This window comes from uncultured Kocuria sp., assembly GCF_947500125.1.
Lineage (GTDB): Bacteria > Actinomycetota > Actinomycetes > Actinomycetales > Micrococcaceae > Kocuria.
Map to the genome: position 1 here is coordinate 114,469 of NZ_CANMRA010000001.1, position 57,671 is coordinate 172,139.

Annotated in this window: 39 protein-coding genes and 2 pseudogenes (2 of these 41 only partly in view); 18 read left to right on the forward strand and 23 right to left on the reverse strand. The window is 69.2% G+C overall.

All coding sequences use genetic code 11. The features are described 5' to 3' along the window. The 3 genes from Q0817_RS00495 to Q0817_RS00505 all read left to right on the forward strand — a co-directional run. Positions 1 to 495 carry the 3' portion of an alpha/beta fold hydrolase gene (locus tag Q0817_RS00495; RefSeq protein WP_298582620.1) on the forward strand. 393 nt of this gene lie to the left of the window's left edge, so only the last 495 of its 888 coding nucleotides appear in the window; its start codon lies off the left edge, out of view; the stop codon is at positions 493 to 495. 256 nt (positions 496 to 751) lie between these two features. Next, complete coding sequence (locus Q0817_RS00500) at positions 752 to 1,285, forward strand: hypothetical protein (protein WP_298582623.1); 534 nt, start codon at positions 752 to 754, stop codon at positions 1,283 to 1,285. Positions 1,286 to 1,773: 488 nt separating this feature from the next. Beyond that, a complete protein-coding gene (locus tag Q0817_RS00505) occupies positions 1,774 to 2,916 on the forward strand; it encodes a uroporphyrinogen-III synthase (protein ID WP_298582626.1) in 1,143 nt (380 codons plus the stop codon). Here the strand turns inward: Q0817_RS00505 and Q0817_RS00510 are convergent. The 7 genes from Q0817_RS00510 to Q0817_RS00540 all read right to left on the reverse strand — a co-directional run bounded on the left by Q0817_RS00510 (position 2,898) and on the right by Q0817_RS00540 (position 16,426). Continuing rightward, entirely contained in the window at positions 2,898 to 4,121 is a 1,224-nt protein-coding gene (locus tag Q0817_RS00510; protein WP_298582629.1) for a heparan-alpha-glucosaminide N-acetyltransferase domain-containing protein, read from the reverse strand. The two genes, Q0817_RS00505 and Q0817_RS00510, sit on opposite strands and share 19 nt — an antisense overlap. A 190-nt stretch (positions 4,122 to 4,311) precedes the next feature. Continuing rightward, a complete protein-coding gene (locus Q0817_RS00515) occupies positions 4,312 to 5,910 on the reverse strand; it encodes an FAD-dependent oxidoreductase (RefSeq protein ID WP_298582631.1) in 1,599 nt (532 codons plus the stop codon). After that, the gene (locus Q0817_RS00520) at positions 5,907 to 8,060 is read right to left on the reverse strand and encodes a molybdopterin oxidoreductase family protein (RefSeq protein WP_298582634.1); all 2,154 of its coding nucleotides are present in this window, start codon (positions 8,058 to 8,060) and stop codon (positions 5,907 to 5,909) included. Before Q0817_RS00520 ends, Q0817_RS00515 begins: the two co-directional genes overlap by 4 nt. A 41-nt stretch (positions 8,061 to 8,101) precedes the next feature. Next, the gene (locus Q0817_RS00525; RefSeq protein WP_298582637.1) at positions 8,102 to 9,508 is read right to left on the reverse strand and encodes an MFS transporter; all 1,407 of its coding nucleotides are present in this window, start codon (positions 9,506 to 9,508) and stop codon (positions 8,102 to 8,104) included. A 301-nt stretch (positions 9,509 to 9,809) separates the two neighbouring features. Continuing rightward, positions 9,810 to 11,030: a heparan-alpha-glucosaminide N-acetyltransferase domain-containing protein gene (locus Q0817_RS00530; protein WP_298582640.1), complete on the reverse strand. Its 1,221-nt coding sequence runs from the start codon at positions 11,028 to 11,030 to the stop codon at positions 9,810 to 9,812. Next, entirely contained in the window at positions 11,020 to 15,093 is a 4,074-nt protein-coding gene (locus Q0817_RS00535) for a Pls/PosA family non-ribosomal peptide synthetase (RefSeq protein WP_298582642.1), read from the reverse strand. Before Q0817_RS00535 ends, Q0817_RS00530 begins: the two co-directional genes overlap by 11 nt. A 343-nt stretch (positions 15,094 to 15,436) precedes the next feature. Continuing rightward, complete coding sequence (locus tag Q0817_RS00540; protein ID WP_298582645.1) at positions 15,437 to 16,426, reverse strand: hypothetical protein; 990 nt, start codon at positions 16,424 to 16,426, stop codon at positions 15,437 to 15,439. Positions 16,427 to 16,626: 200 nt separating this feature from the next. On the opposite strand from Q0817_RS00540, the gene Q0817_RS00545 reads away from it, so the two are divergent. Beyond that, on the forward strand, positions 16,627 to 18,075 hold the full coding sequence (locus Q0817_RS00545) for an amino acid permease (protein WP_298583042.1): 1,449 nt from the start codon (positions 16,627 to 16,629) through the stop codon (positions 18,073 to 18,075). Positions 18,076 to 18,185: 110 nt separating this feature from the next. On the opposite strand, the gene Q0817_RS00550 is transcribed toward Q0817_RS00545, so the two are convergent. From Q0817_RS00550 to Q0817_RS00580, 7 genes are all read right to left on the reverse strand, one after another. After that, positions 18,186 to 18,671, reverse strand: coding sequence for a carbohydrate binding domain-containing protein (locus tag Q0817_RS00550; protein ID WP_298582648.1), 486 nt, complete (start codon positions 18,669 to 18,671; stop codon positions 18,186 to 18,188). Next, positions 18,672 to 20,192: a glycoside hydrolase family 26 protein gene (locus Q0817_RS00555; protein ID WP_298582651.1), complete on the reverse strand. Its 1,521-nt coding sequence runs from the start codon at positions 20,190 to 20,192 to the stop codon at positions 18,672 to 18,674. Positions 20,193 to 20,359: 167 nt separating this feature from the next. Beyond that, a complete protein-coding gene (locus Q0817_RS00560; RefSeq protein ID WP_298582654.1) occupies positions 20,360 to 20,896 on the reverse strand; it encodes a GtrA family protein in 537 nt (178 codons plus the stop codon). Positions 20,897 to 21,112: 216 nt separating this feature from the next. Further along, complete coding sequence (locus tag Q0817_RS00565; protein WP_298582657.1) at positions 21,113 to 22,792, reverse strand: hypothetical protein; 1,680 nt, start codon at positions 22,790 to 22,792, stop codon at positions 21,113 to 21,115. A gap of 11 nt (positions 22,793 to 22,803) precedes the next feature. Then, on the reverse strand, positions 22,804 to 24,294 hold the full coding sequence (locus Q0817_RS00570; protein ID WP_298582659.1) for a glycosyltransferase: 1,491 nt from the start codon (positions 24,292 to 24,294) through the stop codon (positions 22,804 to 22,806). Next, positions 24,291 to 25,007, reverse strand: coding sequence for a hypothetical protein (locus Q0817_RS00575; protein WP_298582662.1), 717 nt, complete (start codon positions 25,005 to 25,007; stop codon positions 24,291 to 24,293). The genes Q0817_RS00570 and Q0817_RS00575 overlap by 4 nt, the downstream gene beginning before the upstream one ends. A 780-nt stretch (positions 25,008 to 25,787) precedes the next feature. Then, complete coding sequence (locus Q0817_RS00580; RefSeq protein ID WP_298582665.1) at positions 25,788 to 26,507, reverse strand: sirohydrochlorin chelatase; 720 nt, start codon at positions 26,505 to 26,507, stop codon at positions 25,788 to 25,790. A 134-nt stretch (positions 26,508 to 26,641) separates the two neighbouring features. Between Q0817_RS00580 and cobA the strand changes: the two genes are divergently transcribed. The 3 genes from cobA to deoC all read left to right on the forward strand — a co-directional run bounded on the left by cobA (position 26,642) and on the right by deoC (position 29,477). After that, on the forward strand, positions 26,642 to 27,664 hold the full coding sequence (gene cobA, locus Q0817_RS00585) for a uroporphyrinogen-III C-methyltransferase (RefSeq protein ID WP_298582668.1): 1,023 nt from the start codon (positions 26,642 to 26,644) through the stop codon (positions 27,662 to 27,664). After that, positions 27,654 to 28,505, forward strand: a complete 852-nt coding sequence (locus Q0817_RS00590) for a uroporphyrinogen-III synthase (RefSeq protein WP_298582670.1) — start codon at positions 27,654 to 27,656, stop codon at positions 28,503 to 28,505. Before cobA ends, Q0817_RS00590 begins: the two co-directional genes overlap by 11 nt. A gap of 318 nt (positions 28,506 to 28,823) precedes the next feature. Continuing rightward, entirely contained in the window at positions 28,824 to 29,477 is a 654-nt protein-coding gene (deoC, locus tag Q0817_RS00595; protein ID WP_298582673.1) for a deoxyribose-phosphate aldolase, read from the forward strand. 307 nt (positions 29,478 to 29,784) lie between these two features. Here the strand turns inward: deoC and Q0817_RS00600 are convergent, their stop codons facing one another. Then, positions 29,785 to 30,891, reverse strand: a complete 1,107-nt coding sequence (locus tag Q0817_RS00600; RefSeq protein WP_298582676.1) for an IS110 family transposase — start codon at positions 30,889 to 30,891, stop codon at positions 29,785 to 29,787. 233 nt (positions 30,892 to 31,124) lie between these two features. On the opposite strand from Q0817_RS00600, the gene Q0817_RS00605 reads away from it, so the two are divergent. Both Q0817_RS00605 and Q0817_RS00610 read left to right on the forward strand, forming a co-directional pair. Further along, on the forward strand, positions 31,125 to 31,565 hold the full coding sequence (locus Q0817_RS00605; protein WP_298582679.1) for a hypothetical protein: 441 nt from the start codon (positions 31,125 to 31,127) through the stop codon (positions 31,563 to 31,565). Between the two features lie 243 nt (positions 31,566 to 31,808). Beyond that, entirely contained in the window at positions 31,809 to 32,249 is a 441-nt protein-coding gene (locus Q0817_RS00610) for a hypothetical protein (protein ID WP_298582682.1), read from the forward strand. A 235-nt stretch (positions 32,250 to 32,484) separates the two neighbouring features. Here Q0817_RS00610 and mfd read toward each other — a convergent pair whose 3' ends face one another. After that, positions 32,485 to 36,204: a transcription-repair coupling factor gene (mfd, locus tag Q0817_RS00615; protein ID WP_298582684.1), complete on the reverse strand. Its 3,720-nt coding sequence runs from the start codon at positions 36,202 to 36,204 to the stop codon at positions 32,485 to 32,487. A 240-nt stretch (positions 36,205 to 36,444) separates the two neighbouring features. Between mfd and Q0817_RS00620 the strand changes: the two genes are divergently transcribed. The 5 genes and pseudogenes from Q0817_RS00620 (at position 36,445) to Q0817_RS00640 (ending at position 43,938) form a co-directional block, all read left to right on the forward strand. Beyond that, a complete protein-coding gene (locus Q0817_RS00620; RefSeq protein WP_298582686.1) occupies positions 36,445 to 36,942 on the forward strand; it encodes a DUF2505 domain-containing protein in 498 nt (165 codons plus the stop codon). A gap of 113 nt (positions 36,943 to 37,055) precedes the next feature. Further along, entirely contained in the window at positions 37,056 to 38,348 is a 1,293-nt protein-coding gene (gene nhaA, locus Q0817_RS00625) for a Na+/H+ antiporter NhaA (protein WP_298582689.1), read from the forward strand. Positions 38,349 to 39,131: 783 nt separating this feature from the next. Then, a complete protein-coding gene (locus tag Q0817_RS00630; RefSeq protein ID WP_298582692.1) occupies positions 39,132 to 41,630 on the forward strand; it encodes a kelch motif-containing protein in 2,499 nt (832 codons plus the stop codon). Then, complete coding sequence (locus tag Q0817_RS00635) at positions 41,627 to 42,268, forward strand: hypothetical protein (protein ID WP_298582695.1); 642 nt, start codon at positions 41,627 to 41,629, stop codon at positions 42,266 to 42,268. The genes Q0817_RS00630 and Q0817_RS00635 overlap by 4 nt, the downstream gene beginning before the upstream one ends. A gap of 588 nt (positions 42,269 to 42,856) precedes the next feature. Then, positions 42,857 to 43,938 (forward strand): annotated as a pseudogene (locus tag Q0817_RS00640) (transposase). A 249-nt stretch (positions 43,939 to 44,187) separates the two neighbouring features. Here the strand turns inward: Q0817_RS00640 and Q0817_RS00645 are convergent. The 4 genes from Q0817_RS00645 to Q0817_RS00660 all read right to left on the reverse strand — a co-directional run bounded on the left by Q0817_RS00645 (position 44,188) and on the right by Q0817_RS00660 (position 47,764). Then, positions 44,188 to 45,303, reverse strand: a complete 1,116-nt coding sequence (locus tag Q0817_RS00645) for a mannose-1-phosphate guanylyltransferase (RefSeq protein ID WP_298582698.1) — start codon at positions 45,301 to 45,303, stop codon at positions 44,188 to 44,190. Positions 45,304 to 45,421: 118 nt separating this feature from the next. Continuing rightward, positions 45,422 to 46,000 (reverse strand): aminoacyl-tRNA hydrolase, encoded by a 579-nt coding sequence (gene pth / locus Q0817_RS00650; RefSeq protein WP_298582701.1) that lies wholly within the window; start codon positions 45,998 to 46,000, stop codon positions 45,422 to 45,424. Between the two features lie 98 nt (positions 46,001 to 46,098). Continuing rightward, entirely contained in the window at positions 46,099 to 46,710 is a 612-nt protein-coding gene (locus Q0817_RS00655) for a 50S ribosomal protein L25/general stress protein Ctc (protein ID WP_298582704.1), read from the reverse strand. Between the two features lie 253 nt (positions 46,711 to 46,963). Beyond that, complete coding sequence (locus Q0817_RS00660) at positions 46,964 to 47,764, reverse strand: WecB/TagA/CpsF family glycosyltransferase (RefSeq protein ID WP_298582707.1); 801 nt, start codon at positions 47,762 to 47,764, stop codon at positions 46,964 to 46,966. A gap of 354 nt (positions 47,765 to 48,118) precedes the next feature. On the opposite strand from Q0817_RS00660, the gene Q0817_RS00665 reads away from it, so the two are divergent. The 4 genes from Q0817_RS00665 to Q0817_RS00680 all read left to right on the forward strand — a co-directional run bounded on the left by Q0817_RS00665 (position 48,119) and on the right by Q0817_RS00680 (position 53,186). Continuing rightward, positions 48,119 to 49,603, forward strand: coding sequence for a sugar transferase (locus tag Q0817_RS00665; protein WP_298582710.1), 1,485 nt, complete (start codon positions 48,119 to 48,121; stop codon positions 49,601 to 49,603). A 202-nt stretch (positions 49,604 to 49,805) separates the two neighbouring features. Then, complete coding sequence (locus Q0817_RS00670; protein ID WP_298582713.1) at positions 49,806 to 50,234, forward strand: hypothetical protein; 429 nt, start codon at positions 49,806 to 49,808, stop codon at positions 50,232 to 50,234. A gap of 651 nt (positions 50,235 to 50,885) precedes the next feature. After that, positions 50,886 to 51,347, forward strand: a complete 462-nt coding sequence (locus Q0817_RS00675) for a hypothetical protein (RefSeq protein ID WP_298582716.1) — start codon at positions 50,886 to 50,888, stop codon at positions 51,345 to 51,347. A 303-nt stretch (positions 51,348 to 51,650) separates the two neighbouring features. Further along, a complete protein-coding gene (locus Q0817_RS00680; RefSeq protein ID WP_298582719.1) occupies positions 51,651 to 53,186 on the forward strand; it encodes a sugar transferase in 1,536 nt (511 codons plus the stop codon). A gap of 741 nt (positions 53,187 to 53,927) precedes the next feature. On the opposite strand, the gene Q0817_RS00685 is transcribed toward Q0817_RS00680, so the two are convergent. From Q0817_RS00685 to Q0817_RS00695, 3 genes and pseudogenes are all read right to left on the reverse strand, one after another. Continuing rightward, entirely contained in the window at positions 53,928 to 55,370 is a 1,443-nt protein-coding gene (locus Q0817_RS00685) for a hypothetical protein (protein ID WP_298582721.1), read from the reverse strand. A 9-nt stretch (positions 55,371 to 55,379) separates the two neighbouring features. After that, entirely contained in the window at positions 55,380 to 56,489 is a 1,110-nt protein-coding gene (locus tag Q0817_RS00690; protein ID WP_298582723.1) for an acyltransferase family protein, read from the reverse strand. A 177-nt stretch (positions 56,490 to 56,666) separates the two neighbouring features. Next, positions 56,667 to 57,671: pseudogene (locus Q0817_RS00695) on the reverse strand (IS630 family transposase) (it continues 70 nt past the right edge of the window).

Genomic DNA, 57,671 nt, shown 5'->3' on the forward strand with positions numbered 1-57,671 from the left:
TTCCCCGGCTTCCCGGCACGCGACCTGCCGGCACCGGTGCAGGCGGCCCTGCGCCTGGGCTGGATGAAGGTGCTGCGCACCGTCGTGCTGGTCGGCAAGCGGATCCGGTCTCTGGAGGTCCTGTCCGACCGGCTCGTCCGCCGGTTCGCCTTCACCTCCGAGGCTCCGCGCGAACTCGTCGCCAGGGTGCGGGAGGACTTCCTCAACAGCCGGCCTCGCGCCCTGGCCCGCACCACGCTGGCCAGCATCAGCCATGACGGCAGCCGGATGGCCCCGGACCTGACGGTGCCCACCCTGGTCATCCACGGCAGCGCGGACCCCGAGGTGTCCGAGGAAGAACTGCGCAGACTGATGGGGGCGCTGCCCGACGGCGAACTCCTCAGCCTCCCCGACGAGGGCCACATGCTGCCCCTGACCCGCCCCCAGCTCGTCGCCGAGCAGGTGGCACGCTGGGTCGCCCACGTCCTCCCCGCGGCAGACCCGGCCGGCGGGTAAAGCGTCAGGCAGTCGGGCAGGCCGTCAGTGGGGGCGGCCGCCGCCGCGCCTGAGTGTCTCCTCGGCACATCCGGCGAAGTCACACCGGAGACCGTCACGGGCCGGTCACGTTTCCGGCCGGGTCCGGTCCACTGGCGCCTCGGCTGTTGAAAAGGACCACTCAGGGTGCTTACGGTCGGCCGGTCCACCGCAGGTTCGCCGCGCACCGGTCCCACCGCACCGGGCCCACCGCAGCAACTCATCCAGGAGGCACCGAATGACCACTCGTGATCGCCGCCCCACCGCCCGCACCGCCGCCGCAGCCCTGGCCGCCGTCGCCGGACTGGGCCTGGCCGGGTGCAGCACCGAAGGCCCCGAGACCGGCACCGACGTCGAGGACGTCACCGAGGGCGAGGTTCTGGAGTCCTCCCCCGCCCCGGAGAACAATCCCACGGCCGGGGACACCTTCATCGGCAACTACGACCAGGACTTCTACGACGACCGCGAGACCTACGTCGGTCAGGAGGTCACTCTCACGGCCGAGGTCGGCCAAGTCATCGACGACGACGCCTTCGTGATCGCCGGCACCGCGGGAACCACTGTGGACCGGCTGCTGGTGCTCTACGACATGGACCAGGTCGACATCGAGGAGGGCCAGGTCGTGGAGGTCACCGGCACCGTCCAGCAGGCCTTCGACCTGCCCACCATCGAGGACGAGAAGCAGAAGGACCTCGAGGACGAGCTCTACGCCGACCACGACCAGCAGCCCTACGTCGAGGCCGCCGAGGTGCAGTTGATGCCGGAGGAGTAGAGACCCCACCGAGCCGAGAATCGGACGTCCCGGAGAGCAGGGCCGCCCCTGTCCGCACATGGACAGAGGCGGCCCCTGCACGAGGACACGCTCGTGCAGGGGCCGCCCCCCGGGGCCGGGCGACCCGGCCCCGGTCCTCACTCCTGCTCGAGGACCTCCCCGCTGGTGGCCATGATGTAGGGCTCACCCTCGAAGTCCGTGAAGGTACGGCGGCGTCCCCGCGGTCCTCGGCGGCGGCCCGGCGCTCGGCCGGTGTTGCGGTGATCCGTCCCCGCTGGACGACCGGCTCCTTCTGCGGCGGGACGGCCATGACAGTGAAGACCCTCGAACCCATCGGGGTGGCGGGGCCCACGTCTTCCACATCCGGAATCAGTCCCCAGAGCCACGCTCCCCGCTCCGCACAGTCGCCGCGACGGTGCAAAGCGGCCGGTGCGGAATCGGAAACCTGGGGAAACACCACGGTCACAGGACCGACCTACGCTCGGAGCATGACCACTGCCCCCTCCGCCCCCGCCCCCGGTGACCACGGCGCTCGCGGCGCGCTCGGTGAGCTGACCGGGTTCCGCGTCGGCGTGACGGCCCACCGCCGCGCCACGGACTTCATCGCCGCCCTGGAGCGCCGCGGCGCGCAGGTGGTGCACGCGCCCGCCCTGATGATCTCCCCCGTGGCCGAGGACACCCGGGTGGTCGAGGACACCCGCGCGCTGCTCGCCCACCGGCCGGAGATCGTCGTGGTGACCACGGCCTACGGGCTGCGCCGGTGGTTCGAGGCCGCCGACGCCGCGGGCCTCGGCGAGGACCTGCGGGACGCGTTCCGGGCCGCGCGGGTCCTCACCCGCGGGGCGAAGGCCCGGGGCCAGGTGCTCTCCCTCGAGCTCGAGGACGCGGAGGCCTCCGAGGACGAGCGGACCTCCTCGGTGGTCGACCGGCTCCTCGCCAACGGCGTGGCCGGCGCCCGCGTGGCCGTCCAGCTGCACGGGATGGCCGACGAGCTCCAGCTGGAGCGGCTCGTGGCCGCGGGGGCGCGCGTGGACACCGTGGCCCCCTACCGGTGGCTCTCCGCCGACGACGGCGAGCGCCTGCCCGCCCTGATCCGCGACGTCTGCGAGCGCCGCCTGGACGTGCTGACCTTCACCGCCGCCCCCGCCGTGGACTCCCTGTTCAGCACCGCCCAGGAGCTGGGCCGCTACGAGGACCTCGTGGACGCCCTGCGCGCGGACGTCACGGCCGCCGCAGTGGGACCCGTGTGCGCCGGGCCGCTGCGCGAGGCCGGGGTGGAGCCGCTCGTGCCGGAGCGCTTCCGGCTGGGGGCCCTGGTCCGGGCCGTGTGCACCCACGCGATCGAGCAGCGCACCCTCGTGGTGCCCACCCGGCACGGGACGCTGCGGCTGATGAGCACCGGCGCTGCGCTCGAGGACGTGTTCGTCCCGCTCTCCGACGCCCAGGTCGCGGTGCTGCGGGCGCTCGCGGCGCACCCCGGGTCGGTGGTCTCCCGGGGGCTGCTGCTGTCCGCGGTGCCGGGTCTGGAGACAGAGCACGCCCTGGAGATGGTGATCTCGCGGCTGCGCCGGATCCTGCCCGCTCCCCTGGTGGTGACCGTGATCAAACGCGGCTACCGGCTGGACGTCTGAGCCACGGCCCGGCGGACCGGGCGGACCACCGCGTTCATCGCCTGCTCCACCGGGCCCGCGCCGAAGGCCCGCTGCCAGGCTAGGGCGAACAGCACGGAGAGCACCAGGCTCGCGATCAGCCACAGCGCGGGGGCGGTGTAGAACAGCTCGAAGGACAGGAAGACGAGGTGCGCCGTGTACAGGGTCAGCGTCATCGCGCCGAGGGCCGCCAGGGGCTGCAGCCACGCGCCGTGCCGGCGGGCGAGGAGCAGGCACGTCCCGACGACGGCGAGGCTCACCCCGAGGCTCCACGCCACGGAGAACGGCGTGTTGACGTCCGGTGTGGTGAGCACGAGCCACCACGGCGAGGTGGTCGGCAGCGTCCCCGTGGGGCCGTACACCAGCAGGCTCTCGAGCTGCGCCGCGGTGAGGTCCGGGTCGCTGAATAGCAGCCGCGTGTAGACGTCCCCCGCGTAGAGCAGCTGCCGCGAGACGAGCTTCGCGGTCACCGCGAGCGCCGCGCCCACCACGAGCAGCCGGACCTGGACGTCGCGGCGGCGGAGGTTGAGCCGGCCGATGGCCATGCCCGTCAGCACGTAGGCCAGGTACGGCAGGGCCGGGTAGGTCCCCGTCAGCAGCAGCTGCCCCAGCACCGCGAGCGGTTCGGCGGCCAGGGTGGCGAAGGTCGGGTTGTACAGGGAGAACCCGGGCAGCGAGTCGCCCAGGAGGTGCAGCAGCAGCGGACCGGCCACGAGGAAGACCGCCGCGCCGGCGAACAGGGCCCGGGACCCGAGCCCCAGGAACGGCAGGGCGAGCAGGAAGTACGCGGCGAAGTAGATCAGGATGTTGTACGCCGGGGGCTCCGGCGGCATGAGCAGGCCGATCAGCAGCCCGAGGAGCAGGAGCAGCAGCGCGCGCACCACGATGCCCACCCGGGCGGCGGTCATCTCGCGGCCCCGGAAGGGCCGGCGGCCGCCGGAGGTGAACGCCAGCCCCGTGCCGGCCAGCAGGGCGAACAGGGCCGGGGAGTCGCCGGGGAACAGGATCCACGTCACGGTGGGCTTCCCCGTGGCGGCGTAGGACATGGGCAGGATGTGCACGCACATGATCGCGACGAGCGCCAGCCCGCGGGCGGCGTCGACGCCCACCGAGCGCCGGGTTCCACGCCGGGCGGCGCGGCCGGTGCCGCCCGCCGCGGGCGGGTTCTCGGTGGTGCGCTCCCTCATGGGTGGTCGTCCTGTTCGTCGGGTCCGGTCCTCGGGGTCGGGGCCCGGAGACGGGCCACGGGCGCGACCATCTTCGCACCCCGGGGCACCCGGGCCAACCGGGACGGGCCCGCCACGGTGTCCACCCTTGTGCGAAAGCACACCGACGGCGGATCGACGGCGCACCGGTCCCCGGCACCGCCGGGCCCCGTCACACCGCGGCCGCGTGCTCCTCGACGAGCCGGCGCACGGCGTCCTTGCAGCCCCCGCACCCGGTCGAGGCGCGGGTGGCGCAGCTGACCTCCTCGACCGTGGCGGCGCCCCGGCCCACGGCGTCGGTGATCCCGCCCATGGTGACGCCCGCGCAGTGGCAGACCGTCGACTCCGGGGTCATCGGGCTCTCCTCGCCCCCGGCGTCCGGGCCGTCGAGGCGCAGCAGGACGCTCGGGTCCTCGGGCACCGTCTCGCCCCGGTCGTGGAGCAGCCCGATGCCGGCCGCGGCGCGGGGCAGACCGAGCACGATGTAGCCCTCCAGCGTGCGGTCCGGGCCGAGCACGAGCTTCGCGTAGGTCCCCGCCCCGCCGTCCGCCCACTGCACCACGGACCCGCCGTCCGCACGGATCTCCCACGGCAGCCCGCCGACCGCCCCGGCGCAGGCGAGCTCCACCTGGTGCGCCTTGAGCCGCACCGCGCCGGCGGGCCCGCCGGTCAGCGGCGCGAGCACCGCCGTGCCGCCCTCGGCCACGGCCTCGAGCTCGGCGCGGAACCGGGCGGCCAGCCACTCCGCCTGCCGCCACCCGGGGCCCACGAGTCCGGACGGGCCCATGCCCTCCCGGCCCGGGCAGACCTGGCAGGACGGGTCCTGGCACAGCACCTCGGCGCAGTCGCCGATCGCGAACACCCGCTGCTCCACGTCGGCCTCGAGCTCGTGGTCGACCACCACACCGCGGGCGGTGCGCAGGCCGGCGCCCTCGGCGAGCTCCGTGCGGGCCGTGACCCCGATCGAGAGCAGCAGCAGCTCGCCGGGGACCTCGCGGCCGTCCTCCAGGAGCAGGCCGCGGAAGCGCCGGTCCTCGTCCAGGAGCACCTCGCGCGCGGGGGTCCCGGAGACCACCCCCACGCCGGCGTCCGCGAGCGCCCGGCCCAGCAGCGCGCCACCGGCCGCGTCGAGGGAGCGGGTCATCACCCACGGGGCGTGGTGGACCACGGTCACCGGGCAACCGACCTCACCGGCGGCGAGCGCGGCCTCGAGCCCGAGCACGCCGCCGCCCAGGACCACCACCCGGCCCCGGCGTTCGACGACCTCGCGCACGGCCCGGGCGTCGCGCAGGTCCCGCAGGGCCGTGACCCCGGCCGGCAGGTGCTCGTAGGCGTTGGGGTCGGGGTTGATGCCGCGCAGCACGGGCAGGTTGGGGCGGGCGCCGGTGGCCAGGACCAGGCGGTCGTAGCCGAGCTCACGGGTCTCCCCCGTCGGTCCGTCCGTGAGGCGCAGGATCCGGCGGGAGCGGTCGATCCGGGTCACCTGGGTGCCGAGCAGGACGTCGATCCCGGACCGCGCGAGCGACTCGGGGTCGGCCAGCCCCATCGTGGCGCGCTCGGCCCGGCCCATCGCGTGCTCGCCCACGAGGACCCGGTTGTAGGCGGGGTCGGGCTCCCCGCCGACCACGGTCAGCCGGATCGTGCCCGCGGCGGCGAGGTCGGCGACGTCGTCGACGAAGCGCGCGGCCACGGGGCCGAAGCCGATCACGACCACGTGCTCGCCGGGCCGCATGGGGGCTCCCGCCGGGCGGGAGGGGCGGTGCGTGCTCATCGGACCCTCTCCTCGGGGGCGATCGCGCGGACGGTGACCGAACCGGCCTTGAACTCGGGCATGGACGAGATCGGGTCCACGGCGTCCGAGGACACGAGCTTGTTGGCGGTCTGGTTCCCGGCGTAGTGGAAGGGCAGGAACACGGTGTCGGGACGGATGTCCGTGGTGAGCTGGGCGAGGGCCACGGCCTGGCTGCGGGCGCTCGTGAGCTCGACCACGGCACCGTTGCGGATGCCGAGAGAGGCGGCCGTCGCGGGGTGAATCTGCATCATCGACTCGGGGCGGGCCTCGTGGAGCGAGGGCACGCGCCGGGTCTGGTTCCCGGACTGGTAGTGCTCCAGGTACCGGCCCGTCACGAGGGTCAGGGTCCCCGCCCGGTGCAGGGGCTCCCGGCGGTTCCGGCGCGGGCTCGGGTCCACGGCGCGGCCGGCGGCGCGCGGGCGCACGGGGACCAGCACGGCGCGGCCGTCCTCGTGGCCGAAGCGTTCGAGGAAGGCTCGGGGCGTGCCCGCGGAACTGCCGGCGGGGTAGGGCCAGTAGCAGGCCTCGTCGGCGTCCAGGGCGGCCCAGGCCATGCCCGAGTAGTCGGCCTTGCCCCCGGCCGAGGCCAGGCGCAGCTCCTCGAAGACCTCCTCGGGTGCGGTGCCGAACGTGCCCGGGGCCTCGAGCCGGCGGGCCAGTTCGGCCATGATCCACAGCTCGTCCCGGGCCCCGGGCGGCGGGTCCACCGCCCGGCGGCGGCGCAGCACCCGGCCCTCGAGGTTCGTCATGGTGCCCTCCTCCTCGGCCCACTGCAGGACGGGCAGGACGAGGTCGGCGAACTCGGCGGTCTCGGAGAAGAAGAAGTCGCAGACCACCAGGAAATCCAGCGCCTGCAGGCCGCGGACCACGGCGTCCGCGTCCGGGGCGCCGATCACCACGTTGGAGCCGTTGACCCACAGGCAGCGGACACCGTGCTCGGTGCCCAGGGTGGTCAGCAGCTCCACGGCCGGAATCCCGGCGCCGGGCAGGTCGGACGGGTCCACGCCCCACACGCCGGCCACGTGGGCACGGGCGGCGGGGTCCGTGATGCTGCGGTAGCCGGGCAGCTGGTCCGCCTTCTGGCCGTGCTCGCGCCCGCCCTGGCCGTTGCCCTGCCCGGTGAGGGTGCCCCAGCCGGACCCGGGGACGCCGGGCAGGCCGAGGAGCAGGGCCAGGTTGATCGCGGCCGTCGCGGTGTCCGTGCCGTCGACGTGCTGCTCCACGCCGCGCCCGGTCAGGACGTAGGTCCCCCTCCGCTCGCGGGCCAGCAGGCGGGCGGCCCGGCGGATCCGCTCCGCCGGGACGCCGGTGACCTGCTCGACGCGCTCGGGCCACCACGCGGTGACGCTCGTGGTGAAGGACTCGAGACCCCGGGTGCGCCGTTCGAGGTAGTCGCGGTCGGCCAGGCCCTCGTGCAGGACCACGTGGGCCAGCCCCAGCAGCAGGACCAGGTCCGATCCGGGGGTGGGCTGCAGGTGCAGCCCACCCCCGTCCTCGGTCATCCGCACCGTGGCGGTGCGGCGGGGATCGACGACGACGAGGCCCCCGTGCTGCTGGGCGTGCTGCAGGTGCTGGACGAACGGCGGCATGGTCTCGGCGGGATTGGTGCCCAGCAGCAGCACGGTGTGGGCGTCGTCGAGGTCGGTCACCGGGAAGGGCAGGCCGCGGTCCATCCCCAGCGAGCGGTTGGCGGCGGCCGCCGCGGAGGACATGCAGAACCGGCCGTTGTAGTCGATCCGCGAGGTCCGCAGGGCCACCCGCGCGAACTTCCCCAGCTGGTAGGCCTTCTCGTTGGTCAGGGACCCGCCGCCGAAGATCCCCACCCCGTCCCGGCCCCAGCGCTCCTGGGCGGCCCGGAACTCCCCGGCCATCCGGTCCAAGGCCGTCTCCCAGGAGACCTCCTGGAAGACCCCGTCCGCCCCGCGCAGCAGCGGCGCCGTGAGCCGCGACGGGTCGGCCAACAGCTCCGACGACGTCCAGCCCTTGCGGCACATCCCGCCCCGGTTCACCGGGAAATCCCGTCCCAGCACCTCCGGGAACCCCTGTTCGGCGGCGGTGTCCGACCCCGTGTCCAGGGTCATCGCGCACTGCAGCGCGCAGTAGGGGCAGTGGGTCGCCGTCGTGCTCATGCGGGCGGTTCCTTCCGGGGGTGGGACGCGGGGGCGGTGGCTCAGATGTGGCTGTCGCCCATCTCGGTGCCCCGGCGCAGGTAGCAGAACCAGGTCACGGCCAGGGCTACGAGGTAGAAGCCCACGAAGCCGTAGAACGCCGCGCTGTAGGCGCCCGTGGTGGTGTTCGAGAGGTTCAGCGCCTGCGGGATCATGAACCCGCCGTACGCACCGACCGCCCCGATGAGGCCCAGGGCCGCCGAGGCCTTCCGCTCGGTGGAGACCGCCACGTGCTGCTGCTGCCGCAGCCCCAGCACCCGGTAGATCGAGGGGATCATCCGGTACGTGGAGCCGTTGCCCATGCCCGCCGCGGTGAACAGCAGCAGGAAGAGACCCAGGAACAGCCAGAAGCTGGCCAGGGGCAGGGTGAGCACCACGGCCAGGGCGAGCAGCGCCATGACCGCGAACACGGCCACCGTCACCGGCGCGCCGCCGAAGCGGTCCGCGAGCCTGCCGCCGTAGGGCCGGGAGACCGAGCCGACCAGCGGGCCGAGGAACGCCAGGGACAGGGCCGCGGCGCCCACGCTGAAGGACGAGAACTCGGGGAAGGTGTCCGCGATGAGCTTCGGGAACACACTGGAGAAGCCGATGAAGGAGCCGAAGGTGCCCACGTAGAGGAAGGACATGATCCAGAAGTGCGGCTCCTTGACCGTGGCCAGGGAACCGGCCACGTCCCCCTTGGCGTGGGAGAGGTTGTGCATGTACTTCCGGGCGCCCCACGCGGCGAAGAGGATGAACGGCACCCAGATCCACCCGGCGACGGAGAGCCCGGTGGCGCCGAGGGCCACGAGCGAGACGGCGATCGGGACGACCAGCTGGGCCACGGCGGTGCCGAGGTTGCCGCCGGCGGCGTTCAGCCCGAGCGCCCAGCCCTTCTCCCGCACGGGGTAGAAGAAGGTGATGTTGGCCATCGAGGAGGCGAAGTTGCCGCCGCCGAAGCCGGCGGCGGCCGCCAGCAGGAGCATGACCCCGAACGGGGTACCCGGGTTGCCGACCGCCAGGGCCAGGCCCACGGTGGGGACCAGCAGCAGCAGGGCCGAGACGATGGTCCAGTTGCGGCCGCCGAACCGTCCCACCATGAAGGTGTAGGGGATGCGCAGCGTGGCGCCCACCAGCGACGGGATGGAGATCAGCCAGAACATCTGGGAGTCGCTGAAGGCGAAGCCCGCGCCGGGCAGGAAGACCACGGTGATGGCCCACAGCTGCCAGACGGCGAAGCCGAGGAACTCCGCGACGATGGACCAGTGGAGGTTCGTGCGGGCGATGGGCCGGCCGGTGGACTCCCAGAAGGCGGGGTCCTCGGGGCGGTAGCCGTCCAGCCAGCGGCCGGGCCGCTCGCGCAGGGCGAGCGGCGGCGCGGGCGTGGCCGCCGCCGTGGTGGCCGGGTCGGGGTGCAGTTCTGAGCTCACGGGTGACCTCCTGGGCGAGCGGGGCGGAGCACGGCGACGGCGGCGTGCGGTGCTCCCACGCTACGAACCCCGTGTTTCCGGCCCCGACGGGAGGGGTAACGCCCCGGTGCACGTTCACTCACAGCGCCGGGCCGCCCGTGTGAGGCCCCCGTGCGCCCCGGCCACGCCGAACCCCCAGCCACCAGCGCCCCCATGCAGCGAGTCCCCAGCCCGGTCGCATTTCCCCACGTGGATGCGTGGGGAAATGCGACCGGGCTGGGGACTCAGCGGTCGGGCCGGAGCGGCGGGGCCGCGCGGTGGGTCAGCGGGCGGCGACGCTCCTCGAGATGCGCTTCGAGGTGCGGGCCACCAGCTTCTCGAGCGGGCCCTGCCCCACCGCGCGCTGCCAGGCCACGGCCAGCAGCCCGAAGACGGCCACCTGCATCCAGAACCAGAACCCCGGGTGCAGCTCGTAGACCATCGTGGCCAGGAACAGCAGGTGCAGGGTGTAGAGCGTGAACGTCATGGACCCGGCGGCCGCCAGCGGCGTGAGCGCCTTGCCGATCAGCCGGGCCAGGAGCAGGAACGCCCCCAGCGCGAACGCTGCCATGCCCAGGCTCAGCAGCAGCGCCACGGGCGTGTTGCTGTGCGGGGCGGGCACCATGAGCCACCACAGCGTGGTGGTCGGCAGGGACGGGTCCGGGCCGAAGACGAGGATCTCGTCGATCTGCTCCTCGGACAGCCACGGGGTGGCCTCCCAGATCCGGTCGTAGACCCCGAGGACCAGCAGCGCCACCATGGACACCGTCCAGGAGAGCAGGGCCAGCGCCGCGCCGGCGCCCACGAGCCACAGCTGCACCCGCCGGCTCGTGAGGTTCATCCGGCCCAGGGCGATCCCCGCGCACAGGTAGGCCATGTACGGCAGGGCCGGGTAGGTGCCGGTCAGCAGCAGCTGGGACAGGACGGTGACCGGCTCCGTGACCAGGTTCCACAGCGTGGGGTTGCCGTACACGTGGGCGGGCAGGACGTCCACGGCCCACTGCATCAGGAACGGAGCGACGAGGGTGAACGCCGCCGCGCTGATCAGCAGGTGCCGGATGCGCAGACCCAGGAACGGGATGGCGAGCAGGAAGAACATCCCGTAGTAGATGAGGATGTTGTCCACCGGCGGGGCCACGAAGCCCACGAGGAACCCGACGAGGGCGATCACCGCGGCGCGGCCCACCAGCCCCGCCCGGTCCCCGGCGAGGCGCCGGCCCGTGTGCGGAGTGCGGCCGCCGGAGAGGAACGCGAGGCTCACCCCGGCGAGGGTCGCGAAGAGCGCGGCCGAGTGCCCGGCGAAGAGGGACCAGCTCAGGGAGGCCCGCTCGTTCTCCGCGTCCCAGTAGGGCAGGGTGTGCACGGCGACCATCCCGAGCAGGGCGAAGCCCCGGGCGGCGTCCACACCGACCAGCCGCCGCCGGGTGCGCTTCCCGGAGGCGCCGGGAACGTTGAGCACCGCGGTGCCCCCGCCACGCGTGGCGGCCGCGTGCTCAGCGCTCACGGGTCGCACCTCCGGCGGGCACGGCCCCGACGACGTCGGCGTGCAGCGGGCGGATCGGGTTGCCGCCCCAGGTGCTGCCGGCGGGAACCGTCTCCTGGGCCATGACCAGAGAGCCGGGGCCCACGGTGGCGCCGGCCTCCACGGTGCTGCCGGGCAGCACGAAGCTGTTGGGCCCCAGGGTGGAGCCCGCCTCCATCGACACGGGCTGCAGCCGCATGATGCGGTCGTGGAACAGGTGGGTCTGGAGCACGGTCCCGCGGTTGACGGACACGCCCCGGCCCAGGTGGACGAGGTCGAACTCGGGCAGCCACCAGGTCTCGCACCACACGCCGCGCTCGATCTTCGCGCCCATGAGCCGGGCCCAGGCGTTGAACACCGGGGAGCCGACGGCCAGCCGGATCAGGCCGGGCACGGCCAGGGACTCCGCGAAGGTGTCGGCGAGCTCGTTGCGCCACACGAAGGAGCTGAACAGCGGGCGCTCGCCCTCGCGGAAGCGGCCCATCAGGGCCCACTTGACCAGCACGGGGACCAGGGCGGCCAGCACGCCGGCGGCGAGCACCACGGGCGTGGCCCACAGCAGCGCCGAGACGATGCCGTCGAGGCCTCCCCCGGCCCGCATGTACACGGTGGTGAGCACGAACACGATCGCGAGGTCCAGCCACGCGGTGACCATGAACGGCAGGACGCGCAGGGACTCCACGAGCGTGCGGGCCACGACCAGCCTCCGGCGCGGCCGGTAGGTGACGGCCTCGTCGGCCGCGTCGCTGACGCGGGTGATGGGCTCGGGCATCCGGCCCAGCCAGGAGGTGCCGCGCTCGGCGTCCGCCGGGGCGGAGGAGAGCACGGCGACCAGGGAGTCCTCGGGGACGTCCCGGTCCGGTCCCACGATCGCGGAGTTGCCCACGAAGGAGCGCTCCCCCACGGTCGAGGGGCCCACGTGGATCCAGCCGAAGCCGACGCGGGCGGAGCTGACCATCGAGTGGTCGGCCATGAAGGAGCCGGACTCGAAGGTGGTGAGGTGCGGCAGGGTCTCCACGGTGGAGATCTCCACCTGGTCGCCCACCCGGGCGCCCAGGAGCCGCAGGAAGAACGGCGTGGCGATGGAGGCGTAGACCGGGTAGGTGGAGACGAGGCTCTTCTGCAGCAGCACGCCCGTGAGCCACACGGCCCAGCCCACGGTCCCGTCGGCGGCGTGGTGGCCGGGACGGATCAGCAGGGCGAGCGCCCGCACGACGAGCACGAGCACGGCCAGGTAGACGAGGACGGTGAGCACGGCGAAGACGGGCACCCACAGGGCCAGGACGGGGAAGACGAGCTCGTAGAACTCGATCCCGCTGACCTGGGTGTAGACGATCAGCGCGCCGGGGACCACGGCCAGCACGGGCAGGATCCCGACCGTGCCGAGGCCCAGCGCGTACAGCAGGCCGATGAGGAACCGGTTGCTGCGACGGGGGGCCCACTCGAGCCAGGACTCCCCGGCGGCGCCGAGGTCCACGAGCGGGGAGCCGCCCTGCAGGCGGCCGGCGGGGACGGTGCCGGTGACGTGGGAGCCGGGGTGGACCTCCGCGCCGGCCTCGACCACGGCGCCCGGGCTCAGGAGCGTGCGGGTGCCGATCCGGGCGTTCTCGCCCACGGTCACGCCGTCGAGGTGGAAGACGTCGCCCTCGAGCCAGTAGCCGGAGAGGTCCACCTCGTGCTCGACGGCCGCGCCGTCGCCGATGCGGGCCATGCCGCTGACGGGGGGCATCGTGTCGAGGTGGGCGTGCCGGCCCACCCGGTTGCCGAGCAGCCGGAAGAACAGCACCATCACGGGGGTGCCCATGAGGGGCTCGAACTTGTTGAAGATCAGGATCCGCTCGGCCATCCAGACCCGCAGGTGGGTCCAGGAGCCGCGGGCGTGGGCGCCGGGGCGCAGCCGGAAGGTCAGCAGCCGGATGAACAGAGCGGTGAGCACGAGCCGGCCGGGCAGGGCGAAGAGCACGAGCCAGCCGACCACCAGCGGCAGCAGCGGCGGGTTCGGGACCCAGCCCGCGCCGAGCAGGTTGAAGAGCAGCCAGACGACGATCGCGGCGCCGACCACGTAGCGCAGCCCCGAGACGGCGTAGAGGGCCGTGAGGAAGGGGACCTGCACCAGGCCGTTCCAGCGCGGGACGTCGGCCACCCGGCGGGCGCGCGCGGCGTCCTGGGCGACGACGTCGACGCGGGCCAGCGTGGTCAGGTACTCGTGCATCCCGGCGAGCGTGGGGTTGCGGTAGATCTCGGCGATCTCGGCGTCCGGGTAGGTGCGCCGGAGCTCGGAGACCAGCTTGGCCACCGCCACGGAGGTGCCGCCGAGGACGAAGAAGTCGCTGTCCTCGTCGATGGGCAGGGGGCCGAGCTGGTCCGCCCACAGGGCGGCGAGCCACTCGAGCTCGGCGTCGATCCGGGAGTCCTCCGCGGCGGCGCCGGCGGAGGGCAGCGGCCAGGGCAGGGCCTTGCGGTCCACCTTGCCGGAGGTCTTCAGGGGTAGCTCGTCCATCAGGGTCAGCGCGGGCACCATCTGGCCCGGCAGGCGGTCGGCAAGCAGGCGGCGGGCGACCTGGAGGTCCACGGATCCGGGGGCGTCGGCCACGAGGTAGCCCACGAGGACCTGGTTGCCGGCCGGGGTGGTGTGCACGGCGGCGGCGCCGGCCTGCACACCGGGCAGTCGGGTCATCTGCTCGTCGATCTCGCCCATCTCCACGCGCCGGCCCGAGATCTTGACCTGGTCATCGGCCCGGCCCACGAAGACGATGCCCTCGGGGTCGGCGCGCACGAGGTCGCCGGAGCGGTAGGCCCGCTCCCAGCCGAGGGAGTCCATGGGCGCGAACTTCTCGGCGTCCTTGGCGGGGTCCAGGTAGCGGCCCAGCCCCACGCCGCCGATGATCAGCTCGCCCTCCTCGCCCCAGCGCACGGGGTTGCCGGCGGTGTCCACGATGGCCAGCTCCCACCCGGGCAGCGGCAGGCCGATGCGCACGGGCGGCTCGCCGGTGAGCACGGCTCCGGTCGCGATGACCGTGGCCTCGGTGGGGCCGTAGGTGTTCCAGACCTCGCGGCCGGGGTGCGCGAGACGGGCGGCGAGCTCGTTGGGGCACGCCTCCCCGCCGAAGATGAGCAGGCGGATGCGGCTCAGCGCCTCGGCCGGCCACATCGACGCGAGCGTCGGCACCGTGGAGACGGCGGTGATGTCCCGCTCGACGAGCCACGGGCCCAGGTCGGTGCCCGAGCGCACGACCGCGCGCGGGGCCGGGACCAGGGCGGCGCCGGAGCGCCAGGCCAGCCACATCTCCTCGCAGGAGGCGTCGAAGGCCACGGAGAGGCCCGCCATCACGCGGTCGCCCGGGCCCAGCGGGCGCCGGGGCAGGTAGAGCTCGGCCTCGGCGTCCACGAGGGCGGCGGCCGAGCGGTGGCTGATCGCCACGCCCTTGGGCTTGCCGGTGGACCCGGAGGTGAAGATGATCCAGGCGTCGTCGCCCGTACCGGGCTGGCGGCAGTCCGCGGCCGGCCGGACGCCGCTGCGCGGTCGCAGGGCCAGGCCCGCGCCGTAGACGGCGCACACCCCGGCCTCCTCCCAGACCGTGTTCGCACGCTCGTCCGGGTCGTCGAAGTCGACCGGGACGTAGGCGGCGCCGGCGAAGATCGTGCCGAGGACGGCCACGTAGAGGTCCACGGTCCCGGAGGGCACGCGGATGCCCACGCGGTCCCCGCGGCCGATGTCGAGGTCCCACAGACGCTGGGCCTGGGCCTCGACGCGCTCGAGGAACTCGGCGTAGCTGAGCTCGGTGGTCCCGTCGTCGACGGCCACCGCGTCCGGGTGGCGCGAGACCGTGTCCATGACGATGTCCACGAGCGTGCGCGGCGCCGGCGCGGACGAGACGGGGAAGACGGCGCGGCCCGGGACCTGCGGCAGGGGCTGCGTGTGCAGCGCGCGGTCGAGGACCTCCCCGTCCTCCAGCCGGTCCTGCTCCGGGTACCGGTCCTCGAGCAGGTGCCGTCCGCTCCCCTGGCGGGTCGAGCCGCTGCGCGTGCTTGGGCGCACTGTCATTGATTCCCCCATCGATGTTTCCGCCGCCGCGGATCTGCGCAGCGGCCGGTGCCGACAGAAAGAACGAGCCCAGGGACCGGTCGGACCGGCTGGAAGGCTCCCGGGAGCACGCGCGCCGATCAGCGCGGTGCCGAGAGCGGTTGTGCGGCCTCGATGCCCCCACATCGGCCTTCCCCCTGAACCGGCTCCCCTGCCAGTTCTACTTACTGCACCGTACGGTCGGTGCTGTTGCATCTGCAAGCCGGCGGGGGCCCGGAGGCCTGCCGCGGCGGCGCCGTCTCCCCCGTCGTCCCGCGCGAATCCGCGGATGCCGCCCTGACCAGGGACGACGACGAGAGATCGGTCACGTGTCCCCTGCCGCGCGCTCCGGCGAGCGCTCCCCGGCGGTCATCGCCGCGTCCAGCACCCGGGCCTCGGGCAGCTCGAAGTGGTCCACGCCCTCGCGGTAGCGCACGCTGGTCCGCTCGTAGCCGGCGTCCTCGTACCAGGCGTGCCCGGCGGCCGCCGCGGAGAGGGCGTCGAACGGGGCCCACGGGTCGGTGCCGTCGTCCTCGAGGCCCACGTCCCAGTGCAGGACCAGCTGCTCGAGCTGCTCGTCGGTCGGCTCCGAGGAGCCGGAGGACGGCGCGCCGCCCCCGCCGGAGAGCACCGCGCCGCCGCCCGCCAGGAAGTCCGCGCGGTCGGCCAGCAGCTCGTAGCTGATGAACTCGGCGCCCCCGGAGTAGCCGTGCAGCCAGGTGCGGGAGCGGTCGAGGTCGTACTCGGCGAAGATCTCCTGCTCGGCGAGGGCCAGGAACCACTCGGCGTTGCCGTCGAGGTCCTCCCACCAGGTGGGCTCGCCCTGCCGGTCCGGGGTGCGGGGAGCCACGAGCACCGCGTTGTGCGAGCGCGCGACCTCCGCGAGGCAGGAGACCTTGTGCTGCGGGTGGTGGTACTCGTAGGCGCCATCCCCGTGGAGCCGGAAGACCACGCCCACCGGCTCGCTCCAGTCGATGCCCTCGGCGAAGACGTGGTAGCTGCTGGTCGTGCCGTCGTGCTCGAAGGCGACGTCGAGCCGGTCGGAGGGGCCCTCCGCCCAGCGCATTCCGCCGGAGCGCACCGGGCCGTCGGAGAGCGGACCGCTCCCGCCGCGCGGGGCGATGCTCACGTCCTCGAGTCCGTAGGGGGCGCAGGAGACCTGCTCCTCGGGGGCGGGGGCCGGCTGCCACGCCCAGCGGACGGCGAGCGACGCGGCGACCAGCGCCAGGAGGGTCCCGGTGAGAATGGCCACATCCACGGCCCAGCGGGAACCGCGGCGCGGCGCGGCCTCGCCCGGTCCCGTCCGTGTTTTCACCCGTTCATCCTAGGGGGAGGCGCCGCGCGCCGCCCCTCGCCGATTTTTGGGTTCGCAACGTCTCCCCCATAATCGGCCAGGACCGTTCGGGGGGACGGCGCCCCCCACTTCCTCCTTCCGTGGTCCGTCCACCGCACCAGAGGAGAAGATTCCGCGTGACCATCACCGCACGCCCTCGGGCCGAGCAGAGCGCTCCTGAGATCCAGGAGCAGCTGCCGTCCCAGGACCGGCTGCGCCGCAGCCTCAAGCCCCGTCACCTGACCATGATCGCGATGGGCGGTGCCATCGGCACCGGCCTGTTCGTGGCCTCGGGCAACACCATCGCCACCGCCGGGCCGGGAGGGGCGCTGCTGGCCTACGTGGTCATCGGCTTCATGGTCTTCCTGCTGATGCAGAGCCTGGGCGAGATGGCCACCTACCTGCCGGTCTCGGGCGCGTTCGAGGAGTACTCGACCCGCTTCGTGAGCCCGTCCTTCGGCTTCGCCATCGGCTGGAACTACTGGTACAACTGGGCGATCACCGTGGCCGCGGAGCTCGTGGCCGCCGCGCTGATCATGCGCTACTGGTTCCCGGACGTGCCCTCGTGGATCTGGTCCGGGTCCTTCCTGGCGATCCTCTTCGCGCTCAACGCGCTGAGCGCCCGGGCCTACGGCGAGAGCGAGTTCTGGTTCTCCCTCGTGAAGGTCGTCACGGTCGTGCTCTTCCTGGGGCTCGGCATCCTGATGATCGTCGGCATCCTGGGCGGGGAGTCGCCCGGCTTCGAGAACTGGACCACCGGGGAGGCGCCCTTCGTGGGCGGCGGCCTCGGCATCCTGGCCATCTTCATGGTGGCCGGCTTCTCCTTCCAGGGCACCGAGCTCGTGGGCGTGGCCGCCGGTGAGGCGGAGGACCCGGAGAAGAACGTCCCGCGCGCCATCCGCACCGTGTTCGTGCGCATCCTGCTCTTCTACGTGGGCGCCATCACCGTGATCGGCTTCCTCATCCCCTACACCAGCCCCAACCTGCTCACGAGCGGGGTCGAGGACATCTCCATCTCCCCGTTCACCCTGGTCTTCCAGAACGCGGGGGTCCTCGCGGCGGCCTCCGTGATGAACGCGGTGATCCTCACGGCCATCCTCTCCGCCGGCAACTCCGGGCTCTACGCCTCCACCCGCATGCTCTGGGCCCTGGCCGAGGGCGGCAAGGCCCCGCGCTTCCTGGCGAAGGTCAACCGCCGCGGCGTGCCCATGAACGCGCTGATCGCCACCACCCTGGTGGGCGGGGCGTCCTTCCTCACCACCTTCATCGGGGACGGGGACGCCTACGTGTGGCTGGTCAGCGCCTCGGGCCTGGCCGGGTTCATCGTGTGGATGGGCATCGCGTGGAGTCACTACCGGTTCCGCAAGGCGTACACGGTCCAGGGCCACGACCTCGCCGACCTCCCCTACCGGGCGCGGTTCTTCCCGCTGGGCCCGGTGGTGGCGCTCGTGCTGTGCGCCGTGGTGATCCTCGGGCAGAACTACCAGGCGTTCATCGGCGACATGGACCTGATGGCCGCCCTGACCGCCTACATCGGCCTGCCGCTGTTCCTGGTCCTGTGGTTCGGCCACAAGCTGCTCACCGGCTCGAGGATGGTCCGCTACGAGGACGCCGACCTCACCCGGGCGTGATTCCGGCGCAGCACCCGTGGAATACGTCCGCGGCAACCTGAGCTGTGCCTCGTCGTCCACATGCATCGGTGGCCCCGTTGCTTCGCCGGCCAGCTCATCCTCGAAGGACTTCACACCGCCCGGATGTCATCGCAGTACACGGTTCCGGTCGTGCGCTCTCCGCCCTTCCCGATGTACAGATTGCACCGCGTGACGTGCGTCAGACGCGTCGGGTCCAGGGACTGTCCTTTGTGGTCGGTGTCCCATGGAGCGGCAACGAAATTTGCGAAAGGCGCAACGACCATTGTGCCGGACGTCTTGTCCAAATCGAGACGGTGCTCGAAGTATGCCCCGTCCGCGACGATCTGCAGAGTGACGGCGTTCGAGGACCCGTCGCCCTGCATCCACAGTTCCACAGCGGTGCAGGATGACCAGTCCTGCCCGACCGCTTTGCCGATTCCGGAGTACTCGAAGGCGCCGACATCGTACGAGAAGGCCAACCCGTAGTCACCGGAACCTGTGTGCGTGGTCGTGAGGGCGATAGTACTCGAGTCGAAGTGCATGTACTTTGCCGAAAGTGTCGCGTCGTCACCGGCATAGCCTTCGAAGTCGTCCACTCAGCCATGGGGCAATGGGGATTGCTCGCCGAGCAGGACGATGGCGGAGTCGGTGTGGCTGCGACGGTTGATCAAGGCCATGACGCTGAGGGTGACCGACCGGTTCTGGGGCCGGGCAGGATCGATCTCCCAGATGGCGGACCAGAAACCGTCCGTGTCCGGCGTCATGTGCACAGCAGGACCGTGGTCCGCGCTGCAAAACACCTCCGCGCTGGCGGCTCCGGTGATGCTCGCCCTGACCACGATGTCAGTGGTGACCATCAGTTCTCCGTCGGTAGGGGTGACCAGGTGCATGAACGGACGGCTTCTGACCGCTCTGGTCTTCGCTGAGAAGACTCCCGCCAGATCGTCCGCGAAAAGCGTGAAAGGATCCGCCGCGTACCGACGGAAATCGGGCAACAAGGGATGCGCCCCGAGACCATCGTGAGGAGGAAACGGCACGTAGGCGCGGTCCGCACCGCCCCAGTTCGCCCAAGTCAGCATGTAGGCAATGCGCTTGGCAACAGGGTCTGCTGTGATCGCTGCCAATAGATCGGTGAACCACGTGGGATTCCGGCTCTCCTCACCGTGCTCGCCGAACTCGGTGTACGCAGGCACCTTGCCACGACTGTCGGCCTGCTCCACGACCATGCGCAGGTCAGCGATCAGTGCCGACAAGAACTTGGTCCCACCGGCGGACGGGTCGTAGCTGTCGTATCCGAGCACGTCGACGAAACGATCGCCTGGGTAGGTGGACAGATAACCTCTCGGGTCACCGCCCCATGCCCCTCCTGGCGAATAGGCGTACAAAAGGTTGTGGACCGAACATGCGTCGCGGAGGTATTCCACTGTAAACCGGAAGAGTTCGATGTACGCGCCAGGAGTGGTGTATTTCGTACCCCACCAGAACCAGTCACCGTTGTTCTCGTGCCATGGACGGAAGATGATCGGTATGGGGGTTCCGTCCTCGGTCACGGCACCGTGACAAACACGCGCAAGGCCATCGAGAAATGACCGGAACGAGGAATGCCGGTCCCCTCCCGGGAGGATGTGGCTGACCACATCTCCACTGGTGTCGTTGGAGTCGGTGTGGTTGACAAAATTGGGAAGATGGGCGCTGATCGTGGAGATGCCGCCCAACCGGTGGGCGTCCTGCAGCGCGCGGATGAACCCGGCCTCGTTCTGATGCGGTGCGGCACCTTGGACACCGGGAGCTTCTTTGCCCTGGAGAATAAGAGTGTCCCAGCCGAAAAGTCCGGGATGGTCCCCCACGGCCCTCAGCGTGTCGGAACGTCTCCCGTCGGGAGTCTCGAAAGTAGAACCATGGGAGATGTCGTTCTGGTGACCGAACACCAGTCCCTGTCCCTCCAGCCCCTTCAAGAAGGCGAACAGCGACCGTGTTTCGGCGGTGGCTTCATCGTCGACCAGGTCCACCGACGGCCTTCGGCATGCTGCTAGACCGGTATGCACCGTCCCAGAGATCACCGAGATGGCGGCCGCGGTGACGAGAAATTTGCGTCGGGTGGGATGACGGCTGTCCACGATCTGTCTCCTTCGATGCGGCCCATCAGCGTTCCATGGGCAGACCCCGCCAAGGACGCCCGGTGTACTGCACGAAACAACACGCACTCCCGTGCGGTTCGCTGGTCGTTCCCAGACCGCGAACGACCAACAATGGGCCAATGTCCGAGACTGGGTGTGATCCAGTACTACCAACGGGGCTGGACGGTGCCGGGAGCACCCGGGGAGCCGAAGGAGCCGACGTCGATAATGTCCAGATCGTGTTCGACGCCAGGTTGCTGGTCCAGCACCTGGTTGAACACGAAGTATCGATAGGCCAAGAACCGGAAGATCATGCCCAGAATCAGCCCGATGACTCCGCCTGCAATGAAATCAGCCGTGAAGGATGTGAATCCCAGCACGTACCGGGAGACGAACTGGCACAGCACCACGATGCCCAGACCTCCACCGTTCATCACCAAGAACAGCACGAACTCCCGCCATGGTCGGTCGGAGCGGCGGTGTCGAAACGTCCAATATCGGTTGGCGAACCAGGAAAATAGAGTGGCTACGGTGGTGGAGACGATGCGAGCCTTGATCGTGCTCTCAGACATCGGCCCATGCCACAACAAAGCGTAGAGGCCGTTGTCGATCACCCATCCGACTCCGCCCACGGCCCCGAATTTGGCGATCTCCCGCCATAGCAAGTCGATCAGCTGCAAAGTCCGGTGCACGACAGCTCGCATGGCACTCCTTCGGGACTTAGACGAAGCACATCCCTGTTGCAGCCACCCGTATGCGCCTCTCTTGCGGCCGCACCGGTCGGTCTCACAGTCAAGACGCCGGACAACAGGGGATGAGCCCATGGACAACTGATGAGTGCTGCGGGGAATCGGCTGACGCGCCCGCTGCCATCAAGTTCCAGCAGGACCAGACGGAGTCCGTCACGTGGAGACGCCGGATCAGTCCACCGCATACAGGCGCCATTCGCCCTGGGGAGTGTCCCAGCTGGTCACCAGATTGCCGAGTCCTGCGCCATCGGCGAAGATCGTGGGCCAACGGATCTGGACGGCATCTGCCGATCTGTCCGCTTGGACCAGGATGTACTCGATGCCCTGCTCATGGGGGTCTTCGAGGCGGGACTGGAAATCGTAGTCCGATGTGATCACGAACTGCTGAGGCTCGGCGCTGTTCATGATGATCGGATATGCGTAGGCGGAGTCGGCGAGCACGGTTCCCTCACCGGGGTCCTCTCGATCTATCCAGGCGGCGATTTTCTGCTCGGCGCCGAACGTCTGCAGCAGACGCGGATCACTGGTGGGCCGGTCGGGGTAGAACAAGCTACCCAACGTTGGCGCCTCTTCACGGGCAATGTTCAGTGTCGGGTCCACCATCACACGGGCCTGTACCGGGATGGCCAGCGCGACCGCCAGCAACACAGCCCCGGTGGCCACGATCGGGGCTCCGCGACCGTCTCGGGGATCGATGGATCCGACCTTGCGGTCGGCGGTCTGCGGGAACAGCATGCCGATGAGCGCACCGGCCAGAAGGACGGTCAGCGGGATGACCGCGATCTGGAAACGGAACCATCCGAAGGAGGCACCCATCAGCAACACCAGCCCTGAGAAAGCGCTTACGGAGCCGCACACCACGATGGGCACCAGCGGCAATGGGTTCCGTCGGCGGATCATCAGCACCACGGTCACGAGGAGGAGCACAGCGAGCAGCGGCGCTAGTGCGAGGCTCTGCCGTGCCAGATAACCGGAGACCTCCAGGAGTCCCGTGCCCGTGGCCCCTTGAATGCCCTCTGCACCTTTCGAGACCTGCTCACTGTTGCCGTATTGGGAGCTGAACTGTGGGAACCACATGCCGATCAGAACCTTGGCAACGCCGGCCCACAGGAAGAAGGTGAACAGGAAGGGCGCTGCGACTAACACCGCGTCGTTGAAAGCCAAGGACAGCCGGTCGGCCGGCCGACCGGAGGCGCTCAGTACAGTGACTGCGGCCACCAGTGCGGTGACGGCGACCGCCAGCGCGCCGGCTTCGTACCGGGCCAGGTAGGCCAGCCCGAGGACGATGCCGGCAGCGACCAGCTGGCCGGGTTCACGGTGCTGCATCCACGAGATCAGTGCCGAGGTCGTGAGCATCAGGAACAGCAGCAACATCGCCTCGCTCATGCCGATCCCGGCGTAGAAAACGATCATCGGCTGCAGGCCGAAGAGCGCGACGAGAATCCACCGGGGCTTGCGCCGGACACCCAGCTTGCGCAGGCAACTGGACAGGACTGCCACAGCACCGGCCATGGACAGCGCCGACTGAATGACACCGGCCGCTCCGTGTGTGACGAGAGCGGGGAACAACGACTTGAGCGGCAGGAGTGGTAACACCGACAGCGAGGGCAGGGGGTTCCAGACGAACCCGATCGCGCCCAGGTGGGGGTCCCGGCTGAACAACACGTAGTAGGCGTTTCCGACTCGGCTGAGTCCATCATTGAAGACGATGTTGAAATGGATCATCACCGCGCCGGCCAGTAGGTACACCGCTGCGGCAGCGCCGAACAACAACAGCGGCTCACGGGTGCGAGGGCGTCGCCCGCCGCCCGAGCTCGTGCCGGGCTCGGGGACATGGCGAGGCAGCGTCATGCTCGCGTTTCTCATGCCTTGACCACGACCAGACCTGAACTCGGCGCGAGGTCGAGACCATGCGAAGTCTTCTCCCAGTACGACGGGTTGAACACCAGCTGGTAGGCGGCCTTGACCGCGGCGACACTCATCATCACCCAGTAGCCGGGCACCAGTAGCGCCGCGCCGAGCAGGGTTGGTTTGTTGATCACGCGGGTCGTCAACAGATTCACGTAGATGACCGCCGCATTGCCGATCATGAAACAGGCGAGAGCGAAATAGTAGACCGCGGGCGGGAACAACAGGGCAACGCCCTCCGGTTCCTTCAGATACCAGGCAATCGCCAAGGCCCAGAAGACCGGGTTCATCAGAGCCGTTAGAGGCGTTCCCAGCACGAACAGGTGCAATCCGAGGGCGCCACGCCAACCCAGCTCGCGGTGGACGGCGACGGGTCGGCGCATGTGCACCAACCAGGTCTGGAAATACCCCTTGTACCAACGGCTGCGCTGTTTGATCCAGTTGACGAAATCGGAGTTGGCCTCCTCCTCCGTGATCGAATCGAGGACACCCACCGAGTATCCGAGGCGTGCCAAGCGGATGCCGAGGTCGGCATCCTCGGTGACGTTGTACGGGTCCCAGGCTTCCAGCGCGCGCAGCAGTCCGGTCCGGAAGTGATTGCTCGTGCCACCGAGTGGGATGGGTGCGCCCAGCGACACCAGCCCGGGCAGCATGAAGCGGAACCAGGTCCCGTACTCGATCGTGAACCACCGGGTGATGAGGTTCTGTGTTGCGTTGAAATAGCCGAGGCGAGCTTGCACGCACGCGTATCCGTCACCGAGTCGATCCAGGGCAACGACTGCCCGGCGAAGCTGAAGGGGTTCCGGTCGATCCTCCGCGTCGAAAATGGTGACCAGATCACCGGTAGCCGATTGAAGCCCGAAGTTGCACGCCTTGGGTTTGGTACGAGGGTCGGCCGGGGGTACCAGCACAATGCTGATACTTGGACTGATCGTCGCTGCAACCCCGGCCCTAGCGGCCGCGATGGTCTCCGCATCGTCGGCTTCGAGCAACAAACGTACATCCAGCTTGTCTGCGGGGTAGTCCAATGCGGAGACCGAGTCGATAATCTTGGCAATCACGTCTGGTTCCCGATATGCGGGAATGAGGACGCTGTAGATCGGTAGCTCCGAAGCCCGAACGGCGAGCGCGTCGGCGTCGGAGATTCGGATCAGTTCCTTGCCACGGAGCCCGCGGCGGACCAGAACGAGCCGGTACACCAGTGTGGCCGCGTACCACAGGGTTGCCACGGCGACCAGGATCTGCAGTGCGAGGATGAGGTCGAGGATCGCGGCGCCGACGACCAGGAGAACGAGAGCGACGACTACGATCTGCTGGCCTTGAGAGAGAACACGATGAGCTGACATCTCCGGAGCCGCTTGCCGGAGGCCGGCGATGCTGCGGTCCAGCCATTCGAGATCCAGAGCGTGGCGTGTGACGGCAGGGTCCACCGGGTCATTGCTCATCGCCAGCCTCCTGACTCGGTGGCCACCGTGCGGCCGGCGTGGATCTTAGCGGTGCTGTCGCCGGACCGTCGGTTGGTGATGTGCGCGGCTCCGCGTCCTTCGAGGCGGAGAGCAGCGTTGACGGTCGACATTTGGTGTTCGCCGGCGGCGGGCGGCAGCAGTGCGCTTTGGATGGAGTCCAGTCCGTCGTCGGCGCTGACCGCTGGGGCGGTCCGGTTGCTCCGGCGGAACCGCACGATCGCCAGCAGCAGCGTTCTCACGATGGCTCCCGCCACCAGCAACCCGAGGACCGCTGGGCGCTCCGTGATCTGCGGCATGGCGATGAACGGCAAGAGCAGGACGAACCGCAGTCGCGCAGTCAGCCGGGTTCCGGCCACTAGCAGGTAGCCGCCGGTGAGGAGCGCGGTGGCCGCGATGATCTGATGTCCGGTCAGCGTCTGGTCGATCCCGAATCGCTCCGGCCACGCCGCCGTCAGCCACACGCCCCCGCCGATGAAGAACACGGCCAGGATGACGTCGAGCTGCCGATCGTGAACGTTCGGCTCCCCAGAGGCTGGTGCGGCCCGCAGAGCAATTCCGGCGATGGCGCATGCCGTCACCGCCAGCAGCATCGCGGCGGGCATGCCGCCAGCCAGCAGCACCTGCCATACGTGGTGGGTCAGTGCTGGAAAAACCGCTAGGACGACGGCAACGGGGATACTCAGCTGCAGCACTCGCCGGACGGGGTGGGGCGCGGGCCGTGAGGCCGACAAGCGTAGCGCCGACAGCAGACGCATTGGCGCGAAATGCATTCTTGGCCCGGTTTGTACCGCAGCGAAGCTAGCAAACATGATTTTCCCCCGGAGATAAGTGCAGAACCAAGTTGCCCGCAGCCCCCCGGCCACAGGTTGATGACCACCTTGGGTCACTGCAGGCATCGTGGCAGGAAGTTGATCGCGATGTGCGCGGATTCACCAAAGCAATCAGGGAATGGCGTTCATTTTTGGAACGCGAATAGAGTCCTATTCATTCATTGCGTGTGCAAGAGTTGTTACTGTTTCCTTGTCACCGCAGGCAAGATCGCCCTGGACGCTCGTGGGGAGCAGCTTGACTGTGGGCAGATCAGTGGGCATCGGCCGGTGCTTGTGTCCCCCGATTCGTCGACAGTCCGATGGTCGCGATTCCTTTCCGCGTGACACTGTGTTGCACACCGTGACCAAGTGAACTCGATGACTCGAGAGCCGAATCCGGGACTGCTGACGCATGGCGACGCGTCGGCCTTCCACTGCGGGCGCCGAGGGAGGGGGACGCGCACAACTTGTCAGCGACCTCGAACGCCAACATCGGGTTCCTTCACCCGCCGGCGGTGCTATGCCGGGCAGCAGGGCCTGATGGAGGGCTGGACGGTACGAGTGTCCATGTGGCGGAGTTTCATCGCCTGCTGACGTCCGTGCGCTGCGCTAGCCGGGGAATGCCGGAGGAATCGCTTTCCCGCGTCAGTTCCGGACGCGGCATCAGACCGAGCGGTAGCGGGAGACCACCACGTCCACGAGCTCGGGCGGGACCTCTCCGTCCGGCACGGCCAGCGGCTCGGTGTCCACGTCCGCGCCAGCAGCCCGCGAGAGGTCCAGGAAGTAGCCGGGCGCCAGCAGGTAGTTGGCGACGACGACGCGGCCCCCGTCCGCCAGGCCGGCCCGGGCGTCCGAGACCGCCTCGGCCACGCGGGGGCGCGCGGCGGCCAGGTAGGACACGGTCACGGGCCGGTCCAGCTCCTCGGCCAGCAGCTCCGCCACCGCGGCGCAGTCGGCCACCGCCCGGCGGTCCGAGGAGCCGGCGGTGGCGAGCACCACGGCGTCGCGCTCCCCCAGCGGCGCCCCGGCGGCCGCGCACGCCTCGTGCACCCGCCGGGCGAGCAGCCGGGCCAGCGCCCGGTCCGGGCCCAGGGCCGCGGAGACGCGGTGGAGGTCGTCGGCGGCGACCGCCTCGGCCACGTCCACGTAGACGTGGTAGCCGGCGGAGAGCAGCAGCGGGACCACCACCGCCGGGCGCCCGGCGCACTGCTGGGTGCGCTCGGCCAGGTCCGGGGTCTGCACGTCCACCCACGTGGGCACCACTTCGACGTCCGGCAGCTCGGCGGCGACGGCGTCCACGAGGCGCTGCACGGCGGTGCGCCCGGCCGGGAACCGGGTGCCGTGGGCGCAGGCGAGCAGGACGGGGGGCTCGGAAGTCGTCATGGTTCCCAGCCTACGATCGGCGCCCGGAGCAGGGCGCCCGCGTCACACGGCGTCACGGGGGCAACCGTACCGAAACACGAGTGCCGCATCCTGGTAGGGACGCACGACCCCCCGCTCGCCCCCTGGAGGACCGCATGCTGCTGACCGCCGACCTCACCGACGTCCCGGTGCTCGTCCTCGGTGACCCGCACGACGCCCGGCGCGCCCGGCACCGGTACGAGGCGGCCGGTGCGGCCGTCCGCTCCGTGGCCGAGCCCGCGCTGCTCGCTCCGGCGGACCTGGCGGGCGTCGCCCTCGCGGTGGTCGTCGGCCCGGCGGCGCAGCGCTGGCGTGAGACGCTGCACGCCGCCGGTGCCCGGGTGCCCGTGGTGCAGGAGCCCGCGGCCCGCACCGGGGGCCGCGTGACCCTGGTGGGCGGCGGCCCCGGCGCGGACGACCTGCTGACCGTGCGCGCCGTGGCGGCCCTGCAGGACGCCGACGTGGTCTTCGTCGACCGGCTCGCCCCCGCGGGCGCGGTGGCGGCCGCGGCCCCCGGCGCCGAGATCATCCCGGTGGGCAAGACCCCCGGCCACCACCCCGTTCCGCAGTCGCAGATCCAGGACCTGATGGTGGAGCACGCCCTAGCCGGCCGCTCGGTGGTGCGGCTCAAGGGCGGGGACCCCTACGTCTTCGGCCGCGGCGCCGAGGAGCTCGCCGCGTGCGCCGCCCACCGCATCCCCGTGGACGTGGTCCCGGGCATCACCAGCGCGGTCTCGGTGCCGGGCGCGGCCGGGATCCCGGTGACCTTCCGCGAGGTGTCCCGGATGTTCACGGTCGCCTCCGGGCACGTGCCGTTCTCCGAGGCGGAGCTCGCCCACTTCGCGGGTCTCGGCGCGGGCGGGGGCACGCTCGTGGTGCTCATGGGGGTGGCCACCCTCCCCCACCTCGTGGCCGGGCTGGTGCGCAACGGCGCCGACCCCGGGACCCCGCTGGCCGTGGTCGAGCGCGGTTTCACCGACCGGCAGCGCTCCACGATCACCACGCTCACGAACGCGGTCGCGGACACCGCGGCGGCGGGCTGCGGCTCGCCCGCCGTCGTCGTGGTGGGGCCCGTGGTCCGCCTGGCGACCGCCGAGCGGGACGCGTTCCTCGCGGAGGTGAGCGCCCATGGCTGCTGAGGACCTGCCCCTGGCCGGACGGGTGGTGGGCGTGACCGCGCACCGACGCTCCGAGGACCAGATCGCGGCCCTCGAGCGTCGCGGCGCCCGCGTGCTGCACGCCCCCGCGCTGCGGGTGGAGCCGGTCGGCGAGGACGCCGGGCTGGCGGCCGCCTCCCGGGCGATGTTCGAGGCCCGCCCGGACCTGGTGCTGCTGACCACGGGCTATGGACTGCGCCGCTGGCACGACGCCGCGGTGGCCCAGGGCTTCGACGCCGACCTGCTGCTGTGCCTGCGCGAGGCCGCCGTCTACGTGCGCGGGCCCAAGGGCCGGGGCGCGGTGCGCGGCCTGGGCCTCGAGGACGCCGGGATGTCCGCGGACGAGACCACCGCCGGACTCGTGGACCTGGTCCTGGCCGAGCACGGCGGGGACCTCACCGGGCGCACGATCGGCCTGCAGCTGCACGGGATCGCCGACGTGGTCCAGCGCCGCCGGCTCACCGACGCCGGGGCCCGGGTGCTGACCGTGACCCCCTACCGGTGGGCCTCCGCCGACGACGCCGGTCAGGTGCCGGTGCTCGTGCGCGAGGCCGCCGCCGGGCGGGTGGACGCCGTGACGTTCACCGCCGCCCCGGCCGTGGACGCCCTCTTCAGCACGGCGGAGGAGCTGGGGCTGCACGAGGAGCTGCTGGCCGCGTTCCGCGCGGGGATGCTCGCCGCGACCGTGGGGCCCGTGACGGCCGCGCCGCTGCTGGAGCTCGGGATCGAGCCGCTCGTGCCCGAGCGGTTCCGGATGGGCGCGATGCTCAAGCAGCTCACGGAGGCCCTCTCTGGGACGGGAACCGACGACGACGCACAGTAGGCGCCCCGACCGCGGCCGCACGCGGGCGCAGGACGATTGCGGGGGCGCGCCGGAGCGGGGGTCAGGGGAACCGGGGGTACCCCGACGCACCCCTGCGACCGCTCAGCAACCGCCGACGTCGCAGGTCAGGCGGACCTTCGGTCCGCGTGCACTGAATGTAGCAGAATGTTCCGGATTAGCGAACACTTTCCTGATGTAATGGTGACGGAATGGTCACGGCCGCCGGGCTCGGCGGTGCTCTCCACCGGGCCTCGGGCGGACGTTCCGGCGGCGGCCGGTAGGCTGGGCGCGACCCGCCCGACCGTCGAAAGGCCGCCCGTGACCACCCCCCAGCTCGCCCCGTACGTCGACCACACGCTGCTCAAGCCGGAGGCCTCCCGCAAGCAGATCGCCGCCCTGTGCGCGGAGGCCCATGAGTACGGCTTCGCCTCGGTGTGCACCAACCCGGTGTGGACCGGCTTCGTGCGGGAGCAGCTGGCGGGCAGCGACGTGCTGACCTGCGCGGTGGTCGGCTTCCCGCTGGGCGCCTCCGCCACGGAGGTCAAGGCCTTCGAGACGGCCACGGCCGTGGCCGCCGGGGCCGAGGAGATCGACATGGTCATCGACATCGCCGCCGCTCGCGCCGGCGAGCGCGAGCGGGTCGAGGCGGACGTGCGCGCCGTCGCCGAGGCCGCCCACCGGGGCGGGGCCCGGCTCAAGGTGATCATCGAGACGTGCCTGCTGACCGACGAGCAGAAGGTCCTCGCCTGCGAGGCCGCCGTGGCGGCAGGCGCGGACTACGTGAAGACCTCCACGGGCTTCTCGACCGCCGGAGCCACCGTGGCGGACGTCCGCCTGATGCGGGCGACCGTGGGCCCGGACATCGGGGTGAAGGCCTCCGGCGGGATCCGCACCCGCGAAGACGCCCTGGCGATGATCGAGGCCGGCGCCTCCCGGATCGGCGCCAGCAGCGGTCCCGCGCTGCTGGGCTGATATGGGGTTCCTGCTTGTCAAGAGGGCAGGGTGAAGCGGGGCACTCATTGATCGGTGAGTGCCCCGCTTCGTCGTTCACGGTGGGGTGGGGGTGGTCTCTGCGGGCGTGTTGTCTCGACGCGTGGTCAGTCTGATATCCGCGGGTTGGTGACCGCATGACGCTGGTTTCGGCGCGAGGAGCGATGCTGGTCTGAGGTCGAGCGTGGCCACGAGGATCTCGTGACTGCTCACAGCCCACTCGCTGGTCTCCTCGGCGCGCGGCACGCAGGAGATTCCCCGTGACCGGGTCCGTGAACGGGTCTGTGGGTCAGGCCTCCATGGTCGCCAGCGACCAGCACCAGCCGGCCAGCTCTCGAGCGATCGCGGTGTTCGCGACCGTGTGACGCTTCTTGTGCTCGCTGAGCACCTGCCAGCGGTGATGCAGCCGCCGGTTGCCCGCGTCCGCGCGTTCGGCCACGGCTGCCGGTGCCAGGGCCCACCGGTCCCGCATCGTCTTGCCCGGCCGGTACTGGGGCTTGTGGTGCCAGGCGGCCTCGATCAGCAGCCGGCGGGCGTGAGCGTTGCCGGTCTTGGTGATCCGGCCCTGGGAACGGGTCTGCCCGGAGGAGTGCTCCGAGGGCACCAGCCCGAGGTAGGAGGCGATGTTGCGACCCGTGAAGCGGTCCCAGTCGCCGATCTCCACCGCCAGGGAGAACGCGGTCAGGGTCGAGATCCCGCGCAGGCAGGCCAGGCGCCGGGTGGTCGTGGTCCACGCGGAGTCGGCGGCCAGGGCCAGGATCTTCGCGTCCAACCGGTCCCGGCGGGCCAGGGCGTGGGCGACCGCGTCGGAGTAGTCGTCGAACACGCTGCGGGAGAGCTCACCGAACACGGCGCTGTCCTGGCGGGCCATCTGCTGCATCCAGGCCTCGTGCTTCCCGGTCCATGCCTCACCACCGGTGTAGATGTGGCCGTGGCGCAACAGGAACTTCCCCAGCCGGTGACGGGCGCTCATCAGGTCCCGGCGCACGTCGTCCCGGGCCCGCACCAGGTCCCGTGCCACCTCGCGGGACCGGTCGGGGACCGTGACCTCGGTGATGTCGTCATTGCGGGCCAGCCGGGCCAGCAGCCAGGCGTCGTTCTTGTCGGTCTTGACCCTCTCCCCGGAAGGCCGCAACAGCTTCGAGGGCGCTGCGACCTGGACCCGATGGCCGGCCTCGATCAGGGTCCGGGCGAGCTCGTAACCGGTCGGTCCGGCCTCATAGGTCACCTGGACCGGGCCGTGCTCGCGGGCCAGAGCCTCGACGAACTCGCCCACCACGACCGTGTCAGCGGCCAGGGTGTGATGCATGATCTCCCCGGTCAGGGAGTCGATCGCGCAGGCCTTCACGCTGCGGGCATGGACATCCAGTCCCAGACTTGTACGCTCGGTGAACACCGGGGCCTCCTATGCATGTCGGCACCCCGACCCACACCGGTCAGGGCGATCCACGTACTCTGCATAAGCGGGGCCCCGGCCACAAGACCCAGGCACCGCCTACCCCCATAGCGTCTGAGCCCGCTGCGCCCTCCGCGACGCACCTCCGCGTGCTGCGCCCGAGCGACTAGACTGACCGCGACCGCCTCCGCGGCCGGCGACGGCCGCCACCACCGTGAAGAAGGATGAGATCCATGGCCAACCGAGCCCAGTCGTCCACCAGCGTCTCGGAGGACGCCGCGCCCCGCGGTCGCAGCGGCGGCGCCGACGTCCGCTCCCACTCGGGCCAGGGGCGCACGGTCAACAACCTCGTCTTCCTCGCGGTCTGCATGGCCATCATGATCGGCAGCTTCATCGCCTTTGCCAGCTACCCCAACAGCCCGCTGATCTGGATCGTCGGCCTGGGCCTCTACGCCCTGGCGCTGCTCGTGCCGGTCAGCATCCTGCAGACGAGCACCGCCAAGAAGGCCGAGGGCGGGCGCACCATCGCCATGGACGTCCCTCCGACCACGGAGGTCGCCGGCGTGCCCACCACCGCGGAGAGCTTCCCGGACCGTCCCCGGGACATCGGCGCCCGGGACGCCCAGGTCCGCTCCGAGCACAAGGACGACACGCTGGGCAAAGCGACCCAGTAGTCCACCCTGCACGACGACGCACGGCCCCCTCCCGCGACGGCGCGGGCGGGGGCCGTCGGCGTTCCGGTGGGGACGCGGTCACGCCAGGTGGCCACGTGAGGTAGCCACGTGAAGTAGCCACGTGAAGTGGCCACGTGAGGTCGTCACGGACAGCGACCGGGCTGTCGGCCCGTGCGATTAGACTGGACCCGAATGCATCGCGGCCGTCCGTGGCCGCCCCCACCGTGAAGAAGGATCGGATCCATGGCCAACAGAGCCCAGTCGCCCACCAGCACCTCGGCGGACGCGTCGACCGGCCGCAGCGGCGGCACCGTGCGCTCGCACTCGGGCCAGGGGCGCACGGTCAACAACCTCGTCTTCCTCGTGGTCTGCATGGCCATCATGATCGGCAGCTTCATCGCGTTCGCCAGCTACCCCAACAGCCCGCTGGTCTGGATCGTCGGCCTGGGTCTCTACGCCCTGGCGCTGCTCGTCCCGGTCAGCATCCTGCAGTCCAGCACCGCCAAGAAGGCCGAGGGCGGGCGCACGGTCCTCATGGACGTCCCCTCCTCCACCGAGGTGCCCGACATGCACCGGGGCCGCATCGCCGCCTCGTTCGACGACGGGCCCCGGGACGCCCGCGAGCGCGACGCCCGCACCGCGGCCGTCCACCACGACGACAAGTACGGCAAGGCCGCCGAGTAGGACCGCACCGGCCGGATATGCCGGGGCCCGCACCCCGAGGGCCCAGGGGACGACGACACCGACGCCGGAGTCCCGCGCCCTGGAGACCGTCACCGCTCCGGCCCCGAGGCCGAAGTCCCTCGCACCGCAGGTCCTGACGGCGCGGGCATCCACGCACAAAGGTCCCCTCCCGCACCGCGGGAGGGGACCTTTTGGCGTGCCCGGCCGGCCGGGCCGCTGCCGGGGCGCGCCCGGCTCAGGCCGTGGCGGGCTCCTTCGCGAAGACGGACTCGACCACGCCGCGCGCCCACGCGAGCACCGCCCCGTCCACGAGGTCCTTGCCGCCGATCCGCTCGGTCTTGGGCTTGGGGATCAGCACCTGGGAGGTGTCGGTGCCGGGCACCGTCTTGATCTGCGCGCCCGGGTAGAGGCGGGTGAGCCGCATCTGCCGGGACTCGGGGAGATCGGCCGGGGCGAAGCGGACCATGTTGCCCTGGGCCGCGACGTCGGTGAGGCCGGCGGCGCGGGCGGCCACCCGGAACCGGGCGACCTCGAGCAGGTTCTGGACCGGCTCGGGGACCTCGCCGTAGCGGTCCACGAGCTCGTCGGCGACCTCCTGGATCGCCTCCTCCGTGGCGGCGTTGGCGAGGTTGCGGTAGGCCTCCAGGCGCAGCCGCTCCCCCGGGACGTAGTCGTGCGGCAGGTAGGCGTTGACCGGCAGCTCGATCTTCATCTCGGTGGGACGCTCGTCCTCCTCGCCGCGGTACTCGGCGACGGCCTCGCCCACCAGGCGCAGGTACATGTCGAAGCCCACCCCGGCGATGTGCCCGGACTGCTCCCCGCCCAGCAGGTTGCCGGCGCCGCGGATCTCGAGGTCCTTGACGGCCAGCTGCATGCCGGCGCCGAGCTCGTTGTGGGCGGCGACGGCCTTGAGCCGCTCCAGCGCCGTCTCGGAGAGCGGCTTCTCGGCCTGGTACAGGAAGTAGGCGTAGGCCCGCTCCCGGCCGCGACCCACGCGCCCGCGCAGCTGGTGGAGCTGGGAGAGCCCGTAGCGGTCCGCGCCGTCGACGATCAGGGTGTTGGCGTTGGCGATGTCCAGGCCGGTCTCCACGATCGTGGTGCACACCAGGACGTCGAACTTCTTCTCCCAGAAGTCCACGATGATCTGCTCGAGCCGGGACTCGGACATCTGCCCGTGCGCCACGGCGATCCGCGCCTCGGGCACGAGCTCGGCGATCTCCTTCGCCTTGCGCTCGATCGAGGACACCCGGTTGTGGATGTAGAACACCTGGCCCTCGCGCATGAGCTCGCGCCGCACCGCGGCGGAGACCTGCTTGTCGGTGTAGGCGCCCACGTAGGTGAGCACGGGGTGGCGCTCCTCCGGCGGGGTGGCGAGGGTGGAGGTCTCGCGGATGCCGGTCAGCGACATCTCGAGGGTGCGCGGGATCGGGGTCGCGGACATCGCCAGGACGTCCACGTTGGTGCGCATCGCCTTGAGCTTCTCCTTGTGCTCCACGCCGAAGCGCTGCTCCTCGTCGATGACCACGAGGCCCAGGTCCTTGAACTGGACCTCCTTGGACAGCAGCCGGTGCGTGCCGATCACCACGTCGATCGACCCGTCCTTGAGCCCGGCGAGCGTCTCCTTGGTCTCCTTGGCGGACTGGAACCGGGAGAGCGCGGCCAGGCGCACCGGGAAGCCGGAGAACCGCTCGGTGAAGGTCTCGGCGTGCTGCTGGGCGAGCAGCGTGGTGGGCACGAGCACCGCCGCCTGCTTGCCGTCCTGCACGGCCTTGAACGCCGCGCGCACGGCCACCTCGGTCTTGCCGTAGCCCACGTCCCCGGAGATCAGCCGGTCCATGGGGACCTCCCGCTCCATGTCCGCCTTGACCTCGTCGATGGTGGTCAGCTGGTCCGGGGTCTCGATGTAGGGGAACGCCTCCTCGAGCTCGCGCTGCCACGGGGTGTCCTCCGCGAAGGCGTGGCCGCGGGAGGCCATCCGCGCCGAGTACAGGCGGATCAGCTCGTTGGCGATGTCCCGGACGGCCCGCTTCGCGGCGCGCTTGGTCTTGTTCCAGTCCGTCCCGCCCATCTTGGACAGGGTCGGGGCCTCCCCGCCCACGTAGTTGGTGACCTGGTCGAGCTGGTCGGTGGGCACGAACAGGCGGTCCCGCGGGCTGTTGCGCTTGGACGGCGCGTACTCGAGCACCAGGTACTCGCGCACGGGCTTCGGCTGCCCGGGCTTGATCATCGCCCCGGCGATGGGCCGCTGGATGAGCTCCACGAACTGGCCGATGCCGTGCTGCTCGTGCACCACGAAGTCGCCCTGGCTCAGCGCCAGCGGGTCCACGGCGTTGCGCTTGCGCCGCACCGGGAGCTTGCGCATGTCCTTGGTGGTGTACGGGCTGGCCTTGCCCAGCAGGTCCGCCTCGGTGAGCAGCACGATCCGCGGCCCGTCCAGGGCGAAGCCCTTGCCAGCCACCGCGGTGGTGAGCTCCACGATCCCGGGCTGCGGCTCCTCGGCGAGGTTCTCGCGGCGGGCGGCCGGGATCCCGGCCTCGTGCAGCAGCTCCGCGATCCGGGTCAGCGGGCCGGGGCCTTCGGTGACGGCGACGACGCGCCAGCCGTCGGCCACCCGCCCCTGCAGGAACTCGAGCATCGCCTCGACGTCGCCGTGGAAGCCCAGCGGGTCCCGGGCGGCCACGCTGAGGGTGTCGGCGTCCGAGTCGAGCAGGGCGATGTCCTCCGCGGAGGTGTCCGCGTCCACGTCCTGGCCGGCCACCGCGTTGACGTTGAGCGCGGTGACGGCCCACCAGCCGAGACCGGTCTCCAGCGCGGTGGCCCTGGCCTCGGCGAGGGTCTGGAAGGACCCGGAGGCGAGGGTGCGCCCTTCGCCGTCGTCGGCCCGGACGGCGTGCTCGGCGGAGCTGATGTCGATGGGCGCGGACTGCCCGTCCGAGGCGGAGTCCCAGGCGGCGAGCAGGAACTCCTCGTTGGTGGCCACGAGGTCGTGGGCGCGGGTGCGGACCTTCTCGGGCTCCATGACCACCACGAGCGAGCCGGGCGGGAGCAGGGACAGCATGGGCACCAGGCCGTCCACGAGCAGGGGCGCGAGGGACTCCATGCCCTCCACGTAGATGCCGCCGGCGATCCGCTCGAGCATCGACTCGGCCCCGGGCAGCGAGTTCTTGAGCTTCGCCGCCCGGGACATCACGGACGAGGTGATGAGCACCTCGCGGCACGGCGGGGCCACGAGCCGGTCCGGGTGGTCCCCGGTGGTCAGCGTGCGCTGGTCGGCGACGGCGTACCAGCGCAGCTCATCGACCTCGTCCCCGAAGAACTCGATCCGCACCGGGTGGTCCTCGACCGGGGAGAAGACGTCGATGATCCCGCCGCGCACCGCGAACTCCCCGCGCCGGGTCACCATGTCCACCCGGGCGTAGGCGGCCTCGGCGAGCGCGGTCACGGCGGCGTCGAAGTCAAGTTCCTCCCCGCGGGCGAAGCGCACCGGGTCCATGTCCCCCAGGCCTTCGACGACGGGCTGGAGCACGGAGCGGACCGGTGCGGTCAGCACCCGCAGCGGGCGCTCGGTGTCCCGGCCGGCCAGCCGGCGCAGCACGTCCAGGCGGCGGCCCACGGTGTCGGAACGGGGCGAGAGCCGCTCGTGCGGCAGGGTCTCCCAGGCCGGGAACTCCGCGACCTCCTCCCCCGGCAGGTACGCGCCCAGGGCCGCGGCGAGGTCCTCGGACTCGCGGCCGGTCGCGGTCACGGCCAGCAGCACCGGGGCGCGGGAGTCGGCCGGCGCCGGGGCGTCGTCGAGGGCGCCGCGCAGCTGGGCGGTGAGCACCGCGCGCATCCCGTCCGGGGCGCTGATCACGGTCTCGGCGCTGCGCTCCCCCGGCGGCAGGCCGGCCTGGGTGCGGAGATTGGCGAAGGAGCGCTCCGCCCCGAGGGCGGCGAGCAGTCCGGACAAGGTCATGGGTGAGCAGTCTCCTGGGACGCTGAGTGGGGTGCTGGTGGAGCACAGAGGCTGTCGGAGCCAACGTTCGCGGGTCCCAGCTTACTCCCGGGCCCCGACAGGGCCCGGTCCGGAGTGGAGAACCCGGAGCGCAGGGCCCGGAAAGCTGGACCCGGCGCCCACGGCCCGGAGGCCCGGCGCCCGCCTACCATGGGAGCACGCAACCGCCGCTGCCCATCCGCCGCTACCGAGGAGCCCTCCATGGCCGTCACCGCCTCCACCATCGTCCCCGCGCCCGTCGACCAGGTCGTGGTGACCTTCTCCGACGAGGAGTTCATCCGGCACGTGACCCATCGCGCCGGGGCCACCCTGGAGTCGGTGGAGGTCGCCGGGGACGTCGAGGCCCAGTTCGCCGTGACCACGGTGCGGACCATGGCCGCGGACCGGCTGCCCGAGATGGCCCGGAAGTTCGTGGGCTCCTCGGTGCAGCTCACTCAGGTGGACACCTACCACACCGCCGACGCCGACGGCATCCGGGTGGTGCGCACCGAGATCTCCGTGGCCGCCCTGCCGGTCTCCGGCTCCGCGACCCAGACCCTCACCCCGCAGGGCGAGGCCACCGACGTGCACGTGCACTGCGTGGTGAAGGCCAATATCCCGTTCGTGGGCAAGATGGTGGCCGAGGCCGCCGAGCCGTTCATCGGCAAGGCCCTGTCCCTGCAGTCCCAGGAAGCCGAGGCCTGGCTCGCGAACCGTTGAGCCCTTCGGTGCTTCCGCGGTCGCCCACCACTCCCGACAGGACAGTCAGCCCGATCACAGCACGGTCGTAGACTGACCTCTGATCTTCCCCGACGACGAACAGGAGTCCGACTGTGAGCGCAGCCGAGACGGACGAGCACGGGCCCGGGCTGGGCAACTTCCTCCGCAAGGACCTGGTGGGCGGCGTGCTGCTGCTGGTCGCGATGCTCTCGGCGCTCGTGATCGCCAACTCCCCCCTGGCGGAGGGCTACTTCGGTCTGCGGGACACCCACATCGGCATCGACTTCCCCGGCCTGGACCACACCGTGGGCGAGTGGGCCTCGGAGGGCCTGCTCGCGATCTTCTTCTTCCTGGTGGGCCTGGAGCTCAAGACCGAGTTCGTGGACGGCGAGCTGCGCAACCTCAAGAAGGCGATGCTGCCCATCGTGGCCGCCTTCGGCGGGGTGATCGTCCCGGCGCTGATCTACGTGGCCGTCAACCGGATCAGCAACGCGGACCCGACCACCATCGACGGCTGGGCGATCCCCACGGCCACCGACATCGCCTTCGCGGTCTCGGTGCTCGCGGTGGTCGGGGCGTCGCTGCCCACGGCCATGCGCACCTTCCTGCTCACCCTCGCCGTGGTGGACGACCTCATCGCGATCGTCATCATCGCCTTCGTCTACACCGACGGCGTGCAGACCGAGTTCCTGCTGCTGGCCCTGGTCCCCCTGGCGCTGTTCTACGTCCTGACCCAGCGCTTCATGATCTTCTTCCTGACCCGGCCCTGGGCCGCGTGGGTAATCCTCATGCCCATCGGCGTCCTCACCTGGCTCTTCGTGCTCGAGGCCGGCGTGCACGCCACCATCGCCGGCGTGCTGCTGGGCTTCATGGTCCCGGTGCTGCACGTGAAGCCCCGCGTGATCCGCGGCGACGTCCCCGAGCTGGGCCTCGCCCCCACGCTCGAGCACCGCTTCCGGCCGCTGTCCAACGGGCTGGCCATCCCGGTGTTCGCGTTCTTCGCCGCCGGCGTGGCCGTGGGCGGGGCCAACGGCGTGGTGACGTCCCTGACCGACCCCGTGGCGATCGGCATCGTCCTGGGCCTGGTGGTCGGCAAGCTGATCGGCATCTTCGGCGCCGCCTGGCTCATGGACCGGTTCACCCCGGCCACCAAGGACGACGACTACACGTGGCTGGACCTGGGCGGCCTGGCCATGGTGGCCGGCATCGGGTTCACGGTCGCGCTGCTCGTGGCGGAGCTGAGCTTCGGCATCGGCAACCCGCACAACGAGCACGCGAAGGTCGGCATCCTCACCGGCTCGGCGATCGCGGCCGTCATCGGCGGCACGCTGCTGGCCGTGCGCAACGCCCACTACAAGAAGCTGCGCGCCCAGGGCGTGGTGGTCGACAAGCTCGACGCCGTGTGACTTCGGAGCCAACACACACGGCCGTCCACAGGGACCTACGAACTGATCCTGCCGAAGTAGAACACCCCAGCCCTCACTGGGCACATTTTCCCGACCATGAAAGACGTTCGGGCAACGGCCTTCACGCCACTGCTGGATAGGCTGGGGCGGTCGCTGACGTGGGACTGCGGCAGGAAGCCCTCCGCCTGTGCTCTGTTCAGGGAGCCGACCACGGTGCGCGTCCACTTCGCCGATGCGAACCACCTTGGACAACCAGGTAGCAACGAACACGTCAACGGGCCGCTGGACTGCCACGGCTCCCGTTGGCAGGTCAAGGAAGCCAGGCAGTCCCCTTTGAGCTGACACCATCAATCTCGCACCGGTTGGGAACGTCATCGTTGCACGCAGCATGAGATGACAACCAGTTTCCTCGTCTGCGGATAATGCTTCCCCCTGGAAACCTGACAAATATTGAGAGAATCGGCTCTCGCCCCCAGTGAAAGCGTGGTTGTCCCCACTTGTGTGGGTACTACGTCCTGAATGTTTGGAGTCTGATATGAGCGGACGCTCAAAGAGGCACGTCCGTCTCTGTGACGACTCACCGCTCGAAGTATCCGCGCTTTCTGGATCCTTGCGGACAGCGTCGCCATCACCATTCGGGGGGCTCGCATGCATCGGCATTGGAACACGCCACCAACAGTTCATGGCGGGCAGGGGCACCGCAATGGGAGGATGAACGCGGCCGGAACGCCTCAGAGTCGTCCTGGAGCCCTGTGGGACTGGATACGTTCCTTGGCGCTCACAATGGTCGTTCTGTTCGGCGCAACCTCTGTGCTGTTACCGCTTGCGCCGGCGGCCGCTGAACCCACCGAGCTGATCGTCAATGGCACGCTGGCCGAAGGCCGCACCGTGCCGACGTGTTTCCTGTCCGTGGGCTTTGGCACTCACAAAACGAAGGTCAAGATGACCAATGACGTGCCGGCGGGGTCAGCGACGGGCACCAGGTCCTACTCGATCAACATGACCTCCCACACCTCCGGTGACGTGAAGCTGATCCAGGACGAGGCCGCCGGATGCGCCCCGACCGTCAGTGCAGGCCAGAGCTACGACGTCTCGGTCGACTACAAGTCCACCAGCGACAAGAACTCCATCACGGTCTTCGCCCACACCGCCGACGGTTGGGACTACTGGAAGGACCTCAAGACGCTTCCCCCCAGCGCGGACTGGACCACCGCGCAGGCACGCATAGACAACGTCCCCGAAGGCGTGGACCGGCTCTCCTTCGGAGTCTCGCTGTACGGAGTGGGAGAACTCAAAACCACCAACTACTCCCTGATGGAAATCCCACCGCCACCACCACCACCCGGGGACGGAGAACTGATCGTCAACGGCTCGCTGAGTGCGGGGTCCACCGTTCCGACGTGTTTCCTGTCCGTAGGCTTGGGCACCCACCAGACGGAACGCACAATCGACACCGATGTGCCGGCGGGGTCAGCGACGGGCACCAGGTCCTACTCGGTCAACATGACCTCCCACACCTCCGGTGACGTGAAGCTGATCCAGGACGAGGCCGCCGGATGCGCCCCGACCGTCAGTGCAGGCCAGAGCTACGACGTCTCGGTCGACTACAAGTCCACCAGCGACAAGAACTCCATCACGGTCTTCGCCCACACCGCCGACGGTTGGGACTACTGGAAGGACCTCAAGACGCTTCCCCCCAGCGCGGACTGGACCACCGCGCAGGCACGCATAGACAACGTCCCCGAAGGCGTGGACCGGCTCTCCTTCGGAGTCTCGCTGTACGGAGTGGGAGAACTCAAAACCACGAACTACTCCCTGAAGCAGGTTGCGCTGGAGACTCCGCCCGGATCACAGGATCCAGCGCTGATCGGCTCTTGGGAAGTCCTCGAGAACCCCTTGCCGGTGCGCGCCATCCACTCGACTCTGCTGGAAGACGGTCGGCTGCTGCTGATCGCCGGATCCGGCAACGACGGCAACGACTTCGCCGCAGGGACCTTCAAGGCCGTGGTGTGGAACCCAGGAGACAACAGTTTCACGGACGTCCCGGTGCCCTACGACATGTTCTGCGCCGGACACGTCACCCTGCCCGACGGGAAGGTTCTGCTGGCCGGCGGCACACAAGCCTTCCCGACAGGTGGGGAAGGACCCAACGCCTTCGAAGGCTCCAAGTTCAGCTACTACTTCGATCCGGCGGACAACCAGTTCCACCCGGTGACCGACATGGCCGGAGCACACTGGTACCCAAGCCTGACCAAGCTTGGCAATGGTGACGTCTGGGCCGCCGGGGGCCTCAATGAAACGGGAGACGGCACAACCCTGACCGAGCTGTTCCAATATTCATCGATGAGCTGGTTGCCGCAGAGCAGCGTGCCGCAGACCTGGAGCTACTGGGGGACCTACCCACACATGTTCCTGCTGGACGACGGGAAGATGTTCTACACCGGTGGTCACACATTCGGCAATGGGTTGCCCGGGACCGGGGCATCCATCTATGACTGGAAGACCGCCCAAATATGGGACGTTCCGGGATTGCGAGAAAAGGACATGCGAGATCAAGCGGGCTCGGTGTTCATCGGCCCCGCCCAGGATCAACGGCTGATGATCGTGGGCGGGGGCAACACCGACACCAACAACCCGGCAATCAATCTCGTCGACATCATCGACCTCAACGCCCCGGAGCCGACCTTCGAGCCTGGTCCTAACCTGCCCGGGCCGGGCAAACTGTACGTGAACCTGATCAATCTCCCGGACCGCACAGTATTGGCCGCCAACGGCGCCCAGTACAACCGCTCCGGCGACGTCCTCACGGCAGCCGTGTACGACCCGCAGACCAACAACTGGCTCTCCATAAACCCGGATCCCACGGGACGGAACTACCATTCGAGTTCCGTCCTGCTGCCCGATGGCCGGGTAGCAGTGCTTGGGTCCAACCCTGCCGACAACTCATTTGAACTCCGGATCTCCGTCTACAGCCCCTCGTACCTGCACCGCGGGGAAAGGCCGCAAATTACGCAGGCTCCGGAAACTGCGGGGTACGGAGACATCCTGAATCTGGAGGTAGAGGGGGAGGTAACCGCAGCGTCGTTGATGGCACCGATGTCCTCGACCCACCAGACCGACACCAATGCCCGTCTCATCGATCTGCCCCTGGCCGGATCCGGAAGTTCCCGGACCGTCCAGGTGCCAGACAACCCCAACCTAGTGCCTCCGGGCCCCTACATGCTGACCGTCCTCGATGCGGACGGCGTTCCCAGCCAGGCCAAGTGGGTGAGGATCTCATGAATACCAGAATACGAATCCGACTCCGACTCGCAGTCGCCGCGAGCACTGCGATGCTCCTGATACTCCTGGCAGGCCTGGTGTGGCAGTCCGGTGCCATCGGCGGCCCGCAGCCGACGGCACACGCGGTGGGGCACGAAGCCCCTGGCGCCACCCCGTCGGCTGGCCCCGGAAACGGCGGTGATTCCGGGCCGGAAAGCTTGGAACAGGTGGCCAGCCGGGACCACGGGCGCAAGCTTCCGCCGGAGGCCCAGGGGGCCCGGTTGAGGGACGTCGCCAGTCAGAAGGGCCCGGGCGACCGTCGATCTTCCAAAGCGCGCAACAGGACAGAAGGTCTGACCGAGCGCCGGGACATCAAACCCGAGGAGGTCCTGGGTGACGTGTCGCGACGGGCACCAGGAGGTTGTCTGTCCGAGTACGGCGAGGACGGCCAATGCCTTCCGGCGGTCCCCCCGAGCATGGCCAAGCACGTGCAGGAAATGAAGGACGCAGGCCTGGATCCAAACACCATGGAGCACCGTTGGACTTGTGCCGAGGTGCGCGAATACTTCTCGGAGGGGATCAAGGTCAGAAGTGCAGGCAAGGATCCACAGCAGTTGGACGCGAACAAGGACGGTGTCGCCTGCGGCCCCGGCGATTGAGCACCCATTGCTTGTCCATTACCTTCCCGGCCGCGAGCTGGCCGGCCCGTTGCCCCCACTCAGCTTGTCGTTCGACCTGTGGTTCGCAGGTCATCCGCGCTGGTGGGGCGCAGCCGGGTCGTCTTATGGGAGCGTGGTGGGCAGCTCTGGCATCGATTTTCGCCGCTCAGGGAGCACCGTCCAGGCCGGGGTGAAAGCTTACAGATTTCCAGCCGTGGGGAATTTCTGGCGAATGCACTCTATCTTGCGCAACCCGTTGGTCATTTCCTAAAGCACTCCATTAGTAAGACTGTGAGGGTCAGGTGTTCCCGGGCGTCCTGACCCTCACAGCGATCACCCCGTGGGGCTACCTTGGTGCCGAAGGTGCTCTCGCAGTATCCTGATCCGCAATCCGATCGACCCCAGCTCGGTGTCATTCCTCGGACTTCTCGGTTGTTCGGGAGCACCTCCGGCGAAGCCCATCGGTCTCGCCGGAACCACGTGACCCAAGAAGGGCCTGACGGGAATCCGTCTCATTACTGTCGTGTCCGGGTGTCTGGTTCGGCCGAGGGCAACCAATTGTTGCTGCTCGGCCTCAAGAGGCCCGCGATGAAGGACCCCGCCAGCTCCTCGTCCCCGGTCGTTATCGGCGGGGTCGACATGCACAAGGATCTGCACATGGCCGCGGTGATCGATGCCTGCGACACCGTCATCGCCGCCCAGGCGATCTCCACTGCCCGCGCCGGCTGCCGGTCCATGTTGCGCTGGATGCGTTCCTTCAGGGACATCGCCCGGATGTGAGTGGGGTGCTCCGGCTCCTACGGTGCCGGGCTGCTGTGCCACCTCGAGAACGCCGGGATCGAGGTCGTGGAAGTCACCACCGGCGACCACGCCAAACCGGCTCCTGCGCGTCGTCGACAACCCATCGACGCGTAGAACGCCGCCCATGCCGCCTTCGCGCGCCGGCGCACCGTGACCCCGCGGGCACGCGACGGGATAGTCGAGTCCCTGCGCGTGCTCAAGGTTGCCCGCAAGTCCGCTATCCACACCCGGCGCACTGCCCTGCAGCTGATCCAGATGCAGATCGTCTCCGCTACGGACGAGCTGCGGGACCAGCTGCGCAACCTCACTCGGATGCAGCTGATCCGCATCCTGGCCGCCTGGCGCCCGGACGTCACCGGGTTCCGGGATCCCGTAGTGGCTACACGAATCGCGATGAGGTCCATGGCCCGGCGCTATCTGGAACTCCACGACGAGATCGCCGACCTCCAGCAACTCATGCACGCCCTGGTCGAAGAACTCGCACCGGACCTGCTCCCCCGCCCGAGCTGATGTCTACGAGGCCGCGGCGCAATTGCTGATCACCGCCGGGACGCCCCCGATCGGCTCACCAGCAGGTCTCCTTCGCCATGCCTTGCGGGCTGGCACCGTTGCCGAGGTCCTTGGGCAAGACCACCCGGCACCGACTCAACCGGGGTGGAGACCGCTTCGCCAACAGCGCCCCGCACATGATCGCGGTCGTGCGCTGGCACCTGGACCCGGTGACGAAGGCCTACGTGGCTGGGAAGATCGGTGAGGTCCACTCCAATCCCGAGATCTTCACGTGCCTCAAGCGCTCCATCGCCCGGAGGGTCTACTGCCCACTGCGCAACCAACAACGCCAAGCCGGACAAACCCTCATCGCCGCTTGACACGTAGAAGGGCGTTCGCGGCTTGCTGTCCGAGGTCAAGCTGATCCGTAACGAGGGACCCTGGGAATCGATTGACCGACAGCAGGTTGCGGTGGCCGAGTATGGTTCGCCAAACAGCGGCCTCTCACCTTTTAAAATGGGAGCGCGGGGGGGCGTTGTCGTACGGACGCGGGTTCAGGTCGGCTTTCCCGAAGCACGTCACACCGTGCATTTCCTGCACCTCGGCCCAGCGGATTAGGGCCGAGTCGTTCATAGGACGTCCGTGTTGCCGCGTTGCTTGAGTGAGGCCACGGCGTCCTTCACCCGCTGCGCGTGCTCCTGCGTAGTCACCAGCATTGCGTCGGGGGTGTCGACGACGACGATGTCCTCCACCCCGATCAGCGCGATCAGTCGACCGGTGTCGGAGACGACGATGCCAGTGGAACTGTCGGCGAGTACCCGACTGTTGTCGCCAAGAACGGTGACGCGCGGGTCGCTTTGCGGGTCGACGTGGTTGAGCCGGCTGATCGCGGCGAAGTCTCCGACGTCGTCCCAGGTGAACGTCGCAGGCACCATGGCCACGTCTCCGGCGGCGGCGGCCGGTTCGGCCACGGCGTAGTCGATGGCTGTCTTGGGAAGTTCAGGCCACACCCGGTCCACCACGCTGTCCTGGGCCGGGGTGCCCCACGCGTCGGCGATCTCGGCCAGACCGGCATGCAGCGTGGGTTCGTTGTTGGCCAGATGACGCAGCATCAGCCAAGCCGGTGCCACGAACATTCCGGCATTCCACGTGTAGTTGCCGCTTTGCACGTAGGCGCGGGCTGTAGTCTCGTCCGGCTTCTCCACGAATTGCTCGACCTGGAGGGCATGCGGTGCGTCATCGAGACCGAGGGGAGCTCCGGCGCGGATGTAGCCGAAGCCGGTGGCAGGGGAACTCGGTGGAATACCGATGGTCACGATCCGTCCCGAGGCCGCCACCGCGATCGCCTCCCGGACGACGCACTGAAACGCCCCAACGGGCTCGATGACGTGGTCCGCGGCAAAGGACCCCACGATCGCGTCCGCATCTCGACGCTCGATGAGCATGCAGGCCAGACCGATCGCCGCCGCAGAGTCCTTCGGCGACGGCTCGAGCACCAGATCGGATTCGCATACCTCGGGCAACTGGGCGCAGACCGCGGGAGCGTGCGTGCGCCCGGTCACGACCATGACCCCGGTGGCACTGAGTCCGGCGAGCCGATCATAAGTGGCCCGCAGCAAGGACGAGCCCGATCCGGTCAAGTCCAGCAGGAATTTTGGGGCATCAGCCCGGGAAAGCGGCCACAGCCGAGAGCCGACTCCACCAGCCGGGATGAACGGGTAGAAATGCGAGAGCGAAGAGGTCACGAACCTCACGATACGGCTCGTCAGAGGGCCTTGTACCTTTGGTGCGGAACACTACGCAATGGCCGATCCGCCGAGCCGGGTACGGCAGCCCTACGCGATACCGACTCCGCGGCACGGCTCAGCGGGAGTGGAACCGCTGCTGCGCCTCGAGCAGGCCCTTCTCGACGAGCTGTTCGACCGCGTCGGCGGCGTCGTCGAGCAGGAAGGGCAGCTCCTTGCCCTCGGTGGAGGAGAACGGTTTGAGCACGTACGAGGCTGCGTCCATCCGGCCCGGCGGCCGGCCCACACCCACGCGCACCCGGTAGTAGTCCTTGGTGGACAGGGCCTTGGACATGTCCCGCAGGCCGTTGTGCCCGCCCTCTCCTCCGCCGATCTTGAGCTTCAGGGCGGCAAAGGGAATGTCGATCTCGTCGTGCACGGCGATGACCCGCTCGGCGGGAATGCCGTAGAACTTGGCGAGGCCGGCCACGGGGCCGCCGGAGGTGTTCATATAGGTCATGGGCTTGGCCAGCACCACCCGCGGCCCGCCCGGGCGCAGCCGCGACTCGAGGACCTGGGCACGGACCTTGTGAACCTTGAAGGTCCCGCCGAGACGGGAGGCGAGCTCGTCGAGGACCATCTGCCCCACGTTGTGGCGGGTGCGGGCGTACTCGGGGCCGGGATTTCCCAGCCCCACGACCAGCCATGCGTCGGACATCGGTGCCTCCATCGAAGGTGAGAAGTGTGCTGTCATGCGAAGTGCGGGACGGCCCGGAAGCCGCCCCGCACTCCGGAGGATCAGTCGAGCGGTGAGGCTCAGGCCTCGTTCTCGGGGACGACGTCGCCCTCGGGGGCCTCGGTCTCGCCCGCGGACTCGCCGAGGTCCTGGGCCTGGGGCTCGGAGACGTTGATGACCAGCAGCTCCGGGTCGGAGACCATGGTCACGCCCTCGGGCAGGCGCACGTCGGCGGCGTAGACGTGGTCGCCCACGCCGTGGCCGTCGAGGTTGATGACGACGTCCTCCGGCACGTTCAGGGCGTCGGCCTCGACCGTGAGGGTGTTCTCCTCGACGTTGTGCACGGCGTTGGGCTCGACCTCGCCGATGACGTGGACGGGGATCTCGACCTCGACCTTCTCGCCGCGGCGCACGGCGAGGAGGTCGACGTGCAGGATCTCCGGGCGGGTGGCGTGGCGCTGGATGTCCTTGACCATGACCAGCTCGGTGCCGCCGTCGAGCTGGAGCTCGAGCACGGCGTTGGAGTGGCGCACGGCCAGCATGGTCTCGTGACCGGGGATGATCACGTGCTTGGGCTCGGCGCCGTGGCCGTAGACGACCGCGGGGATCTGATCGTTGTTGCGGATGCGGCGGGCGTAGCCCTTGCCGAAGTCGCTGCGCGTGGTGGCGGGGATGCGGATGGTGTCAACCATGGGAACTCCTCGAAGTCGGGTCTGTCGTCTGAATGGCCAGGCGATACCGGCCGCAGACCCTCCCCCGCGTTCTGGACGCACCGCGGGACGCCCCGAAGGGCGACACACCGCAAGGGGTGGGAACGTTCAACCAGCCGTCGTCGATCACGGGACCCGCACGGGTCCCCTCGCCTTGGCAACCGCACCAGGCTAGCACGGCGGATGGGACCTGGCGGGCCCGGACAGATGGCCCCGGCCCCGGCGCGCAGTCGGCTCAGGCTCCCGCGCTGCGACCCGCTTCCCGCCGGACGGCCTTGGCCGCCAGGAGATAGGCGAGGATCCACGGCTCGACGACATACCGGTGGCCCAGCCGTTTCGGCTGCGTCACGAGCCGGTACGCCCACTCCAGCCCGATGGGCCCGAGCCACCGCGGCGGTGGCTTCTGGATGCCCGCGTACTCGTCGATCCCGCCGCCGACGGCCGCGTAGATCGCCGTGGGCAGCTCTTCCCAGCGCCGGCTCAGGAACTCCTCCTGCAGCGGCATGCCCAGGCCCACGATGACGAAGTCCGGCCGGTACTCCTGGAGGGACCGGACGATGTGGTCCTCGAGCGCGGGGTTCCAGCCCTCCCCCGGCCAGCCCTCGACCTGACCGGCGGGAGCGTCCCGCCGGAGCATGTCCACCGTGCGGGCGTTGCCCGCAGGGGTCGCGCCGACGACGGCGACGCGCCGCACCGGGGTGCGCCGCATCAGGCCGGGCAGCCAGTCCAGGGTGCCGAGGCGGTGCCGCTTGGCGCTGAGCTCGCGCCCGGACCGCCACTTGGCCAGCTTCAGGACGGGGAACCCGTCCGTCAGCACCACGTCGGCCTTCTCGTAGAAGGCACGGAACGTCGGATTGACCTCCCACGTGTAGAGACTGTGCAGGTTGTGGGCGAGGACCGCGGCCTGGCGCCGCTCCTGCCACGTCGCCGAGATCCAGCGGTGCAGCTCCTCGGCGTCCATGGGCGTCACCCGGACACCGCTGACCGGGATCTCGATCGGACCCGTGCTCTGGGCACGGGACTGGTGCTTCAACATGTGTCTTCCCCCTGTGCTGCGCGTCTGCGACGCCTCGCTCCCCCGCCGGGATCCCGTGACCGGGCCGACTTCTTCGCTGGGCGCACCGTCCATGGTGCGGCAGGATCCCCCCGGATCCCGCCGGCGAACCGGCACCCCCTGGCGCACACGTCCCGCATCCACCAGCCCTGGTGACCGGGATCATGCACCTGCATTTACGCTAGCAAAGCCAGTGCCGCGTCATGCCACTCAGGACTGTCCCCAGTTAAGGGCCTGTTTGCATAGATGTGCACTTGTAAAGTCATCGATGGGGGCCGGAACCACGCCGGGGGGGGCGTAGGAGGAGTGTTCCGGCCCCCATCACACTCGGGGGGAGTGACCAACGTGCTCAAGAAGAACATGTCCGTGCGACCTGCCGCCTGGCGGGAGACCCACATCAGGAGCCTGCGCCACGTGGACGCGGCCGCCCTGGCCGCCACGCTGATCCTGACGCAGCTGGTGCGCTTCGGCTTCGAGCAGGAGGCGCTCAGACTGGGTCAGTTCACCATGCCGTACTGGCTGGTGGGCGCCGTGCTGGGTGGGACCTGGTGGGGCTGGCTGGAGCTGCGGGGCGCCCGCGACGTGCGCCTGATCGGCTACGCCGTGGAGGAGAACCGGCAGGTCGTCTCGGCCACACTGGTGCTCTTCGGCGCCCTGGCCATCCTGTCCTACGTGCTCAACGTGCCGATGGCCCGCAGCTACGTGGTGATCGCCCTGCCGCTGGGCACGCTCCTGCTGCTGGCGGGACGAGGCGTGGTCCGGCGGGGGCTGACCCGCCGCCGGCTGGCCGGCGAGGCGATGTCCCGGACCCTGGTGGTCGGGCGCGTGCCGGGGGTCGTGGAGATGCTCAAGTCCCTGCAGCAGAATCCGGCCGCGGGCTTCGACCCGGTGGCGGTCTACGCGCCGTCGTCGTCCCGGATTCTGCCGCACCACCTGGCCCGGGTGCCGATGCCCGAGAACATGCTGCCGGCCGGGGAAGTGCCCAGCGTGGAGGGGATCGTGGCCGCGTGCCGCGCCCACCGGATCGAGACCCTGGTGATGGCCGCGAGCGCCCCGCTGAGCTCGGAGGAGGTCCGGCACCTGAGCTGGTACCTGGCCGACGAGCGCATCCGCCTGGTCCTCGACACCGGGCTCACCGACATCGCCGGCCCGCGCATCCACACCCAGCAGATGGCCGGACTGCCGCTGATCCACGTCTCCACCCCGCGGATGAGCCGGTCCCGGCTGCTGCTCAAGCGCCTCGTCGACCTCGCCGGCGCCGTCACCGCACTGGTGGCCCTCTCCCCCGTCATGCTCGCGCTGGCGATGATCGTCAAGGCGCACGACGGCGGGCCTGTGCTCTTCGCCCAGGAGCGCACCGGCCTGGACGGAACGACCTTCAGGATGCTGAAGTTCCGCTCGATGTACACCGACGCCGAGGAGCGCAAGGCCGAGCTCATGGCCGCCAACGACGCCAAGGGCGGCGTCCTGTTCTTCATGGCCGACGACCCCCGGGTCACGGCACCGGGTCGGTGGATGCGCAAGTACAGCCTCGACGAGCTCCCGCAGTTCCTCAACGTGCTCAAGGGTGAGATGTCCCTGGTGGGCCCGCGCCCGCCGCTGCCCTCCGAGGTCGCCCAGTACGAGGAGCACGTCCACCGCCGGCTACGCGTGAAGCCAGGCATCACCGGCCTGTGGCAGGTCTCGGGCCGCGACGACCTGGACTGGGAGCAGGCCGTGCGCCTGGACCTCTACTACGTGGAGAACTGGTCCCCGGTTCAGGACTTCGTGATCCTGCTCCGCACCGTCAAGGCCGTGGTGGCCAAGGAGGGCGCGCACTGAAAGCCGGACTCAGGCTTGGAGGCTGGGGCCCCCGCGCTCGCCACGGTGAAGTCGGCTCGAACCAGTCGACGAACCGATCGATTCGCATACGTCCCAGTAGTTCCATCCCGTGACGCACCCGGTGCCGGATCTTTACCCGATCTCCGAAACAGCCTCTGACTAGCGGCGTAGTCTCGATCTTGCCTACTCATCGGGGGGAAGAATGAAAAATCTGCGCGGGAGGATCGCCGCCGCCATGATGGCCGGCGCGCTCATGACCGGAGCCTTCGTGGCACCGGCTTCGGCATCGGCAGGCGTTTCGGAGTACAGGTCCGGCGATGCCCCGGCCAGTCTGCAGATCGCTGAGAAGAAGCCTGACAAGAAGTACAAGAAGCACGACCAGTACATCCAGGTCAGCCACTGGAAGTACGACCACAAGTACAAGCAGTGGCATCGCGTGGAGTACTACAAGCACAGCCACCACAACTGGGCCGCGAAGTACGCCGCCGACAAGTGCGACGCGAAGTACAACTGGGCTCACAAGAAGGCCCAGTACGTCGAGAAGCACGATGTGAAGCATTGGTCCGAGGTGTGCAAGTACAAGAAGCACAACACCTGGTACCAGGTCCGGTACGCCGACAACAGGCACTGATCAATCGGTCGCACCCGGGAAATGCCCCGTCGAAGCGCCGGCGGGGCATTCCCATGCACCGTGCACCCAGACGCCGCGGGCGATCCCATTGGGCAGGATGACGCCCCAGGATTATCGACCCCGCCGGCGCGGTCACCGTCCTGGCGGATCTCCCCTACGGAGAGAACTGGTCCCCGGTCCAGGACTTCGTGATTCTGCTGCGCACCGTCAAGGCCGTGGTGACCGAGGAGGGCGCGCACTAACGGTCGTCGGCGACCTCTGCCTCCACCTGGGTTCGTCGGCTCCTCCCCACACCGCCACCACGAGCAGGAAGTACAGTGCGCCGACGAGCACGACGTGGAGTCCCAGCCCGGCCGAGTACAGTCCCCCGGCCAGCAGCAGCAGCGCCACGGCGACGGGGACGACCTTGGGGCCTCAGCCCGGGGCTTGTACAGTCCGCTGGCGTGACCCCCGACACGCCATGGAGGTGCGCGCTGGACAATGGTCCACACGAAAGCACTTCCTGCATAGGGAGTGGGGCGCGGCAATAGACTTTTGTCCGGTCCGATGGGGACCATGTGGGGACAGAAATCCGCCCCCACTAGGGCCGTCGCGTGGATACGATCAATGCACCCACCGATCCGTACCCCTCGACGGACAAGCGAGAATCCGATGCGTACATCCCCCATTTCCACCGACGTCCAGCACTACCTCGAGTCCTGCTCCCCCGCGGGCCTCACCCTCCTGGAGCTCGACATCGTCGAGGACGTCGCCGAGCTCACCCTGGCCTTCACCCCCGAGGCCCTCGACCGCGTGCTGCGCACCCAGCTGCGTACCGCCGGCACCCCGAGCGACTGGGACTGCCCGAAGGCGTCCATGGACGTCGGCACCCCCACCTGGGCCTACGCCCTGGAACTGGCCGGCCTCTTCAACGAGCACTACTTCGGCCATGTGGTCCTCGAGCGCCACGAGGCCGCCCTGCAGGAGATCCTCGCCGCCCACGGTCACGAGGGCACACCCATGGTGATCCGCCCCGCCTACGCCCCCAGCTGCCTGGCGCTGAACCTCCGCCGACTGAAGGCCGAGCACCTCCGCACCGCCGGCCTCACCGGCTCGCACGCTCGCGCCGCTTGAGCCGTACCCCCAAGGGCACCACAGTCCCCCGGTTGGGGGACACGCGACGGCACCGTCCGCGTCGGGGCAGACTTCCCCACCCGACGACGTGACCCCCGTCACCACTAGGCACAATGCCAATCCGCGAGTTCCCGGCACAGTCAAGTGCAAGTGCAAACACCTTTCGTCATAGAACCGGTTTCATTGATTTGCGCCACTAAACTGGTGACAAGTGCAATGCAGCGCGCGGTCCACCGTCTCCCCCACGGGCTGGGAGAAGACAACCCCAGGTGGCCGCGTGCTTTTCGGGGAGGGAGCACCACCATGCTCAAGGTCAACGAGATCAGCCGAGCGGACGACCACCGGCGTCCGCAGCTCAACGCCGCACGCGCCGCCGCCCGCGACGCCGCGTCCCGTTCTGGCTGGCGATCCACCTACCTCACCCGTATGCGCTGGGCCGACGGCCTGGCGCTGATCGTCACCCTCATCGGCGCTCACCTGCTCAGGTTCCAGCTGGAGAACGCCGGCCTCGACCTCGGCCCCCTGTCGGTCCCCTACTGGATCGTGGGCATCGCTCTGGCCCTGACCTGGTGGATGCACCTGGGCGCCCGCGGCGCCCGGGACGTCCGTCTCATCGGCCACGGCCTTGAGGAAACCCGCCAGGTGGTGCACTCGAGCCTCATCCTCTTCGGCGCGATCGCCATCATTTCGTTCGGCTTCGACCTCCCCACGGCCCGCAGCTACGTCCTGCTGGCCCTCCCCCTCGGCCTGGGATTCCTGATCCTCGGCCGCTTTCTGGTGCGAGATCGACTCGTCAAGGCCCGGTACAAGGGTGAGGCACTCTCCAAGACCATGGTGGTGGGACGGCTGGCCGGCACGTGCGACCTCATCAAGTCCCTGCGCCAGCACCCGACCTCGGGGCTCGACGCGGCCGCCGTCTACGTCCCCGAGACCCGCAAGCCGATCCCAGCCGAGCTGCAGCGCATGAGCCTCCCGCCCAACGCGCTCGCCCCGGGTGCGCGCCCCACCGTGGAGGGCATTGTCGACGCCTGCCACGAGCGCGACATCGAGACCGTGGTCCTGTCCTCCAACGTCCCCCTGGGCACCACTGAGATCCGCCACCTCAGCTGGCAGCTCGCCGACGCCCACATCCGCCTGGTCATGGACACCGGCCTCACCGACATCGCGGGCCCCCGCATCCACATGCAGCAGGTGGCCGGCCTCCCCCTCATCCACGTGGCAACCCCCAAGCTGAGCCGTAGCCGCGCCATGACCAAGCGCCTCATGGACATCCTCGGCTCCGGGGCCGCCCTCCTAGTCCTCTCCCCCGTCCTGATCACCCTCACGCTGGTCGTCAAAACGCACGACAAGGGCCCCGCCTTCTTCGCCCAGGAACGCATCGGCCAGGACGGCAGCCGCTTCAAGATGCTGAAGTTCCGCAGCATGCGCACCGACGCCGAGCAGGTGCTGCAGCGCCTCAAGGAGCAGAACGAAGGCGCCGGCCTGCTCTTCAAGATGAAGGACGACCCCCGTGTCACGAGCCCGGGCCAGTGGATGCGCCGCTACAGTCTGGACGAGCTCCCCCAGTTCCTCAACGTCCTCAAGGGCGAGATGTCACTAGTAGGTCCCCGCCCACCGCTCCCCGCGGAGGTGGAACAGTACGAGGACTACGTCCACCGCCGGCTGCGCGTGAAGCCCGGAATCACCGGCCTCTGGCAGGTATCCGGACGCTCGAACCTCGATTGGGAGCAGTCGGTGCGCCTGGACCTCTACTACGTGGAGAACTGGTCTCCGGTGCAGGATGTCTTGATACTCGGCCGGACGATTAAGGCGGTCGTGGCCAAAGAAGGCGCGTATTAGATTTAGACGGTATTAGATAACTGTGAGGAGTTTCCTTCGTAGCCCTCAGCCTGCCGTTTAATCTCTGATGCTGGTGAGCCACGCGGATGTGATGCGGGGCCTGGCGTCAAGGCGGCCACCGCGTGATCCTTGGACGTTGCGAGGCTTCAAGGGAGCGGCGGTGGCCGCAATGAGCAGTATGGTTCTCAGTCCTGGCGTTATCCAGGCCCCGATGACGGTGCGGACTGATCTGCCGCACCAGTTCCGCGGCGGTCGGTATCGGTGCCTGATCCGACGCGCGGATGAGCTGTTGGCACTGCCCCGACTTACGTTGACTCAAGGAAACCCGGGCAGTCCCGAGATCAGCGAGGAGTATAGGCCCTCCCGACGCAGGTACGCCCCGCCATGCCGCTCCTGGCAGGCCTGCTCCTAGGCAGCCAAATGGGCCAGCTTCTGAGCCAGGGTGAACCATCGGAGCCGGGACGGGCCCCCTGCACGGGGCTGGGAACTGCTCATTCCCCCATTATCGGCGACCGCCAACCATGATGACGGAAACGTGGAACTGCTCATGGTGGTCGATCCTGAACTCGCCCTGCGTCATGCGGACTTGCTGTGAACCACTGGACTCAACTCACCAGGACACGCAGGGAGTGGTCAGCGACCGCCAATATCGTGGGGGCCCCGCCGTCATTAGCGGAACCACACGGGTGGGGAATTTCGGTGGGCAGGACCGGGGAGTTTCACCTGGGAGTCATTAAGGGGTCAGCTTGAAGTGTTCAGCCTGACCGCAGGTAGGTTCTTCGATTTGTACTGATAGGGACTGTGGTAGGGCCGGGCCGGCAAAAGCAGCCATACCGCGTACCGCCAGAGCGTGTAGGCGGCCAAGAGCGCCAGAGAGTAGTAGAGCATCCGGACGCTGGACCGCAGGTTGTACTGAATCACGTAGAGCAGGAACAGTGCCGTGAGCCCTATGTGTGCGAAGGCGATGAGCTGGTGCCCCCGGGAAGTCAGAACTTGCAGGTGTCGGTCGAGCAGAGATAGATATAGCCCAACTAAGAGGAAGAACACGACGAGGGTAAGCGTCCCGTGGTGGAGTAGCTCGCCCACACCGGGTGTAGGCGTGAAGGCGTTAAGTCGCATCGATTGTGCGATGTCGTACCAGCCGGCGCTTTCACCGGGCCGCGGGTCCAAGGACGTGATCAGCGCCTCCGATGGCAACCGTGTGGTCACGGCGGTGCCGATGAGCGGAACGCTGATGAGTACCGTCTTCGCTGCAGTGCCAAGTCCCAGGTCGGAACCGAGGTAGTCACCGAGCGAGTTCAAATAGGGGAATAGGCCGTGGGTGTCCAATGTCCGCCAGTACAACGGAAGTGGAACAAGGAGCAGAGCGCCCAACACTCCTAGTGCTAGTAACCGGCCGGATATTTTGTCGTGGCGAGCGACGTAATACCCGATAGCCAGCAACACCGGGATAGCTGCAAAGCGCCGAGATCCGGTCGATATCATGAGTGTGGTGAACATCAGGACATTTAATAACACCAGCAGCCAAGTGAGACTGCGCTGAGTGTGGAGCAGATACCCGCAAATCGCCATCGATACAATGCCCGCGAGCGAAAGGGCCCCACCAAAACCTCCAGCGCTTCCCTCAGCGAGATAGGACCTTCGTTCCAGCAAACTGTCAAGACCTCGAGTCGCGATGAGCATCATGGTGGGAACCGCTGTGGCGAGCACGAGCAGCGCGCGGATCCGGGGGCGCATGTGCAGGTTTCCAATGCGGAGCCGCCCTGTCGGTTGCTTGACCCACGGCATGACGGCCAGAGCTCCGGTGCTTGTCGCGAAGCTTGCATAAATCAGCGCCCAGAAGCCGGTCGTGATCCGTTCTGGATCCGCTGGCATCCGGATGCCAGCCGCGTGGGGGACGTCCTCTAGCGCGGGGTAAAGAAAATAGCCAGCGACGGCGACAATCAAGAGGCCACCCGAGACTAGCAACACGGGCGACACCAAGGACCTACCCATAAACTTCACCGCCAGGGCGAACGTCGCCACGGCTGCCACCAGTACCGCTGTTCGCGGGAACTCCAATACGGCGGCCATAAGTACAATGCTGGCGACGAGGAACCAGGGAAGCAGGCCCCGGCCGCCGCGATCGGGCAAGAGCCTGGAGACTGCTTGGTCTAAGGCGGAGGCGTTGGCAGTGCTTCGCATTCGCTCGGGTTACCTTTCACCGATGTTGGGAGAGCTCAAGACGACGCCTGTCGGATCGGTCGTTTGGGTCGCTAAAGATGAAGATTCGCGACGACGGGCTCGTAGGACAGACCAGGTTCGCAGGACCCACCAAAGCGCTCCGAGGTAGCCGACGGAAAAAACAACAGCTACGTAAGCATTCGGGATAGTCACCTGCGCTGCAAAGAGGTTGATGATGATGTTGCCTGCGGTGAAGGAGACAAGCGCGGATCCACCGAATGGCCCTGGCCGAGAGCGGTCAAGCAACCTGGTGTGGAGCTCCACCCGTCGGGCCAGCGTCAACCAGACGACCACACTAAATAACCCGAACAAGAAGTAACCGGGGTGATTCTCTGGGCGGAAGTCACTCAGGAACCCGCGGACTGCACCGACCGGTCCGGCCACCAGCACGACCGTCAGAAGCCCAACTGTGCAGGCAACCGCGATGATACTAACGGTCCATCTCGCCTCCGGTGAAGACGGCGCCTTGATCCATTGGCCGATCGCCATTCCGGTGACCACCAGCGGCAACGCATGCAGCACACTCGGTCCAAAAAGGTCTCCGATGCCGAGAAGGCGAGACATCAGAAAGACGAGGTCCTCAGATGCCCCTTGCGGCGGTGAGAGCAAGGCGGCAACAGGCCACCAGAGCAAGGTGATAGCGAGGGTCGGCAGTATTCCAAACCGTTGCCGCAGAGGCAGCAAAGCAAGGACCAGCACCATGGCAATGGTGTAGAAAATGTAAATATTGCCATTCAGAATTGACCCCGTGAATAGCAACCCAGAGACAACACCTGGGGCGGTCATCGACCCGCCCACTAGAGCCGCAAGACCAATGAGCGCGGCAGCCCAATAACACTTGAGAGCACGAATCAACACACGTCGCACCACCGTGCTGGGATCGGAGATCCAGCGCCTCGTGTAGGCAAACTCGATAGACGCTCCGAAGAGCACGATGAATGTGGGAGTAGCTGTCCGTGTTGCCGCCCGGAGCACCGTGAGCCAGTCGGCTTGGTCGTCGATCGCTTCCCAGCCTTCGACCGCGAGAAGGCAATGAGAGAAAAGGGCCAGCCCGATGGCGAGGCCACGGACCCAGTCCACATAATGGATGCGACGGGCTTGGGTTGTGACTACGGGGGGATTCACCCGTCGAATCTAACCAATACGGCCCACACCTTTCGCCCTGACACGGGCCGCTTCGGTAATGTGACGCCCCTGACGATCCGCATCCAATGAGACTTGCGGCCATGAGCGCCGGAGTAGGTCAGTCAGGGCTATCTAGTGGCCCGTCCTTGAAGTGATTGGTTGGTTGGCTTTCTTGAGGATCTCGGCGCTGGTCTTGGTCCAGACGAAGGGGTGACAGCGGTCGTTCCAACCGGTGACGAACGCCCGAATTTTCTCGTTCAGCTCGGGTGCCGAGGCGGCATCGGCTCGGTGCAGGGCCTGGCGTTCGGCGATGCCGAACCACACCTCGACCAGGTTCAGCCACGAGGCCGAGGTCGGGATGAAGTGCACCTGGAATTGGGGGTTGCCTGCCAGCCACGCTTTCACCTCGGGGGTCGTGTGCACGGCGTAGTTGTCCATCACCAGGTGCAACGGCGCCTCCGGGTAGGCCCGGGCGACCTGGTTGAGAAAGGCCAGGAGCTCCTGGCGCCCGAGCCGCGGTTCGCAGGCGGCGGTGACGTGACCGGTGGCGATCTCCAACGCTGCGAACACGGTGGAGGTCCCGTGGCGGATGTAGTCGTGGGTGCGGTCCGCCGGCTTCCCGGGCTGCTTCGGCAGTTCCGGGGAGGTACGCTCGAGCGCTTGGATCTCGGACTTCTCGTCCACGCAGAGCACGATCGCGTTCTCCGGTGGTGCCAGGTAGAGGCCGACGACGTCGACGACCTTGGCCACCAGTTCGGGGTCGGTGAGAATTTGAAGGTGTCTTCTCGACAGCGGTGAACCCCGTACTCCCGTCAGGCCTTGGCCACAGTGGTGTGATCAATGCCCAGCCGGGACGCCAGCAGCCGGGAGGACCAGTGCGTGACGCCGAGTTTTTTTCGGCGAGGGTCGCAGGGTGGCGGCCACGATCGCCCGGTGATCGATCCGCCGGGGCCGCCCGGATCGGTCGTGGTCGGCCAGCCCGGCGATGCCGGCCTGTTCGTAGCGGGCCAGCCAGGCGATCACGGTGTTGCGTGTCGTGCCGACCTTCTGCGCGATCTCGGTGTTGGAGATACCCTCGGCGGCCAGCAGCACGATCCGCCCCCCGCTGGGCCAAACCGGCGCGCACCAAGGTGGAGC

Excerpts from the sequence above, each read along its gene's own strand:
- Q0817_RS00510 (WP_298582629.1), bottom strand. The coding sequence starts at position 4,121 with ATGAGGGAGCGCACCACCGAGAACCCGCCCGCGGCGGGCGGCACCGGC.
- Q0817_RS00655 (WP_298582704.1), bottom strand. The coding sequence starts at position 46,710 with ATGGTTGACACCATCCGCATCCCCGCCACCACGCGCAGCGACTTCGGC.
- Q0817_RS00500 (WP_298582623.1), top strand. The coding sequence starts at position 752 with ATGACCACTCGTGATCGCCGCCCCACCGCCCGCACCGCCGCCGCAGCC.
- cobA (WP_298582668.1), top strand. The coding sequence starts at position 26,642 with ATGCTGCTGACCGCCGACCTCACCGACGTCCCGGTGCTCGTCCTCGGT.
- Q0817_RS00505 (WP_298582626.1), top strand. The coding sequence starts at position 1,774 with ATGACCACTGCCCCCTCCGCCCCCGCCCCCGGTGACCACGGCGCTCGC.
- Q0817_RS00630 (WP_298582692.1), top strand. The coding sequence starts at position 39,132 with ATGGTCGTTCTGTTCGGCGCAACCTCTGTGCTGTTACCGCTTGCGCCG.
- Q0817_RS00520 (WP_298582634.1), bottom strand. The coding sequence starts at position 8,060 with ATGAGCACGACGGCGACCCACTGCCCCTACTGCGCGCTGCAGTGCGCG.
- Q0817_RS00535 (WP_298582642.1), bottom strand. The coding sequence starts at position 15,093 with ATGACAGTGCGCCCAAGCACGCGCAGCGGCTCGACCCGCCAGGGGAGC.
- Q0817_RS00515 (WP_298582631.1), bottom strand. The coding sequence starts at position 5,910 with ATGAGCACGCACCGCCCCTCCCGCCCGGCGGGAGCCCCCATGCGGCCC.
- Q0817_RS00670 (WP_298582713.1), top strand. The coding sequence starts at position 49,806 with ATGAAAAATCTGCGCGGGAGGATCGCCGCCGCCATGATGGCCGGCGCG.
- Q0817_RS00570 (WP_298582659.1), bottom strand. The coding sequence starts at position 24,294 with ATGAGCAATGACCCGGTGGACCCTGCCGTCACACGCCACGCTCTGGAT.
- pth (WP_298582701.1), bottom strand. The coding sequence starts at position 46,000 with ATGTCCGACGCATGGCTGGTCGTGGGGCTGGGAAATCCCGGCCCCGAG.
- Q0817_RS00620 (WP_298582686.1), top strand. The coding sequence starts at position 36,445 with ATGGCCGTCACCGCCTCCACCATCGTCCCCGCGCCCGTCGACCAGGTC.
- Q0817_RS00660 (WP_298582707.1), bottom strand. The coding sequence starts at position 47,764 with ATGTTGAAGCACCAGTCCCGTGCCCAGAGCACGGGTCCGATCGAGATC.
- Q0817_RS00565 (WP_298582657.1), bottom strand. The coding sequence starts at position 22,792 with ATGACGCTGCCTCGCCATGTCCCCGAGCCCGGCACGAGCTCGGGCGGC.
- Q0817_RS00560 (WP_298582654.1), bottom strand. The coding sequence starts at position 20,896 with ATGCGAGCTGTCGTGCACCGGACTTTGCAGCTGATCGACTTGCTATGG.
- Q0817_RS00675 (WP_298582716.1), top strand. The coding sequence starts at position 50,886 with ATGCGTACATCCCCCATTTCCACCGACGTCCAGCACTACCTCGAGTCC.
- Q0817_RS00685 (WP_298582721.1), bottom strand. The coding sequence starts at position 55,370 with ATGCGAAGCACTGCCAACGCCTCCGCCTTAGACCAAGCAGTCTCCAGG.
- Q0817_RS00605 (WP_298582679.1), top strand. The coding sequence starts at position 31,125 with ATGGCCAACCGAGCCCAGTCGTCCACCAGCGTCTCGGAGGACGCCGCG.
- Q0817_RS00680 (WP_298582719.1), top strand. The coding sequence starts at position 51,651 with ATGCTCAAGGTCAACGAGATCAGCCGAGCGGACGACCACCGGCGTCCG.
- mfd (WP_298582684.1), bottom strand. The coding sequence starts at position 36,204 with ATGACCTTGTCCGGACTGCTCGCCGCCCTCGGGGCGGAGCGCTCCTTC.
- Q0817_RS00635 (WP_298582695.1), top strand. The coding sequence starts at position 41,627 with ATGAATACCAGAATACGAATCCGACTCCGACTCGCAGTCGCCGCGAGC.
- Q0817_RS00610 (WP_298582682.1), top strand. The coding sequence starts at position 31,809 with ATGGCCAACAGAGCCCAGTCGCCCACCAGCACCTCGGCGGACGCGTCG.
- Q0817_RS00580 (WP_298582665.1), bottom strand. The coding sequence starts at position 26,507 with ATGACGACTTCCGAGCCCCCCGTCCTGCTCGCCTGCGCCCACGGCACC.
- Q0817_RS00590 (WP_298582670.1), top strand. The coding sequence starts at position 27,654 with ATGGCTGCTGAGGACCTGCCCCTGGCCGGACGGGTGGTGGGCGTGACC.